Origin of the sequence: Phycicoccus mangrovi (assembly GCF_018729305.1) — a bacterium.
In the GTDB taxonomy this organism is placed as follows: Bacteria; Actinomycetota; Actinomycetes; order Actinomycetales; family Dermatophilaceae; genus Phycicoccus; species Phycicoccus jejuensis.
In genome coordinates this window covers 1-47,093 of record NZ_JAHHWP010000013.1, presented here as the reverse complement: position 1 = coordinate 47,093, position 47,093 = coordinate 1, and the positions used below count along the sequence as shown (strand labels likewise).

At 68.7% G+C, this 47,093-nt stretch carries 56 protein-coding genes; 32 read left to right on the top strand and 24 right to left on the bottom strand.

What is annotated here, in order from left to right:
* Nucleotides 1-449: 449 nt before the first annotated feature.
* Nucleotides 450-1,121, top strand: a complete 672-nt coding sequence (locus KMZ30_RS12060) for a glutamine amidotransferase-related protein (RefSeq protein ID WP_308284326.1) — start codon at nucleotides 450-452, stop codon at nucleotides 1,119-1,121.
* A 222-nt stretch (nucleotides 1,122-1,343) separates the two neighbouring features.
* Here KMZ30_RS12060 and KMZ30_RS12055 read toward each other — a convergent pair whose 3' ends face one another.
* Nucleotides 1,344-2,774: an IS1380 family transposase gene (locus KMZ30_RS12055; RefSeq protein WP_215520037.1), complete on the bottom strand. Its 1,431-nt coding sequence runs from the start codon at nucleotides 2,772-2,774 to the stop codon at nucleotides 1,344-1,346.
* 672 nt (nucleotides 2,775-3,446) lie between these two features.
* Between KMZ30_RS12055 and KMZ30_RS12050 the strand changes: the two genes are divergently transcribed.
* The 4 genes from KMZ30_RS12050 to KMZ30_RS12035 are packed head-to-tail and all read left to right on the top strand — an operon-like array spanning nucleotide 3,447 to nucleotide 5,378.
* The gene (locus KMZ30_RS12050; protein WP_215520036.1) at nucleotides 3,447-3,806 is read left to right on the top strand and encodes an ArsR/SmtB family transcription factor; all 360 of its coding nucleotides are present in this window, start codon (nucleotides 3,447-3,449) and stop codon (nucleotides 3,804-3,806) included.
* Nucleotides 3,803-4,357, top strand: a complete 555-nt coding sequence (locus KMZ30_RS12045; RefSeq protein ID WP_226905211.1) for an SRPBCC family protein — start codon at nucleotides 3,803-3,805, stop codon at nucleotides 4,355-4,357. Before KMZ30_RS12050 ends, KMZ30_RS12045 begins: the two co-directional genes overlap by 4 nt.
* On the top strand, nucleotides 4,354-4,923 hold the full coding sequence (locus KMZ30_RS12040) for a dihydrofolate reductase family protein (protein WP_215520035.1): 570 nt from the start codon (nucleotides 4,354-4,356) through the stop codon (nucleotides 4,921-4,923). The genes KMZ30_RS12045 and KMZ30_RS12040 overlap by 4 nt, the downstream gene beginning before the upstream one ends.
* Nucleotides 4,924-4,934: 11 nt before the next feature.
* Nucleotides 4,935-5,378, top strand: a complete 444-nt coding sequence (locus KMZ30_RS12035) for a DUF1801 domain-containing protein (RefSeq protein ID WP_215520034.1) — start codon at nucleotides 4,935-4,937, stop codon at nucleotides 5,376-5,378.
* A gap of 160 nt (nucleotides 5,379-5,538) precedes the next feature.
* Here the strand turns inward: KMZ30_RS12035 and KMZ30_RS12030 are convergent, their stop codons facing one another.
* Complete coding sequence (locus tag KMZ30_RS12030; RefSeq protein ID WP_226905210.1) at nucleotides 5,539-6,453, bottom strand: DAK2 domain-containing protein; 915 nt, start codon at nucleotides 6,451-6,453, stop codon at nucleotides 5,539-5,541.
* A gap of 551 nt (nucleotides 6,454-7,004) precedes the next feature.
* On the opposite strand from KMZ30_RS12030, the gene KMZ30_RS22640 reads away from it, so the two are divergent.
* Nucleotides 7,005-7,433, top strand: coding sequence for a helix-turn-helix domain-containing protein (locus KMZ30_RS22640; protein ID WP_226905217.1), 429 nt, complete (start codon nucleotides 7,005-7,007; stop codon nucleotides 7,431-7,433).
* Nucleotides 7,434-7,489: 56 nt separating this feature from the next.
* Entirely contained in the window at nucleotides 7,490-7,936 is a 447-nt protein-coding gene (locus KMZ30_RS12020; protein ID WP_215512079.1) for a hypothetical protein, read from the top strand.
* Nucleotides 7,937-8,121: 185 nt separating this feature from the next.
* Here KMZ30_RS12020 and KMZ30_RS12015 read toward each other — a convergent pair whose 3' ends face one another.
* Both KMZ30_RS12015 and KMZ30_RS12010 read right to left on the bottom strand, forming a co-directional pair.
* Entirely contained in the window at nucleotides 8,122-8,670 is a 549-nt protein-coding gene (locus tag KMZ30_RS12015) for a PadR family transcriptional regulator (RefSeq protein ID WP_308279623.1), read from the bottom strand.
* A gap of 185 nt (nucleotides 8,671-8,855) precedes the next feature.
* Nucleotides 8,856-9,521 carry an alpha/beta hydrolase gene (locus KMZ30_RS12010; protein WP_215512081.1) on the bottom strand — a complete coding sequence of 222 codons (666 nt, stop codon included), beginning with the start codon at nucleotides 9,519-9,521 and terminating at the stop codon, nucleotides 8,856-8,858.
* 1,265 nt (nucleotides 9,522-10,786) lie between these two features.
* Between KMZ30_RS12010 and KMZ30_RS12005 the strand changes: the two genes are divergently transcribed.
* On the top strand, nucleotides 10,787-11,278 hold the full coding sequence (locus tag KMZ30_RS12005; RefSeq protein ID WP_215520032.1) for a hypothetical protein: 492 nt from the start codon (nucleotides 10,787-10,789) through the stop codon (nucleotides 11,276-11,278).
* Nucleotides 11,279-11,421: 143 nt separating this feature from the next.
* Here KMZ30_RS12005 and KMZ30_RS12000 read toward each other — a convergent pair whose 3' ends face one another.
* Both KMZ30_RS12000 and KMZ30_RS11995 read right to left on the bottom strand, forming a co-directional pair.
* Nucleotides 11,422-11,979, bottom strand: coding sequence for a dihydrofolate reductase family protein (locus KMZ30_RS12000; protein ID WP_215520031.1), 558 nt, complete (start codon nucleotides 11,977-11,979; stop codon nucleotides 11,422-11,424).
* A 286-nt stretch (nucleotides 11,980-12,265) separates the two neighbouring features.
* Complete coding sequence (locus tag KMZ30_RS11995) at nucleotides 12,266-12,742, bottom strand: GNAT family N-acetyltransferase (RefSeq protein ID WP_215512084.1); 477 nt, start codon at nucleotides 12,740-12,742, stop codon at nucleotides 12,266-12,268.
* A gap of 245 nt (nucleotides 12,743-12,987) precedes the next feature.
* Here KMZ30_RS11995 and KMZ30_RS11990 point away from each other — a divergent pair, with 245 nt between their 5' ends.
* The 3 genes from KMZ30_RS11990 to KMZ30_RS11980 all read left to right on the top strand — a co-directional run bounded on the left by KMZ30_RS11990 (nucleotide 12,988) and on the right by KMZ30_RS11980 (nucleotide 14,504).
* Nucleotides 12,988-13,398, top strand: coding sequence for an ArsR/SmtB family transcription factor (locus KMZ30_RS11990; protein ID WP_215520038.1), 411 nt, complete (start codon nucleotides 12,988-12,990; stop codon nucleotides 13,396-13,398).
* Entirely contained in the window at nucleotides 13,395-13,868 is a 474-nt protein-coding gene (locus KMZ30_RS11985) for an SRPBCC family protein (protein ID WP_215520030.1), read from the top strand. Before KMZ30_RS11990 ends, KMZ30_RS11985 begins: the two co-directional genes overlap by 4 nt.
* Nucleotides 13,869-14,009: 141 nt before the next feature.
* Entirely contained in the window at nucleotides 14,010-14,504 is a 495-nt protein-coding gene (locus KMZ30_RS11980; RefSeq protein WP_308284325.1) for a WhiB family transcriptional regulator, read from the top strand.
* A 106-nt stretch (nucleotides 14,505-14,610) separates the two neighbouring features.
* On the opposite strand, the gene KMZ30_RS11975 is transcribed toward KMZ30_RS11980, so the two are convergent.
* The 5 genes from KMZ30_RS11975 to KMZ30_RS11955 all read right to left on the bottom strand — a co-directional run bounded on the left by KMZ30_RS11975 (nucleotide 14,611) and on the right by KMZ30_RS11955 (nucleotide 18,891).
* Entirely contained in the window at nucleotides 14,611-15,576 is a 966-nt protein-coding gene (locus tag KMZ30_RS11975) for a hypothetical protein (protein ID WP_215520029.1), read from the bottom strand.
* Between the two features lie 180 nt (nucleotides 15,577-15,756).
* Nucleotides 15,757-16,599, bottom strand: a complete 843-nt coding sequence (locus KMZ30_RS11970) for an ABC transporter permease (RefSeq protein ID WP_215512087.1) — start codon at nucleotides 16,597-16,599, stop codon at nucleotides 15,757-15,759.
* The gene (locus tag KMZ30_RS11965; RefSeq protein ID WP_308284324.1) at nucleotides 16,599-17,501 is read right to left on the bottom strand and encodes an ABC transporter ATP-binding protein; all 903 of its coding nucleotides are present in this window, start codon (nucleotides 17,499-17,501) and stop codon (nucleotides 16,599-16,601) included. Before KMZ30_RS11965 ends, KMZ30_RS11970 begins: the two co-directional genes overlap by 1 nt.
* 464 nt (nucleotides 17,502-17,965) lie before the next feature.
* Entirely contained in the window at nucleotides 17,966-18,433 is a 468-nt protein-coding gene (locus KMZ30_RS11960) for a MarR family winged helix-turn-helix transcriptional regulator (RefSeq protein WP_215520027.1), read from the bottom strand.
* Between the two features lie 245 nt (nucleotides 18,434-18,678).
* Nucleotides 18,679-18,891, bottom strand: a complete 213-nt coding sequence (locus KMZ30_RS11955) for a hypothetical protein (RefSeq protein ID WP_215520026.1) — start codon at nucleotides 18,889-18,891, stop codon at nucleotides 18,679-18,681.
* 812 nt (nucleotides 18,892-19,703) lie between these two features.
* Here KMZ30_RS11955 and KMZ30_RS11950 point away from each other — a divergent pair.
* The 5 genes from KMZ30_RS11950 to KMZ30_RS11930 all read left to right on the top strand — a co-directional run bounded on the left by KMZ30_RS11950 (nucleotide 19,704) and on the right by KMZ30_RS11930 (nucleotide 23,264).
* The gene (locus KMZ30_RS11950; RefSeq protein ID WP_215520025.1) at nucleotides 19,704-20,045 is read left to right on the top strand and encodes an ArsR/SmtB family transcription factor; all 342 of its coding nucleotides are present in this window, start codon (nucleotides 19,704-19,706) and stop codon (nucleotides 20,043-20,045) included.
* Nucleotides 20,042-20,515 carry an SRPBCC family protein gene (locus KMZ30_RS11945; RefSeq protein ID WP_215520024.1) on the top strand — a complete coding sequence of 158 codons (474 nt, stop codon included), beginning with the start codon at nucleotides 20,042-20,044 and terminating at the stop codon, nucleotides 20,513-20,515. The genes KMZ30_RS11950 and KMZ30_RS11945 overlap by 4 nt, the downstream gene beginning before the upstream one ends.
* Nucleotides 20,516-20,752: 237 nt before the next feature.
* Nucleotides 20,753-21,331 carry a dihydrofolate reductase family protein gene (locus KMZ30_RS11940; RefSeq protein ID WP_215520023.1) on the top strand — a complete coding sequence of 193 codons (579 nt, stop codon included), beginning with the start codon at nucleotides 20,753-20,755 and terminating at the stop codon, nucleotides 21,329-21,331.
* Between the two features lie 103 nt (nucleotides 21,332-21,434).
* Complete coding sequence (locus KMZ30_RS11935; RefSeq protein WP_215520022.1) at nucleotides 21,435-21,860, top strand: nuclear transport factor 2 family protein; 426 nt, start codon at nucleotides 21,435-21,437, stop codon at nucleotides 21,858-21,860.
* Nucleotides 21,861-22,709: 849 nt separating this feature from the next.
* On the top strand, nucleotides 22,710-23,264 hold the full coding sequence (locus tag KMZ30_RS11930) for an HD domain-containing protein (protein ID WP_215520021.1): 555 nt from the start codon (nucleotides 22,710-22,712) through the stop codon (nucleotides 23,262-23,264).
* On the opposite strand, the gene KMZ30_RS11925 is transcribed toward KMZ30_RS11930, so the two are convergent.
* The gene (locus KMZ30_RS11925) at nucleotides 23,261-23,701 is read right to left on the bottom strand and encodes an NUDIX hydrolase (RefSeq protein WP_226905209.1); all 441 of its coding nucleotides are present in this window, start codon (nucleotides 23,699-23,701) and stop codon (nucleotides 23,261-23,263) included. The two genes, KMZ30_RS11930 and KMZ30_RS11925, sit on opposite strands and share 4 nt — an antisense overlap.
* A gap of 317 nt (nucleotides 23,702-24,018) precedes the next feature.
* Between KMZ30_RS11925 and KMZ30_RS11920 the strand changes: the two genes are divergently transcribed.
* The 5 genes from KMZ30_RS11920 (at nucleotide 24,019) to KMZ30_RS11900 (ending at nucleotide 27,558) form a co-directional block, all read left to right on the top strand.
* Complete coding sequence (locus tag KMZ30_RS11920; protein ID WP_215520020.1) at nucleotides 24,019-24,279, top strand: ABC transporter permease family protein; 261 nt, start codon at nucleotides 24,019-24,021, stop codon at nucleotides 24,277-24,279.
* A 36-nt stretch (nucleotides 24,280-24,315) separates the two neighbouring features.
* Nucleotides 24,316-25,038, top strand: coding sequence for a TSUP family transporter (locus KMZ30_RS11915; RefSeq protein ID WP_215520019.1), 723 nt, complete (start codon nucleotides 24,316-24,318; stop codon nucleotides 25,036-25,038).
* Nucleotides 25,039-25,552: 514 nt separating this feature from the next.
* Complete coding sequence (locus tag KMZ30_RS11910; RefSeq protein ID WP_207024109.1) at nucleotides 25,553-25,750, top strand: helix-turn-helix domain-containing protein; 198 nt, start codon at nucleotides 25,553-25,555, stop codon at nucleotides 25,748-25,750.
* Entirely contained in the window at nucleotides 25,740-27,029 is a 1,290-nt protein-coding gene (locus tag KMZ30_RS11905; RefSeq protein ID WP_215511976.1) for a tyrosine-type recombinase/integrase, read from the top strand. Before KMZ30_RS11910 ends, KMZ30_RS11905 begins: the two co-directional genes overlap by 11 nt.
* 337 nt (nucleotides 27,030-27,366) lie before the next feature.
* On the top strand, nucleotides 27,367-27,558 hold the full coding sequence (locus KMZ30_RS11900; RefSeq protein ID WP_215511977.1) for a hypothetical protein: 192 nt from the start codon (nucleotides 27,367-27,369) through the stop codon (nucleotides 27,556-27,558).
* Nucleotides 27,559-27,763: 205 nt separating this feature from the next.
* Here KMZ30_RS11900 and KMZ30_RS11895 read toward each other — a convergent pair whose 3' ends face one another.
* Nucleotides 27,764-28,219, bottom strand: a complete 456-nt coding sequence (locus KMZ30_RS11895) for an SRPBCC family protein (RefSeq protein WP_215511978.1) — start codon at nucleotides 28,217-28,219, stop codon at nucleotides 27,764-27,766.
* Between the two features lie 317 nt (nucleotides 28,220-28,536).
* On the opposite strand from KMZ30_RS11895, the gene KMZ30_RS11890 reads away from it, so the two are divergent.
* Nucleotides 28,537-28,941 (top strand): hypothetical protein, encoded by a 405-nt coding sequence (locus KMZ30_RS11890; RefSeq protein WP_215511979.1) that lies wholly within the window; start codon nucleotides 28,537-28,539, stop codon nucleotides 28,939-28,941.
* Between the two features lie 69 nt (nucleotides 28,942-29,010).
* Here the strand turns inward: KMZ30_RS11890 and KMZ30_RS11885 are convergent, their stop codons facing one another.
* Nucleotides 29,011-29,301, bottom strand: coding sequence for a hypothetical protein (locus tag KMZ30_RS11885; protein WP_215511980.1), 291 nt, complete (start codon nucleotides 29,299-29,301; stop codon nucleotides 29,011-29,013).
* Between the two features lie 290 nt (nucleotides 29,302-29,591).
* On the opposite strand from KMZ30_RS11885, the gene KMZ30_RS11880 reads away from it, so the two are divergent.
* Nucleotides 29,592-29,867: a hypothetical protein gene (locus KMZ30_RS11880; RefSeq protein WP_215511981.1), complete on the top strand. Its 276-nt coding sequence runs from the start codon at nucleotides 29,592-29,594 to the stop codon at nucleotides 29,865-29,867.
* A gap of 86 nt (nucleotides 29,868-29,953) precedes the next feature.
* Nucleotides 29,954-30,520 (top strand): phosphoribosyltransferase family protein, encoded by a 567-nt coding sequence (locus KMZ30_RS11875; RefSeq protein ID WP_308279618.1) that lies wholly within the window; start codon nucleotides 29,954-29,956, stop codon nucleotides 30,518-30,520.
* Between the two features lie 390 nt (nucleotides 30,521-30,910).
* Here the strand turns inward: KMZ30_RS11875 and KMZ30_RS11870 are convergent, their stop codons facing one another.
* From KMZ30_RS11870 to KMZ30_RS11855, 4 genes are all read right to left on the bottom strand, one after another.
* Nucleotides 30,911-31,444: a hypothetical protein gene (locus KMZ30_RS11870; RefSeq protein WP_215511982.1), complete on the bottom strand. Its 534-nt coding sequence runs from the start codon at nucleotides 31,442-31,444 to the stop codon at nucleotides 30,911-30,913.
* 162 nt (nucleotides 31,445-31,606) lie between these two features.
* On the bottom strand, nucleotides 31,607-32,269 hold the full coding sequence (locus KMZ30_RS11865; protein ID WP_215511983.1) for a nucleotidyl transferase AbiEii/AbiGii toxin family protein: 663 nt from the start codon (nucleotides 32,267-32,269) through the stop codon (nucleotides 31,607-31,609).
* 152 nt (nucleotides 32,270-32,421) lie between these two features.
* The gene (locus tag KMZ30_RS11860) at nucleotides 32,422-33,096 is read right to left on the bottom strand and encodes a helix-turn-helix domain-containing protein (RefSeq protein WP_215511984.1); all 675 of its coding nucleotides are present in this window, start codon (nucleotides 33,094-33,096) and stop codon (nucleotides 32,422-32,424) included.
* 367 nt (nucleotides 33,097-33,463) lie between these two features.
* A complete protein-coding gene (locus KMZ30_RS11855) occupies nucleotides 33,464-34,090 on the bottom strand; it encodes a hypothetical protein (protein WP_215512090.1) in 627 nt (208 codons plus the stop codon).
* Between the two features lie 154 nt (nucleotides 34,091-34,244).
* On the opposite strand from KMZ30_RS11855, the gene KMZ30_RS11850 reads away from it, so the two are divergent.
* Complete coding sequence (locus tag KMZ30_RS11850) at nucleotides 34,245-34,715, top strand: nitroreductase family deazaflavin-dependent oxidoreductase (protein ID WP_215512091.1); 471 nt, start codon at nucleotides 34,245-34,247, stop codon at nucleotides 34,713-34,715.
* Nucleotides 34,716-34,731: 16 nt separating this feature from the next.
* On the opposite strand, the gene KMZ30_RS11845 is transcribed toward KMZ30_RS11850, so the two are convergent.
* Together KMZ30_RS11845 and KMZ30_RS11840 are read right to left on the bottom strand one after the other, a co-directional pair.
* A complete protein-coding gene (locus KMZ30_RS11845; RefSeq protein WP_215512092.1) occupies nucleotides 34,732-35,274 on the bottom strand; it encodes a DUF1990 domain-containing protein in 543 nt (180 codons plus the stop codon).
* Between the two features lie 112 nt (nucleotides 35,275-35,386).
* Entirely contained in the window at nucleotides 35,387-35,773 is a 387-nt protein-coding gene (locus tag KMZ30_RS11840; RefSeq protein ID WP_215512093.1) for a hypothetical protein, read from the bottom strand.
* A gap of 193 nt (nucleotides 35,774-35,966) precedes the next feature.
* Here KMZ30_RS11840 and KMZ30_RS11835 point away from each other — a divergent pair, with 193 nt between their 5' ends.
* Nucleotides 35,967-36,902 carry an acyl-ACP desaturase gene (locus KMZ30_RS11835; protein ID WP_030526980.1) on the top strand — a complete coding sequence of 312 codons (936 nt, stop codon included), beginning with the start codon at nucleotides 35,967-35,969 and terminating at the stop codon, nucleotides 36,900-36,902.
* 75 nt (nucleotides 36,903-36,977) lie between these two features.
* Here the strand turns inward: KMZ30_RS11835 and KMZ30_RS11830 are convergent, their stop codons facing one another.
* Together KMZ30_RS11830 and KMZ30_RS11825 are read right to left on the bottom strand one after the other, a co-directional pair.
* Nucleotides 36,978-37,421: a ferritin-like domain-containing protein gene (locus KMZ30_RS11830; RefSeq protein ID WP_215512094.1), complete on the bottom strand. Its 444-nt coding sequence runs from the start codon at nucleotides 37,419-37,421 to the stop codon at nucleotides 36,978-36,980.
* A 95-nt stretch (nucleotides 37,422-37,516) separates the two neighbouring features.
* Nucleotides 37,517-37,927 (bottom strand): DUF1232 domain-containing protein, encoded by a 411-nt coding sequence (locus KMZ30_RS11825; RefSeq protein ID WP_308279625.1) that lies wholly within the window; start codon nucleotides 37,925-37,927, stop codon nucleotides 37,517-37,519.
* A gap of 236 nt (nucleotides 37,928-38,163) precedes the next feature.
* Here KMZ30_RS11825 and KMZ30_RS11820 point away from each other — a divergent pair, with 236 nt between their 5' ends.
* The 4 genes from KMZ30_RS11820 to KMZ30_RS11805 all read left to right on the top strand — a co-directional run bounded on the left by KMZ30_RS11820 (nucleotide 38,164) and on the right by KMZ30_RS11805 (nucleotide 43,256).
* Entirely contained in the window at nucleotides 38,164-39,990 is a 1,827-nt protein-coding gene (locus KMZ30_RS11820) for a GAF domain-containing SpoIIE family protein phosphatase (protein ID WP_215512096.1), read from the top strand.
* A gap of 121 nt (nucleotides 39,991-40,111) precedes the next feature.
* The gene (locus KMZ30_RS11815; protein WP_215512097.1) at nucleotides 40,112-41,140 is read left to right on the top strand and encodes an acyl-CoA dehydrogenase family protein; all 1,029 of its coding nucleotides are present in this window, start codon (nucleotides 40,112-40,114) and stop codon (nucleotides 41,138-41,140) included.
* The gene (locus tag KMZ30_RS11810; RefSeq protein WP_215512098.1) at nucleotides 41,137-42,528 is read left to right on the top strand and encodes a bifunctional PIG-L family deacetylase/class I SAM-dependent methyltransferase; all 1,392 of its coding nucleotides are present in this window, start codon (nucleotides 41,137-41,139) and stop codon (nucleotides 42,526-42,528) included. Before KMZ30_RS11815 ends, KMZ30_RS11810 begins: the two co-directional genes overlap by 4 nt.
* Nucleotides 42,525-43,256, top strand: a complete 732-nt coding sequence (locus KMZ30_RS11805) for a glycosyltransferase family 2 protein (RefSeq protein WP_308279626.1) — start codon at nucleotides 42,525-42,527, stop codon at nucleotides 43,254-43,256. The genes KMZ30_RS11810 and KMZ30_RS11805 overlap by 4 nt, the downstream gene beginning before the upstream one ends.
* Before the next feature lie 18 nt (nucleotides 43,257-43,274).
* Here the strand turns inward: KMZ30_RS11805 and KMZ30_RS11800 are convergent, their stop codons facing one another.
* Together KMZ30_RS11800 and KMZ30_RS11795 are read right to left on the bottom strand one after the other, a co-directional pair.
* Entirely contained in the window at nucleotides 43,275-43,970 is a 696-nt protein-coding gene (locus tag KMZ30_RS11800) for an SDR family NAD(P)-dependent oxidoreductase (RefSeq protein ID WP_215512099.1), read from the bottom strand.
* 102 nt (nucleotides 43,971-44,072) lie between these two features.
* Entirely contained in the window at nucleotides 44,073-45,569 is a 1,497-nt protein-coding gene (locus KMZ30_RS11795; RefSeq protein WP_215512100.1) for an AAA-type ATPase lid domain-containing protein, read from the bottom strand.
* Nucleotides 45,570-45,732: 163 nt separating this feature from the next.
* Between KMZ30_RS11795 and KMZ30_RS11790 the strand changes: the two genes are divergently transcribed.
* Both KMZ30_RS11790 and KMZ30_RS11785 read left to right on the top strand, forming a co-directional pair.
* Nucleotides 45,733-46,776 (top strand): amidohydrolase family protein, encoded by a 1,044-nt coding sequence (locus KMZ30_RS11790; RefSeq protein ID WP_215520018.1) that lies wholly within the window; start codon nucleotides 45,733-45,735, stop codon nucleotides 46,774-46,776.
* The coding region (locus tag KMZ30_RS11785) for a metal-sulfur cluster assembly factor (RefSeq protein ID WP_215520017.1) at nucleotides 46,776-47,093 on the top strand (318 nt) is incomplete at its 3' end. The genes KMZ30_RS11790 and KMZ30_RS11785, both read left to right, overlap by 1 nt.

Below are 47,093 nucleotides of genomic sequence, written 5' to 3'. Positions count from 1 at the left end.
CATCCCACCCGCCGAGTTCGAGACCACCTACTGGGCCGCCATCACGCCCAAGACCTACCCTGAAGCACCCGTCCCCGCCGGGGCCGGTTCCAAGTAACCAAGCCTCCACAAAACCCGGGGCGATTCACTCCTGAGGGTATGGCTTGGGCACGGTGAACATCCTTCCAGCGGCGCCTCACAACGCCACAGATCGGTTGTCACCTATCGGTGCAGCAGTCCCACCGGGCGATCCGGTTGACCAAGAAGAAGGGCGTGAAGATGCGTGCGTACAAGTGCTCGTTCTGTTTCCGCGCAGTGGCGCGTGCGCTTGGCATGTTGGGCACGGGCAGACCTTGGTTCGCCGACTCGGAGCCTAGGTGGCGCTTCATCCCAAGCATCCCGCTGCGGCGCCAGGTGCCAGCCGGCCAAATTGCTCTGCACGAGGGGACGCCAGCGACTAACTTCCTCCTGTGACAAGGACGCTAGGCCTGTTGGGTGACCGAAGCAGTCATCGGAGTCATCAAGAGTTGGACGCGCTCCGCCCTCGACTGGCGGCGGAGTATGAGGTCGAGTCGACGTGGATTCCTACCGACGCGATTGTCGACCTTCGGCGGCTGGATGGTGTGTGGCTAGTCCCCGGCGCCCCTTATCGGGACGACCGTGCTGTCATCGCTGCCCTGACCGCTGTCCGCGCCGCCGACATCCCTTTCTTGGGAACGTGCGGCGGGATGCAGTACGCGGTGATGGAATTCATGCAGACCGAGCTAGGCGCCGCGGCCACCCATGCTGAATCCGATGGGGAGGGCGATGACAACGCGGTGGTTCCCCTCGCGTGCTCGCTCTACGGGGAGATCAGACAGATCAGCCCGTTGCCGGGCTCGCGCTTTGCGTCCTGGTGCCCAGAGCCGTTCGATGGCGTTCACTACTGCAACTACGCACCATCGGAGGAGAGCGTCGCTCAGCTTCAAGCCGCAGGCGTCCAGGTCAGCGCGACGGCCCCAGACGCGGGCGCAGAAGTCTTGGAGTTCCCTACACATCCGTTCTACGTCACCAGCATGTTCCAGCCGCACATCGGAACCTTGTCGGGGGCCCCAACACATGGGCTCATCCGCGCTTTCATGGACGCGATCGTCCGAAACTGACTATCGCTGATGCTGGCGTGTGCATCCGCATGGCCTCGCTGCGGCGGCTGGAGCTGGGCCCACCACATGTCACTTAGCCCGGATCCACCGATAGGCCTGGCGGCGATCGTGTGATCGGGGTTGGCGGGGGGTGAGCGGGCAGGGGCGTGGCGGAGTGCCGGACCTCGGTGTCCGGTTGTTCCACGTTGTGTCCTCGGTCGCGCCGCTTTCGCTGCTGGGTGGTCAGGCTGCGAGGGCTGGCGGCGGGTCGCTGACCCGGTCGAACAGTGCGGTCCAGGCGGTCTCCCACGGCCAGGACTTCGGTAGATGAAGGGTGATCCGCCGAGCGGAGGAAGCCACTCGTGCCGGCACCGTGATCAGTTGGCGGCGGATCGTCGCGGTGGTCGCCCGCGCCAGGTCCGGGGCGGCTATGGTGCTGGCCGCGCGGGTGAGGTTGAACGCGATGACTGCGAGCACCAGCCAGGCCGCGTTGGCGGTGAACACTCCCGACGGCAGGTGCGCCAGCGCGGAGTCCTTCAAGTCGGCGTGGACCTGTTCGACGATGGCGTGTTGGCGGTGGGTCTTGTCGACTGCGACGGTGTCCAAGATCGCGGGGTCGGCAGTGGTGAAGAACCCGTGGAACCGCCACACGTCGAACAAGGTGCCCTGCCCAGCGGCCCGCTTCTTCTCGGCGTTGAAGTCCGGGATCCGGCGCACCACCAGGCGTCCGGGCACCCGCTCGGACTTCTTGGCCGAGGCGAACGCGACGAACCGGATCTCGGCGACCTCGGCCCGAGAGATCCAGCGGCCGGTGATCTCGTCGAACACAGCGTCGGTGTACTCGATCGTGGTCCACGCGTCCTGATCGATCGCGGCGATCGCCTTCTTGACCGCCTGATTCATCCGCACGGTGACCGACACCGCGGCACCACCGGCCAGGGCCGCATGAACGGCGCCGCGGCCGTAGAACGCCGAGTCCATCCGCACTAGCACCGGCTGGGACTTGCCGAGCAGCCGTCGTGTGGTCTTCACCGCGTCGCCGACCAGACGCTTCGCGCCACGTGGTGACCCGGTCGAGCCCTTGCGTAGACGCTGTGCCACGATCACCGGCGCCGTCGTCGCAGTCGCGAGCGTGGCGAGAAGTGCGTTGAGCCCGCGCACCTTGGAGTAGCCGAACCCCGCGCCCTGCTTGGCGTGACCATGAACCTCGATGATCGTGTCGTCGACATCGAGCAACGCATACCCGCCGCCGCTCACGGCGTCGGCAGAACCGACAGGGTCGCCCAGCAGCCGGGTGAGCCCGGCCAGCGCGATCAGGAACCGGGACGCGATCGCGTCGAGTTGGCGGACATGCCCGAAAGCGAACGAGCGCAGGAACGAACCCAACGTCGAGGGCGCGTAGGCCCAGGCGAAGACCCGGCTCATCCCGCCGTGTCGCAACACCGCCATGTCATCGATCGAGTCCGCACCCGCGACCATCCCGCCGACCAGCGAGGCCACCTTCAACCCGGCGTTCGCGCCCTTGTCGGCCGGCACGCTGAGATGCTCATCAGCCAGATCCCGCAGCCCCGCTCGGTCGGCCAGTGCGAGCACCGGGACCAGTCCGCCGGAAGACACGAGGTTCGGATCGTCGAACGCCACCGACGTCCGTCCAAGGGTGTGAGAGAGTCGCATCTTGAAGATGCCCTCCTGAGGTGGGTGGTTTGGAACCGTCGCAAGTCCCAGACTCTCAGCACAGAAGGGCATCCTCGCGTTATGGCACGCTCACCCAGGCAGTCAATCGGTGGATCCGGGCTTAGCTTAGATTGTCCCATTCGCCAGTTGGGACAATCTGGTTGGCGGGATGTGCGTGGATATGCCCGCCAGCATCCGGCTTGACCGACGCTTGGCACGCTCGTCGCTTGATTCGGTCGAGATCACTGACCAGTCCGACCACTCGGTCCAACGTCATGCCGGCCGGCTTCCCGCGGGCCGCATGCGCGGACGAATCGGGTCGGCGATCGGCCCGAGGTAATTGAAGCCGATGTGAAAGGTCGGAACGGGTTCCCCCTTGGAGCGATAGGCATCCGGCGAGAACCGCAGCGGGACGAAGTCCACCTCTGTCTTGAGTTGGTCGACCCAGACTCTCCCCTTGCGCCCGTCGGCAGCGGACCAGGCAACGCATCCGGTGAACCTCCTAGGGTGTCCGTCGCTGTCGCTGTCGCTGTCGCTGGCGAGGTAGGCGAGATGGACGCGTCGGCTGACATCGAGCCCGAGCGACCCGAGTTCTCTGAGGTCCGACCGGTGTGCCCAGAACGATTCAAGATGCGCTTGTGCATATATATGGCGTCCCGTATGCTTACGGCCATGACAACCACTTCAGGTGTTCTCGAGGCGATCGTCGATCCGACGCGCCGGAGCATCCTCGATGCCGTCCGCGACGGTGAGCGGTCGGTCAGCGAGCTGGTGCAGATCGTCGGGATGCATCAGCCAGGCGTCTCTCGGCATCTCAAGGTGCTGCGCGACGCCGGACTGGTCGAGGCGCGACAGGATGCGAACCGGCGCCTCTACCGCCTCCGGCCGGCGCCGCTGCAGGAGTTGGACGCCTGGCTCGAGCCGTACCGGATCGAGTGGTCGAACCGCCTCGACTCTCTGGAACGTCACCTCGGGCGAACCGCGGGGTCGTCCGCCGCGGGAAAGACCGCAACGGAAGGAGCGCCGTCATGATCCCCGATCTGTCTCCGTCACGCTTCGGCACGATCGAACGCACTGACGGCGGAGGGCTGATCCGGTACGAACGGATGCTCGCCTTCCCCGTCGAAGAAGTGTGGTCCGCGATCACCGAGCCGGCACGTCTGGCCGACTGGTGGCCACCGTTCGTCACGGAGGTCTCGGTCGACCTGCGCGTGGGCGGGGTCATCTCGTTCCCCTGGCCGGACGGCGATGAGACGCAGACCCTGTCGTTCACGATCCTGCGTCTGGAGTCGCCGACGCTGCTGGAGCACAGCCACACCAGCCCGGGCTCCTGGATGCGGTACGAGCTGGAGTCCCTCGACGACGCCACCCGCACGCGCCTCTTGGCCACGTACTTCGTGCCGGATCCCGACCTCGCCATCGAGCGCGGTGACATCGTCGGCGCGCACTACGGCCTCGATCGTCTCGAAGCTGCCCTCGGCGGACACCCCGCCCCCGTTGACCTGGAGGCGTTCGGCGCGCTGCAGGCCGAGTACGCGAAACGCCGGCTTGCTGGAACCATCGGAATGGAGCATCCATCATGAACACCACCCCTTCTCGCAAGGTCGTCGTGGCCTACTTCCTCTCTCTCGACGGCGTCGCCGAGAACCCGGGATGGGCAATGGCGACCTGGGACGACGTCACCGACGCGAGCGGTGAAGAACTGATCAGAACGCAGGACACGGTGCTGATGGGCCGACGCACCTACGACGAGTGGGTCGGATATTGGCCGTCGAGTGACGTCGAGCCGTTCGCGTCGTTCGTCAACGCCGCACCCAAGTACGTCGCGACATCGACGCCGCTCGACGGCGACTGGGCCGGCACGGAGGCCATCGACGGCGACCTCGTCGAGTTCGTGCGAGAGCTGAAGTCACGGCCGGGCGGCGACATCGGCGTCCACGGCAGCATCTCGGTCACCCGCTCGCTGCTCGCGGCCGGCCTGGTCGACGAGCTCCGCTTCGTCATCGCACCGACGATCGTGGGCGCGGGCAAGCGACTGCTCGACGATCTGCCCGAGACCCGCCTCGAGCTGATCAGCTCGACCGGCAGTCCACGCGGGAACCTGCTCGCCCACTACCGCGTCGCCGTACCCGCGGCGGCTTCAGCCTGAACGGGGATGAGATGAGCGACCACGATGGCGTCGCCGCGCTGCCGAAGTCGATGACCGGCAGGGCGAGCCCCGCGAAGGCGGCCGTCGGAGACCGACCGGTCTTCGCGTACATCGCGAGCCTGCCGCAACCGCAGCGCGACATCGCCGAAGCGATCGACACCTTGGCGGCGAGCACGCTCCCCGGACTCCAGCGCTCGGTTAAGTGGGGCATGGCGTACTACGGCGTCGGCGACGGATGGTGCTTCAGCTGCGGCGCCTTCGCCGGCCACGTCAAGCTCATGTTCGTCAACGGCGCCGTACACCTCGACCCGGTGCCACCGGTGACCCCGACCGGGATGGGCAAAGCGACGAGAGGCGTCGAACTCACGTCGCTGCAAGATCTCGACGAACCTCAGATCGCCGAATGGATGCGACAGATCACAGCCGTACCGGGCGTCGGCGGCATGCGGCGCTGAACTCCGTGAGTGTAGTCAGACGAGCGGCGCGCGGTCTCCGGGGAGCTCCGCTCTTGATTGCCCGTGCGAGCGCGAGCGAGGGGCTGGATGTGTCGCCATCCAGCTCCTTGCGGTGTTCGTGAATTGTCCGCCCGCCGTCGCTCAGGTGAGCGCGGTGCTCTCAGACTCGAGTCCGACCGGGCGGGTCGACGTCGAACCACAGGCGATCGCGCCGGCACGGAAAGAGGGCGATCGTCACCGCGCCTGGGTCGAGCACGCCGCGTGCGAGTTCCCTGACGTAGGTCGCGCGGCCGCGAGCGGCGACGAGATCGCTCGTCAACTCGGCACCGACGAGCGCGGCGGCCGCGGTCGCTTCGAGCGCCTCGATGAGGCTGGAATCCTCGGCTGCGGAAGCGCTCAGCGCCGTCGAGGCGGCCTCGAGCGCATCGATCATCGTGTTGTCACCCACGCGGGCGCCGCCGAGCTTCTTGATCGTCTCGCGACGCAGCCGCTGCGCCACGATCACCGGCGCCGTCCCCGGTGTGGTCGCTGTGTCCAGCAGTGCGTTCAAGCCGCGGACCTTGGTGTAGCCGAACCCGGCACCTTGCTTCGCGTGGCCGTGGACCTCGATCACGGTGTCGTCGACATCAACGAACGCCAGCCCGCTCCGCTCGGCGTCAGCCGGCGTCTGGGTGGGTTTCGTCGTGCCGAGCCCGGTCAGTTCGGTCAGGGCGAGTAGGAACCTGGACGCGACCGCGTCGAGCTGACGAACATGGCCGAAAGCGAACGCCCGCAGGAACGACCCCATCGTCGACGGCGCATAGACCGCGGCGAACAATCGGCCTATGCCGCCGTGCCGCAGCAGCGCCATGTCGTCGATCGAGTCGGCACCGGCGACCATGCCCGCGACCAGGGAGGCCACCTTCAACCCTGCGTTCGCGCCCTTATCGTCCGGAACGCTCAAATGCTGTCTGGCCAACACCTCCAGCCCGGCTTCTTGGGCCAGTCCCATCACCGGGACCAGCCCAGCCGACGCCACCAGATTCGGATCGTCGAACACCGTCGAGATCCGGCCCAGAGTATGAGAGAGTCGCATCCCAGAGGTGCCCTTCCGCGTGCTGGCCGATTTGAACTGTCGCAAGTCCTAATCTCCCAGCCCGTAAGGGCATTCTCGCGTTACGGCGCGCTCAACTCAGCACCCTCAACCGTCCCGATCGGTGGATCCAGGCTTAGCCTCTGCAGCACATCTGCGGAGCGCCCGAGTCATGGGCTCAACCCAACAGCAGGCAGTCGTCGCAACACGGCGTCACCCGTCCTCCACGTCCAGTGCCGACAAATGGACGACCGCTTACTCAGTTGCCGGGCTAGCCTCTCGGCGTGCTGGAACTTCTGAAGGAGAGCAGGGCCCCAGGCGTCGAGTTGGGCTACCGGCTCAGCGAGGTTCCGCCTGGTTACGTCTCCGTTCCAGATGGTCGTTGTGGCATCGCTTATGCGCGCGGCAGTGTGTGGTGGTTCGGCCCCTCTTCGGTGCCGGCTGCTTCTGAGGAGTTGTTGGGGCCGGTGGTGGGCGTCCGCTTGACGTTCGAGGCGGCACGAGTTGTGGCCGGTGGACCATTACGGCCGTGGCGGGATCGCAAGATTCCCCTGATGACGCTGTGGGGGAGATCGGCGGTTGAGGCATTGACGGAGCAGCTATCCGCGGCCAGCGATGCAGACGAGATCTTGAAGACGCTGGAGGCCGCGGTTGGAGGCAGAGTGCCGCCTGAGCCTGACCCACCGTCCTTCGCTGATGAGCTGGCTGCGCGAGTCGCGGCCGGTACGTCAGTGGCCGAGCTGGCGGGTTGGATGGGCACGAACACAAGACAGGTGGCGCGCCGTTGCGATGACATCTTTGGCATGGCACCCACGAGGCTGAGGCGCGTTCTTCGTCTCCAGCAGGCTGCCCGACACCGGTTCGAACATCCAGGGCTCTCTCTCAGCGAGCTCGCCTCGGCGTCCGGATACTCGGACCAATCGCACCTGAGCCGTGACAGTAGGGAGCTCGCCGCATCGACCCCGAGAGCGGCCTTCGGGTGACCGGAGTTGTCCGATCGATTCAAGACGTCTGTCGATGACCCTCCTAACGTTCGAGCATGCTGACTTGGGATGACATCACGAAGGCCATCGGACTCACGCTTGGGGGCGACCGGGAAGAGGGAGGTACCGCACTCCGTGCCTGCTGGTCTCAGACCAGTGAGACCGATCATGCGCAGCGGTGCGTGATCGCCCACTACCTCGCCGACCTCGAGGCCGAGGTCGCCGACGAAGTAATGTGGGATGAGCGGGCTTTGGCTGAGTACGAACACGTGGAGGGAGCTGAGCTTGCTCCCATCGGGATTCCCGACGCTGCGGGAATGGCGCCCAGTCTTCACCTGAACCTCGGCGACGGCTACCTGCGCCAAGGGCGTATCGCGGATGCCCGCAAGCACGTGGACGCAGGCTTGGCCGGCCAGCACGTTCTGGACACCGGGGGTTACGGTGCCATGATCCGGCAGGGATTGGCTCGGTTGGCCGACCGGGTCGAGGCAGCTGAAAGGTAAGGCCCCCTGAGACGTCTAGCGGTGCGAGACCGCCCTCGGTGGGCCGGTCGCCGGCGCCCAACAGGCCCTCGACTGGTGTTAGTCGCCCCACCGGTGAAGGCTTGATGTTGTCCAGTGCCGGCGGTTGATTGCCGATGAGCCGGACCGAGCCCGCCACCGTCGTCGGACAACTGATTCGAGGTTCCTCACGGGCTGCCGATCTCGTCGAGCAGCCAGGTAAGCCACTCCACAGTGGCCCGGCGCGCGCGCACCCCCCCTTCTAGGGTGATTCGGCTGGCGAAGTTGGGGTGGCCGCGGTCTCGGGCGGTCGGGTCGTCTTGCAACTCGGCGAGCTCGGCCTCGTACGCCGCCAGACGATTGAGGTGACGTTGCCGAATGGTCGTGACGAGGGCGGCTGCCTGGGCGGGCTCCGCGGTCCAGAGGGACCACAGGCGGAGCACCTCGACATCGCGCTCGGGCTGCGGCTCAGGGTCGGTGATGACCCAGTCCGCCAAGGCCCTCAGGCCCGCGGCGGTCGGGGAATACCGCTTGGTTTGACGGGGGCCGGCTCCGTCGATGTCGACGTGCTCGACGAGAGCGGAGGACTCGAGCCGGGCGAGCTCTGGGTAGATCTGGCTGTGCCGAGCGGTCCAGAAGTACCCGACGGGACGGTCCATCCGGCGGGCCAGGTCGTACCCGGTACTGGGCCGCCGCGCGAGGAGCCCGAGCAGGGCGTAGCCGAGCAAGGAAGGCACCGCTGAACGGTAGCCCACCAGTTCCGCGACAACAGGATGGGATGGCCTTGCCGGACGGCTCGAGCGCGCTACGGGCGGGGCTCGCTCCGAGACGCCGTGTGTGCGAGGCGCACAAGCAGGGCGATCAGGCCTAACCACGAGGCTCGTGCTCAGCAGTGGCGTGGACCGCAGCCATCGCAACGTGTTCACGACCCCGCGGCGCCTGCGCCCGGAGCGGGGTATTTCCCGCGCACCCAGTCCAGCACCTGCCGCCCGATCACGGTCGGCATCAGGTCGGGTGCGTCGCCGGACATCGTCAGGCCCCACCCGTGACCGTCCTTGGCCAAGACGAACTGCTTGGTCACCGCTGGTGACGCCGCGACTGCCTCGCGCAGGGCGGGGACCCCCATCTCGCGGTCGTCACCGGCGACGACAAGCAGTAGAGGTATCCGTGTCGCGGTTGCCGCGGCAACGGCATCTGGGACGCCGGGCCATCGTGACGGACCCGACAGGTCCACCACGGCGTCCGCGCCCGCCTCCTGCGCCGTTCCCAACGCGACCGCGCCGCCCATCGACGCGCCTACGACGACGACCCGCTCGGCACCCTGGGTCCGAGCCCACGCCACGGCCGTGGCGACGGCGTTGCGGGGGTCGCCGATGACGTCCTCGGAGCAGACCGAGGCCCCATGGACGCAGTCGTCGACGAGCACAGCGTGGATGCCTTGGCTCGCGGCCCAGGTCCCGTAAGGAACCCAGCCGCAGAGACCTCCGGCTCCGGTTTGGTGCAGGAAGATCGCGGCCGTCGAACCGGACCCGTACTCCACGGCGCTCAACCGAATGCGGCCGTCGTCCGAGGCGACGCTCGTGATCATTCCGGGGGCGTCCGTGAAGCACCGCTCGGCGACGGTGGAGGGAGGCGGCTTCGTCGGCAGGGGGGTCACAGTGCGGCTGGGCGCTTCCGCAGGCCGGCTGCCACCCGCGCACCCGCTGACCGTCCCGACGAGCGTGGCCAGTAGGAAGGGCACAACCATTCGAGATAGGCGCATATGATAATCTTGACATACGTTGACGCCTGTTACGCAGCGAACTATGTTGCAACTGACATAGGTGGTAGGTGCCGCACAACGCACTGTCCCCGGAAAGTGGCGCCGGCGATGAGAGGCCTGACTGTGCACCTGCAGACCACATTTGACGGTCGGATCAGCTGGCCCGACGTGACCACAAGGTCCGCTCGCCACACGACGGAATCGGCTCCCTCGGCCCACGCATTCTGGCCCGCTCGCCGACGCACCCGCCAATCCGGAATGGGATGGTGGACTGAGGCCAACGAGACCTCGACCCGTGACAGTCGCCCCGCCTGCAGAGGCTTGATGTCGTCGAGGGCCGGACATTGAGTGCAAGATCCTCGGCTGGCCCGCTCAGCGAGAGGTTCCCTGTGCCCAATGAAAGGAGGTCTGCGGAGACCTTCATGCGGGTAGTGCGCGCCGCCGCCCCTGTCGTCGCCGCCGCCAGCCTGGCGGCGTGCAATGGGGCACCTGGCCGGGAGGCACCCGACCACTCGGCCCTCGTCGCCCCCCTGAACCTCACGGAGGTTGAACTGCCTGGCGGTGTCGAGCCGGTAGCCGTCGCCAGCGATGGCACCCGCGTTCTGATTGGGGGGCGTGCGCCGGAAGGCTCAGCGTTGCGCCCACGCCTGTGGTTGGCGGACAAAGGAACTGCAGGTCTGCGTGAGCTTCCGGTCTCGCCTGTGAGTCCGGCGGCCTTCGAGTCCAAGTGGTTTCAGCTCGACCTGGCACCGAACGGTGCTGTAGCCGCTCTGGCCAGCGCCCCCGCGGGGGCTCACTCAAATTCGCGGTGGAGCACTTGGGCCGGCTCCACGTCTGCAGTGACTGAGTTCCCACAGCCCTTCGAAACCTTCGGCGGCTGGGGCGCCGGCGGGGTGACGGGCTACGTGCGGACACGGACCTCCCAGGCCGTGGTGGGTTCCTGGGCAGGCGGCACGGGTCTCGATGTCAGCATCTGGACGCGCACCGGTACTCGGTGGTCGCGCCAACCGACTGCCCCGGGCTCTTCGCTGGCAAGCCGGCCCGATCTCCTGAGCACAGCCCGCGGGGCAGCGCCGCGTGGCGATGGATTGGTGATCGTCGGCTCGACGACCCAGCTCGCCGCTGGATCGGTGCGGTTGGCTGCGGCGGTGTGGCTGGGCAGCTCGGTCGCCGGCCCCTTGCAACGCATCGACCTTCCGAGCAAGGCGTCACCGTCAGAGGCGCACTCAGCCGTCTGCGATGCGACTCATTGCACGGTCATCGGCCAGTCGGCCGGCCACCTCGCGGCCTGGAGCGTCGACGCAGACGGCGAAGTGTCCGTTGTGCCGGGGCTCCCCGCTATCGCGGTCAGCGACGGGGTGCGGTTGACGCCACCGATCGTTGAGGCCGATGGGACGCACGGCTTCGTCGTCGCCGAGGGAGCTGACGGCCATTTCGTCACAGTGGCTCCCTCCGGGGGCGTGAGCGATCGTCGATACCGGGCACCGGGTGTGCCGGTGTCGGCGGCTCTGGCACCTGCGACGATGTGGGTAGTCCACCAGAACGGCGATGGTCACAACACACTCCACACTTTCGAGCCTTGATCGTCAGGCGAGTGTTCGATCAGACGCTGACTGACCCCTCAGGACACTGCGAGGTAGAAGGAGCCTTGGCGAAGGCCGCTGCCGCGCGAGAGCCGGCCGGCAGCGGCCTCCGTCATTCAGCTCGCATCGTTACCGAATGAGGGTCAGCGCGCCGACGGCTTGTACCGGAGAAGAACCGCTCCATTGTCGAAACGACGGAAGCCCAGAAGTGTGTACCCGATGCCGGCAGGCAGAGCCGGCTTCCCACTGCCGACGGTGATTGGCCAGACGAACAGTCTGACCTCGTCGACGACGCCTGCCTTGATCGCTTGGGCGGCGAGGTTTGCGCCTCCGATGGTGAGCTCCCCTTCCACCTCCGCCTTCATGGCCACGACCTTGCCGGGGTCGAAGGTTCGCTCGATGCGGGTGTTGCGGGTTGCGACGTCAGTGAGAGTGCTGGAGTAGACGACCTTATTGGGCGCCTTCCAAACGCCCGAGAACTCTGCCGTGAGCGCCGACTGCTCTGCGAGGGCGGGCATCGTCTCCCAACCCGACATGGTCTCGTACAGCCGCCGTCCGTAGAGGAAGGTGCCCACAGGCTTGAGAAGCTCGATGTAGGTCTGGAAGACGTCGTCGGGCATCGGACCCCACTCGAACGCCCCCTGCTCGTCTTCGCAGTAGCCGTCGAGGGAAACGTTGTTGATGTAGTGGAGCTTCGCCATGGGCGGACCTCATTCGCTTGGTAGGTGTGCTCGTGACCGCGCGACCAGCCGGCCGTTCGGGCGTCATTTAACAGGTTGGTTAAATTACGCGCCTGTGCACGGGTTGTCAAGAACTTTCCGGGCGCCCTGCTCGGGCTACGCCCGAGGCCTCGGAGTTGTCGCACGCGACGACTCTCACGCGTCAGAGCGCGTCGCGCCCCTGGCCCTTCCCATGTGGGCGAGATGACTGCTAGCTCTGTTGGCCACGCGGCCGGCGAAGGACATGGGCGCGGCGCCCTCCCAGGCGCTAAGTCGGGGGGTAGAGAGGGCTTCGCTCGAGCCGTTCGATGCTGTTGCCCGATGCGTCTGCTGAGCGATCTCCGGTCGACATGAAGCCCGAGCGGCGGTAGAGCGCCTGCGCACCGACATTCGATTCGCGCGTCCAGACACTGAGGTTCCGCCAGTGGTAGTCCGAGACGAGGCGTCCGAGGAGCTCAGTCCCCACGCCCTGCCTCTGGTGGGCGGGATGAACAAACACCATCGATATGTGGCCCCAGAGTTCGCGCTCGGCGCCGCGCCCTAGCTGCGCCCGCCACGGCTCCGCCAGCACCATGCCAGCAAGGGAGTCACCCCGCGTCGCCGTCAAGAGGGCTGCACCCTCGGCACTCAACTTCTCGCGCACGCGGAGAACGCGTTCCGGTGTCGGTGGCACCCCGGCGGCCACGCGGGCGGCCAGCCATACGGCCAACGCCGCTTCAGCGGGAGGCGTCTCGAGCGGCTCCATCGTTTTCCGATTGACCATGTGCTCCCCTTGGTGATGTGGCGGTCGTTGCCTGCGAGTGCGACGCCGAATGCCGCTCACGCCGGCGCATCTGCGGTAAGGCTGCGCACCCGTCAGCCACGAGCGTCACCACGACCTTGGCGGTGACCTAGTGGGAGGTCACTCACCTCGGATTCGCGACGGGGCGCATCCCGGAGGGCAACTTGACCGCAGCCCTCTCCGAGCATAGGTTAACCGGGGTGTTAAACATGCTGGAACAGTTCAGATCCGAAGAGACCGCACGCCTCAACCTGGTCTTCTCGGCTCTCGCAGACCCTGCCCGCAGGGCCATACTCGCGGAGCTGGCGCGGGGCGACGCCACCGTCACGGAACTGACGGCGCCGCTCCCGATGTCGATGCCTGCTGTCTCGCGGCACCTCAAGGTGCTTGAACGCGCTGCCCTGATCTCGCGCACGTCCGACGGCAGGCATCGGTCCAGCCACCTGGAGCCGACGCCTCTCCGTGAGGCAGCCGACTGGATCGAGCGCTATCGCAGCTTGTGGGATGACTCGCTCGACCGCCTCGATGCCCATCTGGCTGTCATGCAGGAACGAGCAACCGACGTCGAGGTGGACTTACCACCTACTGAATCCCGCTTGTCGGAGAAGGAGCAGACGTGAGCAAGCCCCGCGGGCTCCTTTCACTTACACGCATATTGGACGCGCCTCGGGCCCTCGTCTACAGGGCGTTCACAAACGCCGAGGACTTCGCTTCGTGGTGGGGGCCCACAGGCAACGTCCTCCCTGCCGACGGACTCGACTTCGACGTCCGCGCTGGCGGTCACCAGCGGTGGACGGAGGTGAACCCGTCGAATCCCGATCTCCGAGTCCGCGTCACCGTCGACCTCCACGAGGTACGCCGGGGTGAGTTGCTCGATGGCGTGATGAGGGTGAACGGAAGACTGGATGACGGCCTGCAGCCGTTCGAAACACGGCTCAGGGTCGAGTTTCACGACACCCCGGACGGGCGAACGCGCCTCGAGATCCGCCAGTGGATCGACCAGACACTTGACGCTGCCGCCCGGCAAGGGTGGTCGGAAGGACTCGCGAAGCTTGACCGCACGCTTGCCCGGCTCACGGACGGAGCGTGACGGCAAACCTGCGAGGGGCTAGCCACAGGCAAGTTCCACCGTTGCCGGCGAGCGGCCCTCTGACGTAGCTGCGTCACGGAGGCTTCGTGCGCTCAGGCCAAGAGCGCCTGAGGCGAAAGCCGCTGGTGAGGGACGCATCCGATGGAACCGATGAGAGCGCACGCGCCAGACGCGGAAGTTCTGGACGTCGCGTGGCTAGTCGCAGGGAGGAGCCTGATGCACACCGAGTCACCCCGATCGCGTGCGCGTGCTCAACCCCCAGCGAACATGGGGGAGCCACATCGCCCGGGGCGCGGGGACAGCACTGCATCGGAGTCCGCACAGTCGCGTGGGGAGTTTCCCTGCCGTGGGACCGACGCTGACCTTTGGTTCGCAGAGCACCAAGAAGATATTGATAGGGCCAAGGCCCTATGTCGCGCATGCGGGGCGCGCGATTCGTGTCTGAGAGGAGCCCGCGAACGAGGCGAACCACACGGCGTGTGGGGCGGGGAGCTGTTCGTTCGGGGCGTCGTTCTGACAAGGAAGCCACAGCGCGGACGGCCAAGAAGGCGGCCCGTCGTGGGCGACGACTTGGATCCACCGGAGGTACCCGGGAGTTCGCCTCGGGGCCGTTCTGGGTCATCCTCTGGGGCATGACTGGCAGAGGGCCGGCCCCGCGCAGCCAATGAGCGAAAGTGCGCCACGAGTACCGGCCCTTGGGGATCGTGGTGGCTGTTCCCGGATTCGGCCGCCCTTCCACGACCTACTTGGGCCGCTGGCCAGGGGCGGACGCACGTTCGCGACGCCCGTTCGTGGCTCGGTCGACCGTCGAAGAACCTCCCAGGGCCCGAACCCTGACCACGAGGAACACGTTAAGGGAGACGAGGAAGAAGCCGGCGAACTCGTTGTCCAACAGCCAGAAGAACTGCCCGGGAAGAAGTGAAACCACCAGAGCCGCCGCCACCATCTGCAGTCCTTGTGTTCGACGGCCGGCACGACACCAAGCGAGCCCGGCAACAGTGAGCAGCAGCGAGACGCTGACCGCCAAGAGGTACACCCAATTGCCGACCGTGGGATGTCGCGTGAGGAGCACGACAGGTCGCCCGATCGCGAAGAGAGCGAAGGCAGCGGTGACAGTGAGTACTGGGCCCACTGATAGACGCCGATCGAGCCATGTCCTGATCCGACCTAACCACGACCATGCGAGATCGGTTCTTGCAGAGGAGAGCATGGAACCTGCCCGCGGCCGCGGCTTCTGCTCCTTGCCCGTCGGTGCTGGATCGGGCGACGAGATCGCCGCTCCGGCCGTAACCGCGTCCAGTCGGTTCACCATGTGCTCGTGGTTGGTCAGCGGGCGCCTGTATATACCGACCCGTACCAAGAGCCATGTGAGAACGAGGGTTCCGTAGATGATCGCGGCGACCGGTTCGAAGAAGTAGTCGTGGTCCTTCGTGACGAACTTTCCGACCTCGTCGATGAAGAGCCCAAAACCAACGCCACTCACGACCGCCGCCAGCCGGACGGCGCGCGGTCCGATGAACATGAGTGAAAGCAGCTGGCCCACCAACATGCCCAGGCCACCCCACAGCACATGGGCCACGTGAAGGCCATCGCCCCCAATCTGTGGGAAACCTGTCGCGGTCAAGAAGGCGCGCGTCGCCGCGAGACAGAGCACCGCACTGACCAAGAAGAGCTGCATGCGATCCAGCCCCGCCGCGGAACGGATCATGTTCTGTGTCTCATGATTTGCGCCTATTCTAGGTTCGCCACTGTTCCTGGCGGAATCATCGGTTGGATCCCCTGATCCTCGACAGCAACGATTGCCACGTACCGGCCACCCATGCATAAGGATCTCGCTGCTTCACGGTGCCTGCGCGGCCGGGCGAGCGGTGGAGGGGATGGTCGTGCATCAGGACCATCGGAAGAGGCGCGCGGCAAGTGGGAAACACGCTGCGGACCAGGCGGTGAGGACCAGTAGCTGGGTCAGCGGAAACTGTGTGGTGAACCAGCCCATGTTCAGCGCCTGACTGAGGGCGCCAACGGGGGTATAGGTGGCGACGGCCGCAACGAGGTCGGGGGTCAGCGGTCCAGGAGTCCACATGCCAGCCAGGAAGAGCAGCGGGAAGTAGAGCAACATGCCGGTACTGGTGGCAGCAGAAGCGGTGCGCGCCCTGGCAGCAACGAGCAGCCCTAGCCCCAGGACAGCGATGGCACCCATGGTCAGAGCGAGACAGGCCACGGCGGGACGTCGTGGTAGCGGTGTGTCGAAGGCCAACCGGGACACCAGCAGCGTCATCAGGGATGCAGCCAAGAAGGCCACCAGGCTGATGGCGACTTGAACCAGCAACACGGATGACGGGCGTGTGGGAGTGGTTGCCAGGCGACGCAAAACCCCGCGTTCACGGTGTGTGGCAACGGCCACGGGGAGGGCCGACAGTGCAGGAGTGACCAGCGCCATCGTGAGAACAGTGGGGGTGTAGGCCTGGATCAGCGTCAGGCCCAACCATTCTCGGGAGGTATCGGTGATGGTGTCACGCATTCCCGGGATGGCCAGGCCGGCACCAAGGAGAACGAGGGGCGGCACGAGGAGGGCGAAGACTGCAGTCGGTCCGTCCCGGAGGAACAGGAGCGTCTCACTGCGAAGGAGCGCGACGAATGCGCGCCATCGCGGGCGGGAGCGCGACAGCTTCAACAATGGGCCGCGGCGAGCTGGCGCGGTGGGTGTGGTGTCCGAGGGGGCAGCGTCAGGCATCAGAGATCCTGGTGGGTGAGTTCGGTGTAGGCGTCGCCAAGGTTCCTGCTGCGGGTCTGTACGGAGGTGGGCCGGACGCCCAGTTCCGCTAGTCGGTTCAGGGCTCGTGTCAGGGCCGCCGGTCCCCCGGTAACTTCCATGCGGCCGTCGTCATGACGGGCGACCTCTGAGAAGCCGGCGGCGATGATGTCCGGTTCGACGCCATCGGGAAGGCGGATCAGGTAGCTCTCGACGCCGGGGCCGGCGACGTCGGCGGGAGGGCCGACGGCCACGACTCGCCCAGCGCGGACGATCGCTACCCGGTCGCACAGGTGCTCGGCTTCCTCCATGTAATGCGTGACGAGAACCACGGTGACCCCAGTGTCGCGGATGTCACGGACGAGTTCCCAGGTGGCCCGCCGCGCGTTCGGGTCGAGCCCAGTGGTCAGCTCGTCGAGAACGGCGATCTGCGGGTTGCCCACGAGTGCGAGGGCGATCGAGAGGCGTTGCTGCTGACCCCCGGACAGGTCGGCGAACGCCTTTGACGAGTGCTTGCTCAAGCCCAGTCGACTCATGAGGTCAGCCGGGTCGGCCGGGTGCTGGTAGAAGGCGGCGTACAACTCCAGCGCCTCCCCAACTCGCAGGCGGCTCGGCAGCTTTGCTTCTTGGAGCTGCGTGCCGACCACCTCGCGCACATCTGGTCCTTGTCGGTGGGGGTCGAGGCCCAGCACACAGACTCGCCCACCATCGATGGAGCGCAGGCCCGTCATGGCTTCCACGGTCGTGCTCTTGCCCGCTCCGTTCGGGCCCAGGATGCCGAAGATCTCACCTCGCACGACCTCGAAGGAGACGTCCTCGACGGCGACCACACTTCCGAACGTCTTCCGGAGGTTGACCACCTCGATGACCGGGGTCTCACGCACGCTCTGCATTCAGGCTCTTCCGTTGGCGATCTCGACGCTTGGCCAATATACTTCGAGATCGAACCATATGCATCTGAGTTGTGCCTGCTGAACGAGAAGGCATCAGTGCCTCTTGAACAGGGGTGCGCGACCGATCAAGATCCTGTGGACCGGCACTCTAGGGCGCTGCCTGCAGCACGAGACCGACCACGTCCGTAACGTCGTCATGGACGCTCACCTGTCGGCCGCCGAGCAGCGGGCCCTCCGGCGCCAGCATCGGAGGATGTCTTCGCAGAATCCCGACTCATGGCTGACGTGATCACCCTCGGCCAGAATCCCCTCCGCGGTCATGCGCACGGCGTACTGGGAACCCGTGCGATTGCTAATCGCACTCAGCCGAGACGCGGGTTAATCTGACTCGCTTGGAGAGCAGTACGTGCAGAGCCGTGGCCGGGCTGGGGACGAACCAATGCTCGAGCTCTGCTTCAGGCAGACGGGGTTGCAGCACGCACGGCACCATCTATGCGCCCGAGAGTCTGACGAACTATGAGCACCTCCGCCGCCGACCCTAGGTGACTATTCAACGCTCTGATGGCCCGCTGGATGCGTGGTCTGCATTCCTGCGTCCGGACCTGCCCGGCGGGGCTCAAGGAGATGAGCCATGATCGTCCATCGTCAAGGCTGCGCGTGCGAGTTACATCCCCGCGCCGCAGCATGGTCGCCAGGTACCCGGACAAGGTCGACCGGGGAATGCCGAGAAGTTCGGACAGCTCACTGGGCGTTCGAGGGGCCTGCATCAACTGCGAGTACACCGCGTACTGGCTGGGACTCACCTCGGTGCCGGCCAGTGCGGCTGCGAGCAAGTTGCCAACGCGCTCGGTCACGATGAAGAGGTCTAGAGCGACGTTGCCTCCGACCTGATCGAGCACCAGCGAAGGGGCGCCGTCAGCCATGGAACGCATTCTGTCAGAGGCCGGTGGCACTCCGGGCCTCGAGCTGCGTAGCCATGGTTAGCCCCGGGCCCTTCCTGAATTGCGCTTCCCAGCCCAGAGTTGAGCAGGACTCCAGAGGAGACCTATCGGCGCACCCCCGCCTGCCGGCGATGCCGCAGCTACGTTCTTTGTGGCATTGAGGCGCATTCCTCAACGTCCGCACTTCGCTGCGCCTCCTCATCGCCGCAAAGCCCCCCCGGGGACGATCACTCTCGGCCACCGGAAGCGAGGGCTCCCATCGCCCGCTGACGCCGTCGATTCCGGATCACGACGCCGAGTGCGACCAGCGAGAAGGGCAGGAACAACGTGGCTAGATGGGCGTTGACAGCTGACAGCGCGTAGTAGGCGAACTGATCGGTAGCGCGCACCTCAGGCGCGTGCGCGGCACTCCAGCGAGCGATGACGAACAGACCGGCCACCATGGCCACCTGCTGGAGGGGTGACGTGATCGAAGTGTGAGGCCCCGGGGAGCTTCGAGGACGTTCGGCCATGGTCGTCCTCCCTGCCATCGGTCTCCCGACTACAGGCATGGCAACTAGTTCGAGTACGAACTATCGTAGCGTAGACGAGAGCGGGGGCGGTTCAAAGACGGCTTTCGCACTAACGAGACGGCTCAGCTGCTCATCTCCCGGCACACATCGATGCGATAGGTCGGCGCCGACTACCGCGTCAGAATGGAGGCTCACGGCATTCCAGCTGCCCGCCTTACGGCGGGCATCGAGGCCGAAACCGCAGCGTCTGACGCGATGGCCTCCTGGGGTGGAGTTATCAGGAATGCTACGGCCCGGAGCGGGAGCACCCGCTGCCGAGGGGTGCCATCTCCTGGTTCAGATTGAGTCCGTAACGCGGCTCGGCGACCCATCGGGCTGTAAGACCCATAAGCCACTCCACGAACTCCGGCGCAGGGCATGGGCCGGCGCCTACGGTCAGGAGCGCTGGTGCGGGAGCCGGACTTCCAGTGCTGTGTTCCCATCGTGCAATCGCGCCGGCCTAGCGTTCCCCGCGGTGAATACATCTTCGGTGAGAGACCACAGCATCTCCAGTTCGCTGTTCCTGCTCTGCAAGTTAGCTGGCGCGGTGAGTGCCAGGTCGTTGATCCGATGTGAGGGCGCGATCGTTCCCCACCACGCTCTCCATGCTGGCCACGGTGTCGGCGCCGTGAAGCGCCCCGACTGGACAAGGCGCAAGGCAGCGCCTTGACAAACACTTCACATGGTAGTTAAATGACCGAGTGGCGGCTTCAGATCAGCTAAGTCTCGTGTTTGCGGCCCTGGCCGACCCAACTCGGAGGGCGATCTTGGCCGAACTGGCCGCGGGGGACGCAACCGTGACGCAGTTGACCGCACCGCGATCGATATCCATGCCGGCGGTTTCGCGACACCTGAAGGTGTTGGAAGGTGCTGCGTTGATCTCACGCTCACGTGAAGGGAAGTGGCAACGAAGCCATCTGGAGGCTGCACCGCTTGGCGAGGCTGCGGTGTGGATTGATCGCTTTCGATCCCTCTGGGACGCATCCTTTGAACGACTCGACGCCCACCTGGCCACCTTGCAACTTGAGCAGGAGAATCAATGAGCAACGACGCGCCGCAACTCTTTCTTACGCGCGTATTTAACGCTCCGCGGGAGCTCGTCTACCGGGCTTTCACCGACCCCGAGCAGGTAGCGGCTTGGTGGGGGCCAACCGGCAGCGTAAGGCCGATTGACGAAATGGATTTTGACGTTCGCCCCGGTGGGCATCAACGATTTGTCCAGTTGTTCCCGCATGATCCGACTGTCCGGGCGGAGGTGCGGATTGACCTCATTGACGCCGCCAAAGACAGAGTGCTCCACGGGGTGATGCGCCTGCAGGGAAACCTCCCTGGAGACTTTGGGTCGTTTGAGACACGCTTTCGGTTCGAATTCTATGACGAGCCGGGAGACTGCACTCGCTTAGAAGTACGCCAGTGGCTGCCACCAGACCTCAGCGGCGCGACAGGAGAGGGCTGGCACCAGAGTTTCGCCTCTCTCGACGACCACTTGGCGACGGTGGCCCGGCAAGGTTGACCAACCTCGTCCGCACACGGCGCAAACGGCCGCCAACGACACGGATTCAAGTCGGCGCCGCGATTTTGGCGCACTGCGTAGACGCTAGCAACGCCTACCAGTGGGTGGCTGTGCTACTGCGCCTGATTGCACTCAAAACCTTTTGCCATACGCTGCGCAAAAGATTTAGGCTGTCATGCATACAAGGACCCTAACCTAGTGGCTGAAATGCAATTACGAAGATCCAAGGAGACTAAAGTGAGACCACTGCGATACTCGATCAATGTCACCCTCGATGGCTGCTGCCACCATGAGGCAGGGCTTCCCCCGGACGACGAGTCGATGAGTCACTGGGCGGCAGAAATGGAGCGCGCCGATGCGCTTGTCTTCGGCCGTGTCACCTACGAGATGATGCAATCAGTGTGGCGGCGACCGGCCTCCGGCAATTGGCCAGACTGGATGGGCCAGTGGCAGACGCCATTCGCTGAGGCGATTGACGGAGCGAGGAAGCATGTCATCTCAAGCACGCTAACTGAAGTCGACTGGAATGCTGAGCTCCTGCGTGGCGATCTCAGGAAGTCGATCGAAGAGCTCAAGCAAAAGCCCGGGGCAGGCCTTTGGGTTGGAGGTGTAACCCTACCCTTGGCCTTGGCAGACTTGGGTCTGATTGACGAGTACGAGTTTCTGGTCCAGCCGGTGCTCGCTGGGCGAGGGCCGACGCTCCTTGCCGGTCTTCGTGAGCGCGTTGAACTTGAGCTGGTGGATCGCCATGAATTCAAGTCTGGGGTAGTCGCATTGCGGTTTCAGCCTGCACCGGACCACGATCGAATTCAGTGAGAGCCCTGCTCCCGATGAGCGTGGGGCGCGAACCCCGATTCCGCCAGGGTCAGGGGCGAAGCAAGACATGGGTTCGTGAAGAGGTTGATGGAGGGAGAAGTTGATGAACTTGGACCACTTAGGTGAGCCGGGACGGATTATGGAACTCTGGCAAGCCGCCAGCATTGCCCAATCTCTCCGAGCGATGGAAGAAATCTTTGATGATGACGCCATTTATGAGTTCCCATTCACTGCTGCCGGCTTTCCGTCACGCATCGACGGGAAGAAAGCCATCGTCGCCTTCCTGTCCGCGACATGGTCGACAGGGCTGATCGTATACGACCGCTACGAAACGATTGCCGCATATAGGGCCAAGGACGACCCCGGAGTCGTGATCGTTGAACAAGATGTCTACGGTACGAGTTCAGCAGCGGGGGATTTCATTCTTCCTAATCTCATAGTTGCGCAGATCGAGAACGGCCGGATTGAAAAACTGCGCGACTATGCCAACCTGCTGGCCGCCTCGCAAGCACTCGGCATGCGCATTTAAGTGTGCCGGCGAAACGCGGCCGCCCGTGTCGGTCGATGGCTCTGACGCTCGTCAGGGTGCGGGATGCGGTGGAGGGCGGGGTGCTGGCGCCGCGGAGCTTTGTCAGATGCGCTTGGTTCGGGCTCGCCATCTTTCCACCGGCCGGGTGTCTCGCACTCGCGGCCCCAGCGCTAGCGACACGTTGAGGGGATGGCATTTCGCGCCGAGCAAACCCGCGGGCCAAGCTGGACGATACCCGTTGCTCTACGCACTGTGGCTGCACGTCTTCCTCCGTCCATCTCCCGACGAGCATTTGGGGCTCATGGTCTGCGCGATCGGGCTCCTCTGAGCCCAGCTCCCCGCGCCGGGTGACCTTCATGTACATGCGATCAGAGGCGGGCGGCCGCTCCGGACTTCCAGCCGTTGGCTGTCGTCGTCTGCCCTACCTCGCGGGCCCCATTTTCGACCGACCTCCCCACCCCGACCGGCCGGCCGGGACCACCGACGTCGCGCCAGCGGACGTCATGACACCGTGGGAGCCAGTGGACGCGCAGCCACCGCCACTTGGCATCTCGAGCGTGGCCAGTTTCCGGCAGTTTCAGACATCAATCTGTGCACCAACGGCAGATATCGGTGTCAGAGCCGCCCGGCTCGCCGCCTTCTTGAGGCTATCGAGTTCGATCGGAGGACAGTTCGACATATTGGTCAGCCTATGAAGATCCACTCCTGCGCGCGGCCCAAGTGATGGCCACTTGGCCCATGCAGCCGGTGATCGAAATGTGCGGATGCTTCATTGACGACGCCGTGCGTGCATCAGCCGTCACGAGTCGACGAAGCCTGGCGTCAATCTGCGGCGCGTACCGTTGTCACATGCAGACGATTCGGGCTCGCCGTCTTGCAGCCAAGTGTCTTGCGGACTCTCGCTCCCAGCGCTGGCAGCACGTACAGGGAGTGGCACATCGCGCCGAGCAGGTCGGCAGCCTGGGGGTGGATGACCCCTTGGTCTGCGCAGCGTGGCTCCATGATGTCGGCTATGGCCCAGCGGCCGCCGCGAGTGGCTTGCACGCCCTCGATGGCCCCAGATGGCTTGCTGCCCTCGACGTGGACCCGTTGGTGGTGTCGCTGGTGGCGTTCCACACGGGGGCCGAGTTCGAGGCCGAGGAGCGAGGACTTCTCGATCAGCTGGAGCATTTCGTCCGCCCTCCGCAGGCTCTGCTGGACCTTTTGATCCTGTGCGACCTCACGGTGTCTCCTCACGGCCACGACGTGGATGTCACCGCTCGCATCGACGAGATCGTCACTCGGTATGGCGAGAGAGACCCGGTTCACCTCGCGGTCCGACGCTCCTCGGCCTATCTGCGGTCATGCTTCGCCCGCGCTGCCAGCGCCGTGTCAGCCGAGGAACGGGGCATCGCGGTCTTCTAAAGCATGCCGGATGCGTAACCGCATCGACGGGTGTAGGTCCAAGGCAGGGAGGTCCTCAGGACTGATCCACTCGACCCGGCTGCTCTCGTCACTCGTGCGAGCTTCTCCACCGATGCTACTGGCACGAAGGCGATCGAGAACTGCTGCCGAACTTCGCCGTCGTCGTAGGCCATGATGTGCCGTGGGTTCGTATAGGTGCCGGTGATCGCCTCGACCGCGACGTCGTAGCCGGTCTCCTCCTTGACCTCGCGCACGACCGTCTCCGAGATCGACTCGCCGATCTCGTGACCGCCTCCAGGTAGCGCCCACAGGTTGTTGTCGGTCTTGTGGATGAGCAGGAGTCGGCCTGCCTCGTCTCGGACGATGGCCACGACCGAAGGAACGACGCTGTTCGCCACAGGCGCGTCGGGATCATCGATGTAGTCGATTCGGCCCATGACCGCGACGATAGCCCCGCCTTCTGGGTGTGAAGGCGCCCATGGTCATGTTCTGGTCGGGCGCAGCCCCAGCTCCCGGCCTGCTCTCATGACACCCAGGGCGGTCTGGTCGCTGACTGCGAAGACGGCGGCCGGGCGCTCAGTGGGCAAAACGAGTGAGGTCGAACTTGTACCCGCGGACGGCCCTCCAGTCGCCGCGGACCACGGACAACGGCTCCAGGTCCGCCTTTCGCACCGCGACACGGTAGCCCGCGAGTCTGCTCTTGGCCGAGGTCCAGCGTTCCGTGGCTCGATTACTCCTGCCTGCGTTAGCGACCGTGCTTCTCCTCGCACTTGTGCACACCGGGCACAACTACCGTCTTCCGCTCATCATGTTGAACCGGTCAGAGCTGTTCCCGGTCATGGTTGGACTCGCGAGATGGCAGTCGGAGGCTTCGGGCGCTTCCGGTGGAGCGCAAGCCCTATCGAACGTCGTCATCACGGGTTCCACCATCTCGATTGTTCCCAACATGGTGGTCTTCCCTGTGCTGCAACGCTATTGGCAGAGTGGGCTGAGCGAAGGCGGCGTCAAGGCATGACGACACGGTGGTCTTCGCGCTATCCCTTCGCCGGCCGTGCTCGACAGGCGTGGTCATCGGTGCCGTGGTCCTGGTTGCTGCGACCCTTCAGAGAATGGTGGAGTCGGCCTCGCCCTGGTCGCGGCCCCGTTCCTCATCCTCGTGCTGGGCCCGATCCAGAGAGTCGTGCTGACCAACGTTCTCGCCGTCATCACGACAGGCACCGTGGTCCTAACCCAGTGGCGCGTCGAGGTCCGGCGCCTGCGACCGCTGCTGCTCGTGGCCGTCGTGGCCGTAGTCCCGGGTGCGGTCCTCGTCCGTGTTGCTCCCCAGGAGGTCCCCAACCTGGCGGCTGGTGGGCTCATCCTGATGGCACTGTCGACCGGCTTCGTGGTGGCCAGGTGTCAGCAGGTTCCCAGGGTGGCCGCACTGATACTGGGCGACGGTCTGTCGGGCATCATGTCGGTGAATGCCGAGTCAGATGGGCCGGGTGCAGTGACCTACGCCATTGCCACGAGGTGGTCTCACAAGAGCTTCGTGATCAGCGTGCAGTTCCACCTCCTGTGTCTTGGGATCGTGTCGCTGGTCCTGCGCGGTGTAGTCCCCGGGGTCACGCCCTGGCAGTGGGTCGCCGTCGTGAGCGGACTTCTGGTTGGAGTGGTGGCGGGGCAGTACCTCGAGGGCCGCGTGCCGACGCGGGGCGTTCAGGTGTCTACCTACGTCGTTGCCTACTCGGGTGCGCTTCTCGTGCGGATGCGCGGACTGCGCGCCCTGTCGTGAGGTTCGCCCGGGCGCGCCGCGGCGTCCCTCCGTCGAGCTTGCGGCCTCACGGGATCCACTATCGCAGCGCTGGCTCCAAAACGGCCCCAAAAGCTCGTCACGGCGCACAGAAGACGACCGGGTGCGGCCGGGTGCGACAGCAGACGACAACCGGCGCAGCGCCGCCTCTGACCTGCTACTTTGCCGGGGTGTAGGTGTCGGCTGATGGCGTGCCGGGTCGGCTCCAGGAACCCCCAGAGCGGTCTACGGATCAGAAGGTTAGGGGTTCGAATCCCTTCGGGCGCGCACTGTGTTGAGACAGTGAAACGGGCCCCGGCCAGCGGAAACGCGGCCGGGGCCCTGCTCTGTCCACGGGCTGGAACGGGCCCTGACAGGGCTCTGGGCCCCAAAATGGGCCCCAAAAATCGCCATGGGAGGCACCCGTCGCGTCGGGTGACACTGAGGTCGTGAGCAGGACTCGTCAGGTCGCACACGACCACCGGGGCGCCGGTCGAGGCCCTTGGGCGGTATGACGATGACACCGCAGCCCCAGCCCACCCTCCTGCTCGACCTGAACGAGGTCGCGGCGCAGCTGCGCTGGACGCGCCGCAGCGTCGAGCGCCAGATCGCCGGCCACCGGCTCCGCGTCGTCCACCTCGGGCGCTCCGTACGCGTCGAACGGGTCGAGCTCGACCGCTTCATCTCCTCGCTGAGGGACGCGGATGCGGGGTAGGCCGCGCGAGTCGCCCACCGACAGCGCGACCACCAGGTACCGAGGTGCCGACGGCCGGTGGCACGCGCGGGTCACCGTCGGGCGGCGTCTCGACGGCGAGCGCGACCGGCGGCACATCAGCCGCCGGACCAAGCGCGAGCTCGACGCGGCCATCCGGGACCTCGAGAACGCGCGCGACTCGGGCCAGCAGCCGTGGCTGCTCGACAACGTCACCGTCGAGCAGTGGGTCGAGCACTGGCTCGACGAGATCCTCCCGCTCGCCGTCCGCTGGAAGACGCGCTCCGGGTACACCAGCCATCTCCGGGTCCACGTCCTCCCGTTCATCGGGGCCGCCCGGCTGACGGACCTGCGTCCCGAGACGCTCGAGCGGCTCTACCGCGAGCTGCTCGACCAGGGCCGCTCCACTCAGGTGGTCCACGGCGTGCACCGCACCCTGGGGTCCTGCCTGGCCGAGGCCGTCCGCCGGCAACGGATCCTGAGCAACCCGGTAGCGCTGGCGCGCCCACCCCGCGTCGAGAGGACCGAGATCGAGCCGCTCGACGTCGAGGAGTGCCGGGCCGTGCTCGCTGCAGCCCAGTATCGCTTCAACGGCGCACGATGGTCCGTGGCCCTGTCCCTCGGCCTGCGGCAGGGCGAGGCGCTCGGTCTGCTCTGGGACGACATCGACCTCGACGCCGGGATCCTCCGGGTCCGGCGGGCGCTCCAACGCCGAACCTGGATGCATGGCTGCAGCCCTCGAACGCGCAAGGAGCCGATCTGTGGCAACAAGCGCGGCGCCGACTGCCCGCAGCGCCGCGACGGTGGCCTGGTCCTGGTCGAGCCGAAGACGCGCGCGTCACGTCGCTCCGTGGCCCTGCCCGCGCCTCTCGTCGCCGAGCTACGCGCTCATCGGGCGGCGCAGAACCGCATCAAGCTCGAGCGGGCGAACGTCTGGGACCACACCCTCGACCTCGTCTTCAGCACAGACTGGGGGATCCCCGTCGACCCCGCCGCCGACCAGCGCGAGTGGAAGCAGCTGCTCCGCGACGCCGGCGTCCGGGAGGTGAGGCTGCACGATGCGCGCCACACCGCCGCCACCCTGCTGTTGTTGCAGGGCGTCGACATCCGCACGGTCATGGCCATCATGGGCTGGACCGAAATGGCCACCGCCCAGCGCTACGTCCACGCCGTCGATGAGCTCCGCCACGAAGCGGCCCGTCGGATGGGCGAGGCGCTCTGGAACAGCCCCCGAAGCCCTTGGCCGGCCCCAGGTCGGCCCGCTCACGGGCGGCCGGGATAGAGGGTCGAGCCGGCCAGCCTGCGACACGGCACGTCGGGCCCTGGCTGCGCACTGAGAAGGGCAGTTTGCGCTTCACACCACGCGATACGCACGAAGCAGGAGTTTCGCGCAGCGCGGCATGAGCGAACGATCGTCGGCGGTCTCCAGCCGACCAGAACGACGGCCTGACGACACTCGTCCCTGCGGGCTACGCTCGCCCGAGTAGTCGGACGGGGGTGAGGCGATGCGACGGCGCGGCGTTCTGTCGGTCGTCATGTGCATCGGGGCAGCTCTTCTGTCCGCGTGCCAACCACCGGCGTTGACAATCGGTAACGAAACCGAGCTGAGACTGCGAGTGGTGGAGGAGGCGACGGGCGAAGAAGTGGTCGCTCGGCTGGTACCCGGATCGACGGCCAGCGTCGTCATCACGGCCATGGACGACGACGGTTGCGCCACCAGCTGGAGGCTGGTCGCACTCGACATGAACGGGAATGCGGTTGACGCGCTGAACGCTCCCTGCCCCACGACCTGGAAGATCACTGGGCGGTGACTGACGTCTGACTAGTTTCGTCTTGGGGCGCCCCTGGCTGCCGCCTTCACGGCTCGCGGCATGAGCGGGAACTGCGACAGGCGCGCTCATTGCGGCGGCGGCATGCGGATCAACATGTGTGTCCGTCGAGCTGGGCTTCTTGTCGCCGTAGCGACCGCCAGCGTTGAACCGGGCTCGACGCGCCGGCCTGCCTTGATCAATGGGACTAGCCGTCGCGCTCGAGGGTGGCCTTGAGCCACGCGTTGCGCTCGAGAATCAGGTCACGCATGTACCTCGCCAGCACTGCACGATCGACCGCCGAACCGATGAGACCCGCCGGGGCGCGATAACTCACCCTGTCGGTCATTCGGGTCTCGCGGCCCTCCTGCTCAAAGCGGTGCTCGTGCCACCACCGCGCGAAAGGACCCTTGACCTGCTCATCAACGAAGCGCGCCGGCGGCTCCCACTCGGTGATGCTGGACGTCATCCGAAACGGGATCCCGAAGTGCCGGGCCTGCCAGGTCACGCTGTCGCCGAGAGCCATCCGTCCACTGGCTACGCCGCCGATCACCTTCTCGCCGGAGCGAGCCATCGAGCTGGCATGCGCTTCGACGTTGAGCGAGAGGTCGAAGCATCGCTCGGTGCTGGCGGCGATCACCGTGATCACCTCGAAGTGGGCCACCAGCCGAGCGTATGAGTTCAAGCGCGTGCGGCGCACTCGGTCCGGATGTCGTTTCGACCAGCATGCGGAGCCAGCGCAGGGAGACCGACCGGGTGATTTGTGGCAGAGACTTCGCTCCGACAGCCGGCGTTCCCGATGTGAGGCTGTGCACCCACGGGGACCAAGGGAAAGTGGGCCGCGATGCCCGTGCGATTGCTCGTCTTGCTCCTTGCGATCGGCAGGATCGCTAGTGCTGTCAGCGGCATGTCCGGGTGCTTCCGTGCACATCCGGTTAGGTTGCTCTCGTGCACAGTCGGGGTCATGCCCTCGGGGTAAACGTGGCTATCGGTGCCGCCGGCGCTCTCTACCTGTGGTGGTCCGCCCGGCCTCTGCGCTCTGGGCCTGGCTGGACGCCGCAAATCACCGTCATCGCGATGTTGGCGGGCCCCATCCTGGTCGTTGCAGCCTTCGCGGGCTTGGTGCAGGTGTTCCTCCATCGGGCCGGCGGTACGGCACTCGTGACTATTGCGACTTCGGCCGTAGTGCTTGTCAGTGGGTGCACATGCGCCGTGCTCGGCGCGCTGGTCATCGGCTCTGGGTGGATGCTGGCCGAGGTGACGCTTAGACCGACTGGCACCGACCTCACCACCGCGCTGTCGATCTGGGGCCTTTTCACCGTGGGCCTCGTCACCACTGGTCTAGTCGGCCTGCGATCGGCGAGGGCTCTATCTTCTGCGGCGTGAAACGCCGCCGCGCACCGCGTTGACGAACGCAGGCTTGGCCGCACTCTCCGCGGCATGAGCGGGTGATCGCTAGTCGCCGTCGAAGATGAGGTAGATGTGCGGACTCGCGTCCACGATCGCGAGGGCCTGTCTCACCGACGTGATCAGGAGGTCAAGGCCCTCGGACTGCCCGGCCAACTCGTCGAGCTCGCGCTGCAACTGAACGGATTGCTTTTGATTAAACGTCGTGTCGTCGTAGACATCTACACCGCTCAGGAGCGGTAGGCCGCGCCTCTCAGCAGCCTCTATGAGCGGAAACATGTCGGCTGAGCCGCAAAGAAGTCTGTCGCCTGTGTACGCCTGAACTCGAATGCTCAGCATCGGCACATCATGCATGTCTCTACGGGTGCGCGTGTCGCGTCGTTCGGATCGCGGCATGAGAGGAAGACACGAGAGGGGAGACTCATTAGCATCGTGCAATGCGCATTGTCGTGCTCCTGGTCGCCGCGACGCTGACCGTCGGCCTGACTGGGTGCAAGGAATCGGACTCCAGCAGCGTCTGCGCGACGACAACGCCGGTTGGCGCTGACTGTCCGGACACGGAGTCGAACGGGGGTTGACCCCACGCCCCCCTCGCGGCATGTCCGGACGAACGATGGGAGCCTCGGCGCATGCCAACCGTTCAATGTCGGATCGCAGCGATCGACACCGAGCCCTTCCCGGGATGGGCCGCCGTTGAGGTCTCGCTCGCCGGCGGCGGGACCGCCACGATTCGGGAGAAGCTGCCTGTACTCGGGATCGAGTCTGAGTCCGTTGGGGCCGTGGCGCGGCTCGAGTGCCTCGTCGAGGAACGGGTGGGGCAGCATGCGCGCGTGCGACTTCTACACGGCGTCGAGACCGTCGATGCCGAGAGTGTGTTGCTCGTACAGGGCTCTGTCGTCACCTGAACCAGTGCGCGTTAAGCGGCATGAGCGGCTGGCCTGGGACTTTCAATGAGCGGCGGTTTTGAGTGCGCCGCTGCCAGACTGTGCCGGTGACGGATCTGAGGGAGGCGCTCTTCGCGCAGTTCCGGAGGCGGTCGGATCCTCCTCAGTGGCCCGAGGAGCGGTCGTACTACGCCGACTACACGCTCTGGTGGCTACAGCCCACGATTCTGAGCGAGGTCGGTCCTGCCCTCGGTAAGTTGTTCGCCCAGGCGGATGTCTCGGTCGTCATGGGAACTGTGGCTCACGGGTCTCTGCTGGGGCCATTGGTGGCTAACCATCTCGGTGTTGGGTTCGCCGAAGTCCGCAAGGGCGTGCGCCGTGCCTCCGACGACGATCCCTGGCTGACGCGCAGAACACCTCCGGACTACCAAGATCGCCATCTCGAACTAGCGATCCGCAGGTCCCAGCTGAGGCCCGGAGACCGCGTGCTCTTCGTCGATGACTGGATCGCCTCCGGCGGTCAGGCCATCGCCTGCCAACACCTCACCCACGACGCTGGCGCACACTGGCTCGGGGCGGCGGTGATCGTGGATGGCCTGGAACGAGCGAGCACGCGGCGAGAACTGAACGTGAGGTCGCTCATCAACCTGCGCGAGCTCGATCGCTTGCTGTAGCGCTGCGCGACATGAGCGGACGTCGCGGGTATCCGGACCCGAAGTGGCTCGCCTCATCGAGGGCTTTCCCGTACCGTCAAAGTCGAGCCCGCCCAAGGCGCACCTACCCGGTAAGGGTGCGTCCTGCCCGTCGCATGGTGAGGGTGGCTGCCCGTTCGAGCCGGGCCGGGTCCGGGGGACTCACTCCTCGACGGGAGGTGTCGGAGTCCTCACCTACTTGCGGCAGATGAGGGCAGGCGATCGAGCAACCGCGTCGTCACTGTGATGACGCGGTAGTCGGCTGGTGACGGGGATGCAACCGTGCCATCCGCCGCTTTCCCCGTCATCACTGGGATGACGCGGAAGCTCGCGCTCATCGGCATGTGCGGGAAACTGCGGACGTCACGAGGGTCAGTGGAGGCGGCGGTTGAACGCAGCAATCAGCGTGGTCATCGCGGACGTGAGAGAGGCGAGGTCGCGCTCGTAGATGCGCCCTGTGTCGAGCCGTAGAGACAACTCGAACAGGATGGCGGCGTAGTCGGCGGAGGCTCGCGGGCGGTCGGCTGCGGGTACCTCGATCTGTACCTGTTCTACGACCCGCTGGGTTCTGACGACCTCTACGACCCGCTCCACTACGTCGACGGCGCAGAGCCCCGAAGAGGCGGCGCGGCGCTGTTCCCATGCGCGATGTCGGCAGCTGTCGGAGCACCACTTGGGGATCCGGCCCCGTGCCGGCACGGGGAAGCCTTCACTGCACCACTGGCACGTGAGGAAGCCCGGACGCTGCCGGGCCTTGAGCTCAGTCGGCGGTGTTGGCGGGGATGACGTCTGTTCGCTCTGACGCCATTGCGTCGCAGTGTCGTTGACGTCGACCAGCGTCAGCTGCTCAAGTTTGGTTCCATTTGGGACCCATTCATTCGACCCGCCTGGACCTGTCGTTGTCATGACTCCCAAGGGGAACGTACCTGCCTCTCGGTGGACGCGCCGCGAGTCGTGACAACGAATGCAGGGACCCGCAATGCATGAGGTGTGTCGTGGATGAGTTCTGGCGTTCCTGCGTCGGCGTCGTGCGCATGACGCTGGCTCGTGGACGGGGAGGGAGCGGGGTCAGGCGTCGGAGAGCAGGATGCGCAGGGCGGCGTCGGCGTTGGCGCGGTCGTCTCGGGGGAGCTGGCGCCAGGCCGGGTGGTCGTCGGACAGTGCCTTGCGCAACGCCGTGAGGCGTCGGCGGTCGGAGCCGCGGAGGTCGCCACGGTCGGCGAACGGGTCGGCGATGCACGCGAGCAGAGCGGCGGCATCGAAGAGGTGGCGGTCGCGGTCGCGACTGTCGGTGGTGTAGGCGGCGGCCTTGAGGATGACGGCGCCCAGGGGGCTGGGCACCGAGATCGTCGTCGGGTCACCGCCGGTGATCTCGAGGACGGCGTTGATCGTGCGGCGCAGCGCTTGGGTACCTCCTTCGATGCGCACCATGTCGCGACCACGGAGGCGCTCCACCACGGTGGGGGCGGCGTGGTCGGACACCAAGACATCGATGACGTCCCCATCACCCGCACCGGCCACGACGTCGACCGTGCTGGTGCCGCGCACGAACCGGTGGGCGGTGTTGTTGCGTGGGTCGACGGTCTCGCGCAGTTGGTAGCCGAGCCCCTCAAGCGCCGTGGCGGTCGCATCAGGGACGCCGCGGCTGGTCTCGATATGGAGCACGATGTCGACGTCGTTCGTCGGGCGAACCACGCCGATGCCGTGATGGACGGTGTGCAGCTGCGTCATGAGCCCGCCGACGAGCGTCCATCGGTCGGACGGAAGGGCTGAAGCTAGCTCCGCGACGTTCGGCCACGGTGGTGGCCATCCTCCCGGTGCGGGATCGATCTCGACCGTGGCGCGTGGGCCCCGTTCAGCTCCGCCCGCGGTTCGCGAGGTCGTCATCGGAACCGCTCGAGCGCCTCGGCGAGGGTGCGTTCCCCGACGCCTTGCTCGCGGGGGTCGCGGGAGGTCGCGGCGTCGAGGGCTGCCAGGACCACTCCGTGGCCGGCGAGCTCGCGCACGACTCCTAGGTCGAACCCGGTCGCGCGGAGCGCGACGTTGCCGGAGGGGTCGAGCTCGAGCGCGAACGAGCGCTCCGTCGATTCGAGAGCGGCGACGTCGAGATAGCCATCGATGAAGTCCACTCGCGCTCCCACGAGCCCGAGGCCGTTGGCGTCGGCGATGACGAGCTGGTCGAGCAGGCGATGGAGCGCCGAGGGGTGAGCGCTGTAGGTCCGGAGGGTCGCTCGGTCGCGGGTCCGTGTGACGAGGTCGGCGGGGTCGGTCATGGCGCGCAAGGATGCCCGTAGCCGCGAGGCCTGTGTCGGCCCGAGCCAGTCGACGTGCACGCCGGAGAGCATCGCCACCGCGGCCCACGCTGTGTGCTCGGCCCAGACGCGGGTGCGTCCGCCGTAGCCCTCGGCGATGTACGACTCGAGGGAAGCGCGGTCGATCAGGCCGCGCGCCACCCGGACCAGCTCCCCGGAGTCAGCGAGTCGGCGGACGTGCTGCACCGTCACACCCAGGGCGCGCGCCGCGTCCTGGGTGCTGACGAAGGAGGCACCGACAGCCACACAGATAATGTTCCATTTCGCGCCTAATCTGTAAAGTCTGCCGCGGCTCCGGAGAGCCGAAGCGGCCGCCGGACCTGGGCCCCAAAATGGGCCCCAAAATTCGCCCGCAGTCTCGATTCCGTAACGATGCGACCTGCGCCGACTCGGAACGCTTCATGCGCTCTGACCTGCGAAAACGCCGCGCATCCAGTCGCCACCGGTCGTCGCGGATCGGGGCTTGTCAGGCCCGGATTGGGCCTACGGATCAGAAGGTTAGGGGTTCGAATCCCTTCGGGCGCGCACTGTGTTGAGACAGTGAAACGGGCCCCGGCCGGCGGAGACGCTGCCGGGGCCCTGCTCTGTCCGGGGGCCGGGGGGCGAGCCGGCGTCAGGCGATGCGCGCGGCGAGCGACGACGCCGCGAGCACCGACTCGACGATGCGCCGGCAGGTCAGCATCGGCTGCGGGCCCCCCCGGGCCGGCGCCTCCACGACGTCGGGCAGGTGGTCGAGCACGGCGCGGAGGCCGTCGCCGTCGCGCAGGTGGTCGCCGTCCATCGCCGGCCCGGTGAGCGTCGGCAGCCGACGCAGCCGGGCGACCCCGCACGACGCCAGGGCGTCGAGGTCGTCGCCGAGGTCCGCGAGCATCGCGGGAGTGAGGGCGCCGGCGGCCACCTGGCGGGCGAGGCTGTCGACGAGCCCACCGAGGTGGTCGAGCTCGGCGACGAGCCGCAGCTCGCACGCCGTACGAGGCAGGGCGCGCGGCGAGGGCGCACGATGGGCGACGCGGACGCGGGCGCAGCTGTCCGCGCGGCTGCACGCGAGCCGGCGACGGCCGGACCCGCGCACGACGCGGCGGGCCGCGGTGGCGTCCCCCGTCCGGGCGGCGGCGAGCACCTGCTCCAGACCGCGGGCCACGAGCTCTGCGGCGGTGGCGAGCATCGAGCCGGGGCCGCCGGCCGACGAGCCGGCGGGACGGAGAGCTGCGGGGGATGCGGTGTGTGGTTGGGCGGTCACGCGCACCAGCCTCCGCCCGGTGGGGCTCCGGCCCGGCGAGCGGCACGTGATCTTGACGCCCTCCGACGCGTCTTGACGCGGTCCTGTCGTCGGTCGCCGAGGGCATCCATCCGAGGGCTGGTCAGGCCGCGGCGACACCCCTACCGTGGAGGGCATGGCCGGTCCCGGGGGCGCGGCGGCCGCAGGCCCGCGCCGGACGTACGCGCGGCACCGTCTGCACGGTGTCGAGAACGCCGTGACGACGGTCCTCACGCGCGCCGGTCTCATCCCCCACTCGTGGGTGCTGACGACGATCGGTCGACGGACCGGCCGGGAGCGACGCAACCCCGTCACCGTCGTCGACGTCGGCGGCCGGCGATGGCTCGTCGCCCCCTACGGCCCCGTTCCCTGGGTGCTCAACACGCGCGCCGCGGGAGAGGTCCGGCTGACCAGGAGGGCTGCGACGCAGCGGTTCCGGGTACGCGAGGTGGGGGCGGACGAGGCCGGTCCGGTCCTCAAGGCGTACGCGAGGACGGCGCGCGCGACCCGGCCCTACTTCGGCGCGAGCCTCGATGACCCGCCCGACGTGTTCGCCCGCGAGGCCCACCTCCACCCCGTCTTCGAGCTCCTGCCCGCCACCGCCTGACGACAGCACCAGACCGTCACGATGCCTCAGGGCGGTCGAGGGCGCGGAGGTACCGGTGGGTCATCCACCGCTGGGCGGCGCGGCCCACCGGGCCGGCGAGGCGCGCGAGGGGTGTGGCGGGCCGCGAGACGGCGGTGATGCGAAAGCGGAGGCGGCCGTCGTCGAGCCGCTCCAGCAGGAAGCGCTCCTCGCCGGCTTCGGGGTGGCCGACGAGCGTGCCGTACGTGAACCCCGCGCGCCCGGGCTCGTCGAGCACCTCCACGACGCGGCACGGGATGCGCAGTGCCAGCGGCCCCACGCCCCACCGCATCTCCACCACGGTTCCGGTGCGCAGCGGCAGCCGCGAGGTGCGCACGCGCAGCCCTGCGCGGCCCTGTACCTGCCAGGTGAGCAGGTCGTGCGCGGTCCGCTCGAAGTCGGTGCGGGACAGGACGACCGACTCGTCGAGGACGCCGTACCCGGCCGGAGGGACGTCGAGCGGCCGGCGCGTGGCGTCGTAGGACAGCCGGGCCGCGGTGAGCCGGGCGCGCTCGCGGGGCGGCAGGTGGTCGACGGGCACGAGCCCATCCTGCCCCTCGCCCAGGTCGTCAGCGCGATGCCGGAGGCGGGCTCGGCGTCGTCGCGAGCCGCAGCAACGGCCGGTGGAACCAGGCGGCGAGGTCTTCGTCGTGCTACGTGGCCGGGGATGAGAGCCGGCTCCGGCGCCCCGGGACGAGGGCCACCACTCCGACGAGCAAGGCGGACGCCGCGAGGAACAGACCAGCCAGCGAGAGGACTGCCGAGCCCGTGCTGTGCACGGCGGCCCCCGAACCGAGAAGGACGTCGCGGTCGGTGACCGGCACTCCGGCCGGCCAGTCCGGGGTCTCTGCCCGAAGACTCTCGCATCCCGACAGCCCGGCGCTCGGCTGTCCCGGTGAGCACTCCGCCTGGTACGTGGCAGCGGCGAACCATCGCGTCGCTTCGTCGTACGCCGAGTTGGCGCCGACGAAGGAGATCACGGCCAGAAGGAAGAAGGCTCCTGCTCCCGCCAACAGCAACACCTTGGCGAACGTCCTCATCGACGGGCCCCCTGTCGGTTCGTGGCCCCGCCACACCTCAGCCGGGCCGAGAAACATGGTCCGGTCATCATGGCAGCGTTCGACGCGGCGCTGCCGAGGTTGGTCCGTCGCTCCCTCTGGCCCGGGGCGCGGCGAGGGTGTAGGCAAGGGGTGGGCGCGGCCCGCGCGTTCGCCCCCGACGAGGAGGACCCGCATGGCCACACTCGACAGCGCCCGGCTGCTCGCCGCGCTCGAGCCCACGGTGGAGGAGAACCTCAACCGCCACCTCGCCGCCGCGCAGGAGTGGATGCCCCACGAGTACGTGCCGTGGTCGCTCGGCCGGGACTTCAAGGAGCTCGGCGGGGAGCCGTGGTCGGTCGAGCAGTCACAGCTCTCGCCGATCGCCCGCACGGCCCTCGAGGTCAACCTCCTGACCGAGGACAACCTGCCGAGCTACCACCGCGAGATCGAGCGCGCCTTCGGCCGCGACAGCGCCTGGGGCGCGTGGGTCAACCGCTGGACGGCCGAGGAGGGCCGGCACGCGTTCTGCATCCGCGACTACCTGCTCGTGACCCGGGGCGTGGACCCCGACGAGCTCGAGCGCGCCCGCATGGACACGATGGAGACCGGCTACGACTCGGGCGACAAGCCGCTGCTCAACGTCTGCGCCTACGTGTCCTTCCAGGAGCTCGCGACCCGTGTCTCGCATCGCAACACGGGCCGGTTCACCGAGGAGCCCGTCGCCGAGAAGCTGCTCATCCGGGTGGCCAAGGACGAGAACCTCCACATGATCTTCTACCGCAACATCATCCAGGCGGCGCTCGAGCTGACCCCCAGCCAGACGATGCGCGCGATCACCGACGAGGTCGTGTCCTTCCAGATGCCGGGCTCGGTCATCCCCGGCTTCGGCCGCAAGGCGGTGCAGATGGCGATGGCCGGCATCTACGACCTGCGCATCCACCACGACGACATCGTCGCGCCGCTGCTGCGGCAGTGGGGCGTCTGGGAGCTCGAGGGCCTCGACGCCGACGGCGAGAAGGCCCGCGAGGAGCTCGCCGCCGCCGTGTCGTCGCTCGATGCCGAGGCGACCCGGTTCGTCGAGAAGCGCGAGGAGCGGGCCGCGAAGCTCGCCGCCCGCCAGAACGCCTGACGGCGCAGCGCACCGCACGCACGACCGGGGGCCCCGTCCGCGATGGACGGAGCCCCCGGGGCGTGCGGCGGTGGGTCAGCCCGCGGTCTGCAGCGCCTTGACCTCGTCACGGGCGGCGACGACGTCGGCGTGCTGACGCGAGACGACCTCGCGGAAGCCCGCGCTCAGGTCCTGCTCCAGCGCCTTCTCGTACTCCTGGACCGCGTGGTCCTCGCCGGTGACGGCCGCGCCGAGCACGCTGTCGGGGCTGTCGCCGGTCACGGCGTCCTTGAGGGCGATCCAGCCACGGTGGATGGCGGCCGCGGCCGACCCGCTCTCGTCGACGTCGTCGCCGTACTCGTGACCCATCGCGACGATCTCGCGGTGGAAGCCCGCACGCTGCTCCGACAGGCGCTGCAGCGTCGTCGCCCACTCCGGGTGGTCGCTGTCGCGCAGCTTCTCGGCGGCGTCCGCGAACCCGCGCTCGCCGTCCTTGAGGGTCTCGACGAGCTCCTTGGCCGCCTTGGCGTCGTCCGACATGTCGTGCTCCTTCGTGTTCGAGGTGGCTGGACACCTGCGCTACCCCGGCGGCCCGCCCGCGAACCGTGCTGTCGAGGACCTTGTGCGACGGCCCCTCAGCCGGGCGGCAGGCCCGCCAGGCGGCGGACCGCGGCGAGGCCGGCCGCGCTCCCGGGCCAGTGCCGCTCGATCGCCTCGGGTCCGGCCCGGCGGGTGACCGAGCGCAGCGCGAGGGCGACGACGACCGCGTCGTCCGCGTACCCGATGACCGGGACGACGTCCGGGACGAGGTCGACCGGCAGGGCGAGGTAGCCGAGCAGGAGCCACAGCCGCACCCGCAGGCCCCTGGGGAGCGACCGGTCACGGGCCAGCCGCGTGAGCAGCCGGACGACGTCGGGCAGCAGGCGCAGCGCCTCCTTGAGGCCGGTGTCGTCGGGCCGGGCGCGCCAGAGCACGACGAGCAGCGCCGCCCAGAGCAGGACGAGCCCGCTGGCGACGGCGAGCAGCACGCGCACCCATCCGTCCACGGGGCCATCCTGCCGGGAGGGCGACCGTGCATCCTTCGACACATTCGTCGGTTGATGCCCGGGCCGGGTGCGCCCGGCCAAGGGATGGGCGTGCAACATTCGACACATTCGTCGGTTGATGCACGGTGCGGATGCCTCGCTGGGACTGGGCGGGACGGCTGGCACGGCGGTCCGTTCGGCCGCCGCTCGATGGTCGGTGCTGACAAGCAGTCGTTCCACCTGCGAGGATGACGAGCGTGGAGCCGTTCGACGGAGCGCCGCGCACGCCGCGCCTCCCCCGCCAGGTCGGTCAGACCCTGACCGAGCTGGCGCACGTCACGAACGAGCTCGTGCGCGCCACGACGGTCGAGGCCGTGACGACGGTCGTCACCGAGCACATGGCGGATGCCGTCGGCGCGACGATCGCCGCCCTCGGCCTGCGGCAGGGCGAGAACGACGCCCGCCTCATCGGGGTGCGGGGCCTGCCCGCCGACGAGGCGACCGCGTGGCGCACCTTTCCCCTCGACGCCGGCAACTCGATGGCCCACGCCATCCGCACCGGCGAGCGCGTCGTCGTCGTCGGTGCCGACGAGATCAGCCGGCGGTTCCCCGAGGTCACCGGCCGCGGCGAGCGGACCATCGTCACGGTGCCGCTGCAGGGCAGCGAGCGCACTATCGGCGCGATCCACCTGTCGGTTCCGGAGGCGGTCGCCCCGCACCCCGCGGCGCTGGAGTTCGTCGACGTCCTCGCCGACACCTGCGCGCAGGCGCTCGAGCGCATCGAGGCCGCCGCCGTCGCCGAGAGGCAGACCAGCCGCCTCGCCTTCCTCGCGGAGGCCTCCATCCAGCTGGCGAGCAGCCTCGACGTGCGAGCCACGACCGCGAAGATGGCCCGGATGACCGTGCCGCGCTACGCGGACTGGTGCGCCGTCGACGTCGTGCGACGCGGCTCGCTGCGGCGCCTCGCGTCGGCGCACACCGACCCTGCGGCCGCCGACCTCGTCGCCGCGATGCGGGAGCGGTGGCCCGAGGGCGCAGCCGACGGCTCGTGGCTCGACCGCGTGGTCGAGACCGGCCGACCCATGCTCGTCTCCGAGGTCACCGACGAGCTCCTCGACCGCACCGCGCGTGACGCCGGCCACCGCGCGGCGCTCGCCGCCCTCGACCTGCGCAGCGTCCTCATCGTCCCGCTCTTCGTCCGGGGCCGGGTCGCCGGCCTGCTCACGTGGGGCTCGAGCACACCGGGCCGGCACTACGACGAGGACGACGTCCGCTTCGCCGAGCACCTCGCCCGGCGCGCGGCCAGCGCACTCGACAACGCCGACCTCTACGGGCAGACGCGGGCCGTCGCCGAGCAGCTGCAGCGGGCGGTCCTGCCCGAGCGGCTCACCGGCGACGACGACTTCGAGGTCGCCTGGCGCTACGAGCCGTCCGGCCGCACCGAGGTCGGTGGCGACTTCTACGACGCCTTCCCCCTCGGCGACGGCCGGCACGTCGCGTTCGTCGGCGACGTCATGGGCCGCGGGGTGGCGGCCTCGGCCGCCATGGCCCAGATGCGGGCCGCGACGCGCGCCTTCGCCTCGGTCGACCCCACGCCGGAGTCGGTCCTCGACGCGCTCGACCGGATGGTCACCCGTTTCGACGCCGACCAGCTCGTGACCCTCGTGTACGTGCTCGCCGACGCGCGGGCCGGCACCCTGCACGTCGCGAGCGCCGGGCACCTGCCCCCGCTGTTGGCGCACCCCGACGGCAGCGTCGAGCGGCTGCCCGACGCCGACGGCCCGCCGCTCGGGCTCGCCGACGGCCGGCACGGCCTCGAGCTGCCGTTCGGCCCGGGTGACTCGTTGCTCCTCGTCACCGACGGGCTCGTCGAGCGCCGCGACGAGGACATCGAGACGGGTCTGACCCGGCTGCAGAACGCCATGCGCGCCCTGCGCGGGGCGACCCTCGACGACGCGCTCTCGCGGCTGGTGCGCACCGTCGGCGACGAGTCGGCCGACGACGACGTCGCCGCCCTCGTGCTGCGCCGCACCGTCGTCTCCACCGTCGGTGGCGGCGTGGCGGCCTCCCGGATGAGCGCCTGACCCGTCGGACCCACCTCCCGCGCCAGTCCGCGTGGTCGCCGCAGGTGTGGATCGCGCCCCGCGGGGTACACCTCCTCGTCGACGGTGACGAGGCCCTGCGGGGCGGTGAGGACGGTGGGGCGTGGACGCCCGGGTGCACACGACGTGGCGGGCGCAGGAGTGGCGACGCCCCGACCTCGAGCCGGGCGGGCGCGACGTCGCCGCCGGACTCACCGTCGCCCGCGACGAGCGCCGGGTGGCCGAGGGGCTGGCGACCGACCCGTGGCGCTACCTGTCGACCCTCGCGACGCTGGGGTCCTTCGACCTGACGCTCGCGCGCGCCGCCGAGCCCCACCTCGACGCCGTCGCGATCCTCGCGCAGGCCGGCGACCCGGACCTCTCGACGCTCGGCGTCGACGCGGCCAGCGGCTTCGGGGTCTACGCGGCCCGCGCTCCCGGGGCCGTGCTGACCGCTCGCACGGCGGGCGACGGGTCGGTGCGCCTCGACGGCACGAAGGCCTGGTGCTCGCTCTCGTCCGTGGTCAGCCACGCGCTCGTGACGGTGGACGCGGGGGAGCGGCCCGGCCTCTACGCCGTCCCGCTGCGGCATCCCGGGGTCGTGCACGACGACGGTGGATGGGTGCCGCGTGGCCTCTCCGCCGTCCGCACCGGCTCGATGACGCTCATCGACGTCCCGGCCGTCCCGGTCGGCGAGGGCTCGTGGTACCTCGAGCGGCCCGGGTTCGCCTGGGGTGGGATCGGGGTGGCGGCGGTGTGGTTCGGCGCGGCCGCCTCGGTCGCGGGACGCCTCGTTGATGCGGCGATCCGTCGCCCGCCGGACCAGGTCGCCCTCCTGCACCTGGGCACGGCCGACCGGCTGCTGCACGGCGCCCTGCTGACCCTGCGCGACGCGGCGCGGGCGATCGCGGACGGCGCGGCCGACGGGCCTGCCGGAGCGCTGCTCGCGGCGCGGGTGCGCGCGGTCGTCGCGGATGCCGCCGAGGAGGTGCTGCGCCTCGTCGGGCACGCGCTCGGGCCGGCGCCGCTCACGGCCGACGACGAGCACGCAGGACGGGTCGCCGACCTCACCGTCTACCTGCGCCAGCACCACGCCGAGCGCGACCTCGCCGCGCTCGGTGCGATGGTCCTCGAGGTCGGAGGGGTCCGATGACGGACCCGGTCCCGTTCCGGCACACCGACGCCGGGACCGGTGAGAGTCGCTGGCTCGGCGACCCTCGCTGGGCGCTCGCCCCTGTCCTGGACGTGCCCGCCCTCGCGACGGCCCACGACGAGCTGCTGGTCTTCGCGGCGCACCCGGACGACGAGACGCTCGGAGCGGGAGGCCTGGTGGCGATGGCCGCCCGCGCCGGGATGCCCGTCCGCGTGGTCGTCGTGACGGACGGCGAGGGCTCGCACCCCGACGCCTCCGTGTGGGACCCCGAGCGGCTCGCCCCGGTGCGCCGGGGCGAGGCCGCCGCCGCCGTGACCGCCCTCGCACCCGGCGCGGAGCTGCGGCACCTCGGGCTCGGCGACGGGTCGCTGGCCGACCGGCGCGACGAGCTCGACACCGCGCTGGCCGGGCTCGTGCGACCGCGCTCCCTGGTCGTCGCGCCGTGGAGCCGGGACGGTCACCCGGACCACGACGCCCTCGGGGCCGCGGCGGGCGAGGTCGCCCGTCGGTGCGGCGCGACGCTGCTGCAGTACCCGGTGTGGCTGTGGCACTGGGCGACTCCCGACGAGCTGCCGTGGGCCAGGGCCCACGTCGTCGAGCTCGACCGGGCCGCGTACGACCGGCGGGCCGCCGCGCTGCGCGAGTACGGCTCGCAGTCCGCTCCCCTCGGGCCGGCGCCCGGCGACCAGCCGGTGCTCCCGCGGCAGGTGCTGCGCCGGGCCTCCCGCCCGGCCGAGCTCCTCCTCGGCGACGGACGCGCCCTGCCGGAGCTCCCGCGGGTCGCGGGGCCGGACGCCTTCGACGCGATGTACGACGGGAACGAGGACCCCTGGGGCTTCCACGGGTCGTTCTACGAGCGGCGCAAGCGCGACCTGACGGTCGCCGTCCTGCCGCGGGAGCGGTACGGACACGTCCTCGAGATCGGCTGCGCCACCGGGGTTCTGACCCGCCATCTCGCCCAACGAGCCGACCGTGTGACGGCGACGGACGTCAGTGCGCGGGCCCTCGACCTCGCCCGACGCGAGGCCCCGACCCACGTCACCTGGGTGCTGGGGCGGGTGCCGGAGGCGCTGCCGGACGACGGCCCCCCGGAGGACGTCGTGGACCTCGCGGTCCTCTCGGAGGTGGGGTACTTCCTGCGGCCGACCGAGCTCCTCGAGACGCTGCGGCGTGTCCGGTCGGCCCTGTCCTCCTCGGGTGAGGTGCTCCTCGTGCACTGGCGCCACGCCACCGAGGACGTGCCGCTCGACGGCCCGCTCGTCCACGAGATCGCGGCCTCGGTCCTCGAGGACCTCCCGCACCGGCTGCACCTCGAGGACGACGACGTGGTCGTCGACCTGTGGGGCGGCCTGCCCGGGTCGGTCGCCGAGCGCGAGGGGCGCGCGTGACGCCCGTGCGCCACGTCGTGGTGGCGGTCCCGGTGCGCGACGAGGAGCTCGTCCTCGGCCGCTGCCTCGCCGCGGTCGGCCGGGCGGTGCGCGACCTCGCCGGTCACCGCCCCGGGATCGGTGTCGACGTCGTCGTCGCTTTGGACCGCTGCCGCGACGCGTCGGCGTCCGTCGTGGCGGCGCACCCGGCCCTCGCCGTGACGCTCGACGCCGGTGCGGCGGGCGCCGCGAGGCACCTCGCGGTCACGGTGGGGCGGTCGCTGCCCGGAGCCGTGCGCGCGGGGAGCGCCGCGACGTGGCTGGCGTCGACCGACGCGGACTCCGAGGTGCCGGTGCACTGGCTGAGCGAGCACGTCCGGCTCGCCGACGCCGGGCACGACCTCGTGGTCGGCACCGTGGAGCCGCACCCCGACCTCGCGCCCGGCCCCGCCGCCGCGTGGCGCGCCCGCCACGTCCTCGAGGAGGGCCATCCCCACGTCCACGGGGCGAACCTCGGCGTCCGCGCCGACGCCTACGACGAGGCCGGCGGCTTCCCGCCCTGGCCCACCCACGAGGACGTCGAGCTCGTCCGCCGGGTCCGTGCCGCCGGGCGGGCGTCGGTCGCCACCGACCGGCTGCGGGTCGTCACCTCGGCCCGGCTCGTCGGCCGGTCGCCGGGCGGGTTCGCCGCCTACCTCGGCGACCTCCTCGTCGCGCCGAGCACCGAGGTCGGGGTCGAGCCGGCCTGAGCCGCAGCGAGGTCGCGGTCAGCGCCGGCGGCGCCGGACCGCCATCGCGACCCCTGTCGCGGCCGCGGCGAGGAGCCCGGCGGCCGCCGTCAGCTCCCGCGGGGACGAACCGGCGGCCGCACGCAGCACCGCCGACGCAGCCGTCGCGGTGCTGTCGCCCTCGCCGCGTTCGACGAGCGCCAGGCGCACCGGGCTCCCCTCCGTGCGCAGCTCCTCGGTGACCGACTCGTGGAAGCCGCGGACCGCGGCCTCCGCGCCCGACCGGGCCGACTGCCCGGCCCGGCCGCGCCGGGCGGCGGCCGACGTGACGTGGACGATCGTGCCCCGGCCGCGCTCGCGCATCCGCTCGAGCACCGCCATCGTCGTGTGGACGTGCCCGAGGTACAGCTGCTCGGTGATCGTCCGGAACTCGCGCGGCTCGTGGTCGCGGAAGCTGCGGTCGCGCGGGTCGTCGGCGGTGTTGACCCAGACGTCGACCGGCCCCAGCTCGACCTCGATGCGGGCCACGGCGGACTCGACGGCGTCGGGGTCGGTCGTGTCGACGACGACCCCCATCGCGTCGGCCCCCGAGCGGCGCAGCGCGGTGACGAGCTCGTCGACCGCGATGGGGGTGCGGGACAGCAGGGCGATGCGGTCGCCCCGTCCGGCGAAACGCGCGGCCGCCTCGACCGCCGTCTCCGAACACGCTCCGGTGATGGCCACGACCCTGGGCACGACGCTCCTTCCGGGGCGGCCGCCTGCTCGGCGCCCCGGGTCATCATGGCAAGGCGAGGTCGCTCGGGCGACGACTCCACGCAACCCGTCCCCAGCGATGTCTCAGCGCAGGTCGTCGAGGCCGTAGTGGCTGATCTTGCGGTAGAGGGTCGAGCGGCTCATCCCGAGCTCGGTCGCGGCCTGCTTGACGGTGACGCCGGGTGCGGTCAGGGTGCGCGCGATCTCGTCGCGCTCGAGCGACTCCAGCCGCGAGAGGCGGTGGCCGCGGGTGGCCGTCAGCTCCCCGGGCAGGTGCCGCGCGTCGACGGTCTCGGCGCGGGTGGCGGCCCCGTGGACGACCCGCACGAGCTCGTCGACGTTGCCCGGCCACGCGTACGTCGTGAGGACGCGCTCGGCCGCGGGCGTGAAGTGGACCTCGCGCATCCGCGTCTGGTGGCCGACGTAGCGGGCGAGCGGCATGACGTCGTCGGGACGCTCGCGCAGCGGTGCGACCCTGACGACCGAGGCGACGAGTCCGCCGAGGGGTGCCGGCACCGCCTCGAGCGACTCGGTGGTGACGGCCCACGCGAGGTCGGACGGCTCGCCCGAGGGGGAGGAGCGCAGGGCGTCGACGGCCCGCCGGTGCAGCTCGGCGGCGGCCCACGCGGGGAGGGTGTCGACGTTCTCGACGACGACGGCGGTGTCGGGCTTGGTCAGCTCCGGGGTCCACAGCGACAGCCAGGCCTCGACGTCGTCGGGGGCGGGAGCCGCAGCGCTGAGGATGCGGTGGTGCGGGTGGGCCCGGCGCAGGGCCTGGGCGAGCAGGGTGGCGCGCCCGGAGCCCGGCTCGCCCACCGCCGCGACGACCCGGCCCGCGGCCAGCCCGGCGGTCGCCTCCTCGAGGGCGCGGACCCAGGGGCCGGAGACGCTGCGCAGCGTGCCGGCGCCCGGCTCGAGACGCCCGCGCTGCACCCGGAAGACGCCGCCCTTCGGCGGGGTCCGCGGCGCGCGTCCCCGCGAGCGGGCGAGCATCATCGCGCTCGTCGTGCTCGCGGCCGACTGCGCGAGGGCGAGCAGCAGGTCGGCCGACGAACGGGCCCACGTCGTGATGTTGACGCTGCCCTCGAGCCGGCCGCTCACCGGGTCGAGCACCGGGACGGCCGCGCACGTGTACGTGCACAGGCTCGCGCTGTAGTGCTCCTCCGCGCGGACGAGCGAGGGTGTGCGGTCGGCGAGGGCCAGGCCCAGCCCGTTGGTCCCCGCCTCCCGCTCGGAGAAGGCGAACCCCGGCGCGAGGTGCACGGCGTCGAGGGCGCGCAGCAGCGAGGTGTCGCCGGAGAAACGGTTCAGGACCAGCCCGTCCGGGTCGGTGAGCATGAGCGAGAGCGGCTCGTTGGCGAGCGTGCGGTGCAGGTCGGTGAGCACGGCGCCGCCGCACTCGGCGAACAGCGACCCGTCGGCGACGGGTCCCATCCAGACCGGCTCGACGGACTCGAGCGAGACGCCGTACTCCTCGCTGCGGCGCCACGAGGCGAGCAACCGGTGGTCGACGGCCGACCCCGGGGCGCCGAAGGGCGCGGACGCCCGCTCCGGGAGTGGTGCCCCGCCGCTCGGCCCCATCGCCGACTCCTTCCGACCTCCCGACGGTAACCCCGCACCGTCCGGGCGGCCAGCGATCCGTGTCCCAAAGTGGGACACGAGGGGTCTGGGACGCCTCCGGGGGCCGACCTAGCGTCGGTGGGGTCCACGACGACGAGGTCGTGGGGAAACGGAGACATCGGGGATGTACACCAAGGACGGCGAGAGCTACTTCATCGTCGACGCGCACATCGCGCTCTGGGACGCGCGGGCGGAGAACCTGCGCAACGTCCACGGCAAGCAGTTCATCGACTGCTTTTACGACTACCACCGCAACCTGTCGCCGGAGAGCGAGGTGTGGACCTACGACGAGTACCTCTACCAGGGCGGTCAGCGCCTCATGAAGGACCTCTTCGAGGACGGCTACGTCGACCACGCCATCTTCCAGCCGGCAGCCCTGACCGAGTTCTACCGCAACGGTTTCGGTCAGACCGAGGAGGCGTACGAGCTCGCCGCCGCGAACCCCGGCCGGCTGACGTACAACCACAACTGGGACCCGCGCAACGGCGAGCAGGGCCTCGAGCAGCTCCGGGCCGACCACGAGAAGATGAAGTTCACCGGGGTCAAGCTCTACACCGCCGAGTGGCACGGGGAGTCGCGCGGCTGGAAGCTCACCGACCCGTGGGCCTACCGCTACCTCGAGGCCTGCCGGGAGCTCGGCGTCACGAACATCCACATCCACAAGGGCCCCACCATCCGGCCGCTGGACCGCGACGCGTTCGACGTCGCCGACATCGACCACGTGGCGACCGACTTCACCGACCTCAACTTCATCGTCGAGCACGTCGGCCTGCCGCGCCTCGAGGACTTCTGCTGGATCGCGACGCAGGAGCCGAACGTCTACGGCGGGCTCGCCGTCGCGATGCCGTTCATGCACACCCGGCCGCGCTACTTCGCGCAGATCCTCGGCGAGCTCCTCTACTGGATCGGCGAGGACCGCATCTTCTTCTCGAGCGACTACGCGATCTGGACGCCGAGGTGGCTCGTCGAGAAGTTCGTCGACTTCCAGATCCCCGAGGACATGAGCGAGTACGCGCCCGTCACGACGGCGCAGAAGAAGAAGATCCTCGGTCTCAACGCCGCGAAGATGTACGGCATCGAGGTGCCCGCCGAGCTGCGCCTGCCCGAGGCCGACGCGACCGAGACCGGTCCGCGCGACCCCGAGGCCGCCGACCTGGCGACGGTCTGATGACCGCCCTCGCCACCCGGGACGTCACCGACGCCGACGTCCGGGCCGCGCTCGCCGCCGTCCTCGACCCCGAGCTCGACGAGCCGATCACCGACCTGGGGTTCGTCCGCTCCGTCGAGGTCGACGGCGGCGACGTCACGGTGCACCTGCGCCTCCCGACGTCGTTCTGCTCGCCGAACTTCGCCTACCTCATGGCCTCCGACAGCAAGGACGCCCTGACCGGCCTCGCAGGGGTCGGGCGGGTGGTCGTCGAGCTCGACGACCACCACCACTCCCCCCGCATCAACCGCGGGCTCGCCGCGGACGCGGGGTACCGG

Excerpts from the sequence above, each read along its gene's own strand:
- KMZ30_RS11960 (WP_215520027.1), bottom strand. The coding sequence starts at position 18,433 with ATGGCTGACGGCGCCCCTTCGCTGGTGCTCGATCAGGTCGGAGGCAAC.
- KMZ30_RS12055 (WP_215520037.1), bottom strand. The coding sequence starts at position 2,774 with ATGCGACTCTCTCACACCCTTGGACGGACGTCGGTGGCGTTCGACGAT.
- KMZ30_RS11910 (WP_207024109.1), top strand. The coding sequence starts at position 25,553 with ATGACACCGCAGCCCCAGCCCACCCTCCTGCTCGACCTGAACGAGGTC.
- KMZ30_RS12045 (WP_226905211.1), top strand. The coding sequence starts at position 3,803 with ATGATCCCCGATCTGTCTCCGTCACGCTTCGGCACGATCGAACGCACT.
- KMZ30_RS11970 (WP_215512087.1), bottom strand. The coding sequence starts at position 16,599 with ATGCCTGACGCTGCCCCCTCGGACACCACACCCACCGCGCCAGCTCGC.
- KMZ30_RS11880 (WP_215511981.1), top strand. The coding sequence starts at position 29,592 with ATGCCAACCGTTCAATGTCGGATCGCAGCGATCGACACCGAGCCCTTC.
- KMZ30_RS11945 (WP_215520024.1), top strand. The coding sequence starts at position 20,042 with ATGAGCAACGACGCGCCGCAACTCTTTCTTACGCGCGTATTTAACGCT.
- KMZ30_RS11795 (WP_215512100.1), bottom strand. The coding sequence starts at position 45,569 with ATGGGGCCGAGCGGCGGGGCACCACTCCCGGAGCGGGCGTCCGCGCCC.
- KMZ30_RS12010 (WP_215512081.1), bottom strand. The coding sequence starts at position 9,521 with ATGATCACGAGCGTCGCCTCGGACGACGGCCGCATTCGGTTGAGCGCC.
- KMZ30_RS11840 (WP_215512093.1), bottom strand. The coding sequence starts at position 35,773 with ATGAGGACGTTCGCCAAGGTGTTGCTGTTGGCGGGAGCAGGAGCCTTC.
- KMZ30_RS11975 (WP_215520029.1), bottom strand. The coding sequence starts at position 15,576 with ATGATCCGTTCCGCGGCGGGGCTGGATCGCATGCAGCTCTTCTTGGTC.
- KMZ30_RS11885 (WP_215511980.1), bottom strand. The coding sequence starts at position 29,301 with ATGCTGAGCATTCGAGTTCAGGCGTACACAGGCGACAGACTTCTTTGC.
- KMZ30_RS11930 (WP_215520021.1), top strand. The coding sequence starts at position 22,710 with ATGCAGACGATTCGGGCTCGCCGTCTTGCAGCCAAGTGTCTTGCGGAC.
- KMZ30_RS11835 (WP_030526980.1), top strand. The coding sequence starts at position 35,967 with ATGGCCACACTCGACAGCGCCCGGCTGCTCGCCGCGCTCGAGCCCACG.
- KMZ30_RS11870 (WP_215511982.1), bottom strand. The coding sequence starts at position 31,444 with ATGACAACGACAGGTCCAGGCGGGTCGAATGAATGGGTCCCAAATGGA.
- KMZ30_RS11990 (WP_215520038.1), top strand. The coding sequence starts at position 12,988 with ATGCTGGAACAGTTCAGATCCGAAGAGACCGCACGCCTCAACCTGGTC.
- KMZ30_RS12030 (WP_226905210.1), bottom strand. The coding sequence starts at position 6,453 with ATGCGACTCTCTCATACTCTGGGCCGGATCTCGACGGTGTTCGACGAT.
- KMZ30_RS11905 (WP_215511976.1), top strand. The coding sequence starts at position 25,740 with ATGCGGGGTAGGCCGCGCGAGTCGCCCACCGACAGCGCGACCACCAGG.
- KMZ30_RS11790 (WP_215520018.1), top strand. The coding sequence starts at position 45,733 with ATGTACACCAAGGACGGCGAGAGCTACTTCATCGTCGACGCGCACATC.
- KMZ30_RS11925 (WP_226905209.1), bottom strand. The coding sequence starts at position 23,701 with ATGGGCCGAATCGACTACATCGATGATCCCGACGCGCCTGTGGCGAAC.
- KMZ30_RS11935 (WP_215520022.1), top strand. The coding sequence starts at position 21,435 with ATGAACTTGGACCACTTAGGTGAGCCGGGACGGATTATGGAACTCTGG.
- KMZ30_RS11850 (WP_215512091.1), top strand. The coding sequence starts at position 34,245 with ATGGCCGGTCCCGGGGGCGCGGCGGCCGCAGGCCCGCGCCGGACGTAC.
- KMZ30_RS12020 (WP_215512079.1), top strand. The coding sequence starts at position 7,490 with ATGCTGACTTGGGATGACATCACGAAGGCCATCGGACTCACGCTTGGG.
- KMZ30_RS11980 (WP_308284325.1), top strand. The coding sequence starts at position 14,010 with ATGGAACCGATGAGAGCGCACGCGCCAGACGCGGAAGTTCTGGACGTC.
- KMZ30_RS12035 (WP_215520034.1), top strand. The coding sequence starts at position 4,935 with ATGAGCGACCACGATGGCGTCGCCGCGCTGCCGAAGTCGATGACCGGC.
- KMZ30_RS11865 (WP_215511983.1), bottom strand. The coding sequence starts at position 32,269 with ATGACGCAGCTGCACACCGTCCATCACGGCATCGGCGTGGTTCGCCCG.
- KMZ30_RS11995 (WP_215512084.1), bottom strand. The coding sequence starts at position 12,742 with ATGGAGCCGCTCGAGACGCCTCCCGCTGAAGCGGCGTTGGCCGTATGG.
- KMZ30_RS12050 (WP_215520036.1), top strand. The coding sequence starts at position 3,447 with ATGACAACCACTTCAGGTGTTCTCGAGGCGATCGTCGATCCGACGCGC.
- KMZ30_RS11830 (WP_215512094.1), bottom strand. The coding sequence starts at position 37,421 with ATGTCGGACGACGCCAAGGCGGCCAAGGAGCTCGTCGAGACCCTCAAG.
- KMZ30_RS11810 (WP_215512098.1), top strand. The coding sequence starts at position 41,137 with ATGACGGACCCGGTCCCGTTCCGGCACACCGACGCCGGGACCGGTGAG.
- KMZ30_RS12040 (WP_215520035.1), top strand. The coding sequence starts at position 4,354 with ATGAACACCACCCCTTCTCGCAAGGTCGTCGTGGCCTACTTCCTCTCT.
- KMZ30_RS12000 (WP_215520031.1), bottom strand. The coding sequence starts at position 11,979 with ATGGCGAAGCTCCACTACATCAACAACGTTTCCCTCGACGGCTACTGC.
- KMZ30_RS22640 (WP_226905217.1), top strand. The coding sequence starts at position 7,005 with ATGACGCTGTGGGGGAGATCGGCGGTTGAGGCATTGACGGAGCAGCTA.